We start from the raw sequence: 55,657 nt of genomic DNA, 5'->3' as shown, positions 1-55,657 counted from the left end.
TGGGAGCGTATTCCGGACGAAGTGCTTGACCACATAGCTGATGCCTCGACGGCGTGTCCATCACGGACCGCACTGTGCGGGCTGCACGTGGTGGAACGCCATCATGGCCTATAGGGGGGTGGTCTCTCTTAGTAGACGACCGCCGGCTTCAAGCGTGGGGGGCGCTTCAGATCTCGCGGATCAACTGCCGGAACTCGTCCACGTCCTCGAAGCTTCGGTAGACCGAGGCGAAGCGCACGTAGGCGACCTTGTCGATTTTCTTCAGCTCGCGCATCACGAGCTCGCCGACGCGGGTGGACGGCAGTTCGCGCACGCCGCTGGTCAGCAGCTTTTCTTCGATGCGCGCAAGGGCGGCATCGATCTGCTCGATGCTCACTGGGCGCTTGCGTAGCGCCAGTTGCATCGAGGCTCGCAGCTTCTTGGGGTCGAAGTCTGCGCGGGTACCGTCTTTCTTCACCACCACGGGCAGGGCGATTTCGGCCCGCTCGTAGGTGGTGAAACGCTTGTCGCAGTGCAGGCAGCGGCGCCTGCGCCGGATGACGTCGCCCTCGTCCGATTCTCGGGTCTCGGCGACCTGGGTCTCGGTGTGGGAGCAGAACGGGCAACGCATCGCGGCGGTTCAGCGAGCGATCAGCGGTAGACCGGGAAGTCGCGCGTCAGCGCGGCGACCTTCTCGCGCACGGTGGCGAGGTTGGCCTCGTCGTGCGGCTTGTCCAGCACGTCGGCGATCAGGTGAGCGGTGAGACGCACCTGCTCCTCCTTGAAGCCGCGGGTCGTCATGGCTGGCGTGCCGAGGCGGATGCCGCTGGTGACCATCGGCTTCTGCGGGTCGTTCGGGATGCCGTTCTTGTTGCAGGTCATGTGGGCCAGGCCCAGCACGGCTTCGGCTTCCTTGCCGGTCATGTTCTTCGGGCGCAGGTCGACCAGCATCACGTGGCTCTCGGTGCGGCCGGAGACGATGCGCAGGCCGCGCTCGGTCAGCGTGTCGGCCAGCACCTTGGCGTTCTTGACCACCTGTTCCTGGTAGGCCTTGAACTCGGGCGTCAGCGCTTCCTTGAAGGCCACGGCCTTGCCGGCGATCACGTGCATCAGCGGGCCGCCCTGGATGCCCGGGAAGATGGCGCTGTTGATCTGCTTGGCGACGTGGTCCTTCATCAGGATGAAGCCGCCGCGCGGGCCGCGCAGGCTCTTGTGCGTGGTCGAGGTGACGACGTCCGCGTGCGGCACCGGGTTCGGGTAGACGCCCGCGGCGATCAGGCCGGCGTAGTGGGCCATGTCGACCATGAAGTAGGCGCCGATCTCCTTGGCGATGCGGGCGAAGCGCTCGAAATCGATGCGCAGCGCAAAGGCCGAGGCGCCGGCGATGATCAGCTTCGGCTTGTGCTCGCGGGCCGTGGCTTCCATCGCGTCATAGTCGATGTCTTCCTGGGCGTTCAGGCCGTAGCTGACGACCTTGAACCACTTGCCGCTCATGTTCAGCGGCATGCCGTGCGTCAGGTGGCCGCCTTCCGCCAGGCTCATGCCCATGATCGTGTCGCCGGGCTGCAGCAGGCCGAAGAACACGCCCTGGTTGGCTTGCGAGCCGGAGTTCGGCTGCACGTTGGCGTTTTCGGCGCCGAACAGTTGCTTCAGGCGATCGATGGCCAGTTGCTCGACCACGTCCACGTATTCGCAGCCGCCGTAGTAGCGCTTGCCGGGATAGCCCTCGGCGTACTTGTTGGTCAGCTGGCTGCCCTGCGCCTGCATGACGGCGGGCGAGGTGTAGTTCTCCGAGGCGATCAACTCGATGTGATCTTCCTGGCGCTGGTTCTCGTTCTGGATGGCCGTCCACAGATCCGGGTCGACCTGGGCGAGGGTGGAGGTGTTGCGATCAAACATATGGGTTGGCACTGCTCAAGCTAGAGGTGGAGTCCCTGGCGGCCCACCGGGCTGCGCATGAAACAACAAGCGCGGCCAGTGAGTGCAGGGGTGCCCAGGCGAACGGCGGAAGACAGACGGCGGGTCTGTTCGCGCTTCCCGGTGGTCCACCACCTCGGGCTGCCGGATCGGTCCTCGGCAGCCTTGATCGCCAGTCGCGCGAATGGGAGAGTGTAGCGCCCCGGGGCGGGGCGTTCAGTGGATGTCGTGCAGCATCGCCACGCGCTCGTCGGCGGCCGGGGCGGGCGGAGTCGCCGGGTCGCGGACCATGCGGGGCTGCAGCGGCGGCACGTTGCGGCCCGCGGCCACGGCCTTCATCTGCTCGGCTTCGGCCAGCACGCGCGAGGCGTAGCCCGCATCGTCCGTCATATTGGCGGCGCCGACGTAGTAGCGCAGGCCTTCCTCGATGCCGCCAGCGCGTTGGATGCACTCCTTCAGCACCTGCACGCCGACACGGACGTTTGTCACCGGATCGAAGGCTGCGAAGGTACCCCCGAAGGCTTCGTACTTGTCGTCGTGGACGCGCGTCATCACCTGCATCAGGCCCTGCGCGCCCACGGAGCTTTGGGCAAACGGGTTGAACCCGGACTCGATCGCCATCACGGCCAGGATCAGGGTCGGCTCGACGTGGGCGCGTTGGCCGGCTGTCCAGGCCTCTTGCACCAAGCGGCTGACCGGTTCCGGCGCCACGCGGTAGCGGCGCGACAGCCATTGGGCCACCGCAGCCTGCTGGCGATTCAGGTCGCGCGGGTTCGACGCGGTGGCGCGCGCGATCGCATCGGGTTCGGCCGTGCCATAGAGCGTGTTGCCTTCGGCCTCGGCGCGAGCTTCCTGACGAGCATTCAGCCAGCCGAAAGCCTTCGATTCGAGCTGGTGGCGCAACTCGGCCTGGCTGACGAAGGTCAGCGCCACCGCCACGACGGCCAGACCCAGCAGGGCCAGCGTGTTGTGGCTGACGACCAGGAGCCCCTGGCCGATGTCCTTCACGAACAGGGACGTCGCCTCACCGGTGCGGCGGGCGAGGGATAGAACTTCTTGACGCGCTGTCATGCGACTCCTTTCTTCTCTCCCGCACCAAGAGGCCTCGTCGGCTTGCCGGCGAGGCCTCTCGGGAGCGGTAGTGATAATGGGCCGGTCCCTGCGACTTGTCTCGGGGCTCATCATCAGATGTGCCAGAGACCAGGCGCTGACCGGCGTCCATCGGCAGCGAGGTGGCTCGTTCCCTCCCAAAGGTCGAGCCACGGGTAAACCCTTGATGATCAAGGGCAGGCGGATTCTAGAGATCAAAAATAACCAGTCAAGCTTATTGACTGGCTTCTAAATTACCATAAGTTATGAAGTACCGAGATCTGCGTGATTTCATTCACGGGCTGGAGGGCATGGGCGAGCTGCGGCGCGTGCTGGAGCCGGTCTCCCCCCATCTGGAGGTGACGGCGCTCAGCGACCGTGTTTTGCGGGCCGAGGGTCCGGCGCTGCTGTTCGAAAAGCCGGCGGGCTATGCGACACCTGCGCTTACCAATCTTTTCGGCACGACGCGGCGCGTCGCGCTCGGCATGGGCGCGCAGAGCCTACAGGAGCTTCGCGATGTAGGCCACGTGCTCGCCAACCTGAAGGAGCCCGAGCCGCCCAAGGGTCTGAAGGATGTCGGACGCCTGCTGGAAATGGGAAAGGCGCTGTGGGACATGAAGCCTCGCGTGGTCGGCCGAGGCGCGTGCCAGGAGGAGATCCTGGAAGGCGACGACATCGACCTGAAGGCCTTGCCCATCCAGACTTGCTGGCCCGGCGACGTTGGCCCGCTGATCACCTGGGGCCTCGTGATCACCCGCGGGCCGCAGAGCGTCGAGAAGCCGCGCCTGCGGCAGAACCTGGGCATCTACCGGCAGCAGGTGATCGGGCGGCGGCAACTGATCATGCGCTGGCTCGCCCATCGCGGCGGGGCGCTGGATTTCCGCGACTTCGCGCTGGCGAACCCGGGCCAGCCCTTTCCGATCGCCGTGGCGCTTGGCGCCGATCCGGCGACCATCCTCGGTGCCGTGACTCCGGTGCCGGACAGCCTGTCCGAATACCAGTTCGCCGGCTTGCTGCGCGGGTCGCGCACCGAGTTGGTCGACAGCGGCGTCGGCGAGGCGGGCCGCATGCTGCAGGTGCCGGCCAGCGCGGAGATCGTGCTGGAGGGCCGCATTCCCGTGGCCGCGCCGGGCTATGTCGGTGTCAGCGAGGACGGCATCCCGCTGAAAGAGAAGGGCGGTTACCTGCACGCGCTGGAGGGCCCCTACGGCGATCACACTGGCTATTACAACGAGCAGGACTGGTTCCCGGTCTTCGAGCTGACGAGGCTCACGCGCCGTGCCAACCCGATCTACCACTCCACCTACACCGGCAAGCCGCCCGACGAGCCCGCCATCCTCGGCGTTGCGCTCAACGAAGTCTTCGTGCCGATCCTGCAGAAACAGTTCAGCGAGATCGTCGACTTCTATCTGCCGCCTGAGGGCTGCAGTTACCGCATGGCCGTGATCTCGATCCGCAAGGCCTATCCCGGTCACGCCAAGCGCCTGATGTTCGGCCTGTGGAGCTACCTGCGGCAGTTCATGTACACGAAGTTCATCGTCATCGTGGACGAGGACGTCGACATCCGCGACTGGAAGGAAGTCGTCTGGGCCATCACGACCCGGATGGACCCGGTGCGCGACACGACCTTGGTCGATAGCACGCCGATCGACTACCTGGACTTCGCGTCACCGGTCAGCGGCCTGGGCGGCAAGATGGGGCTGGACGCGACCAACAAGTGGCCCGGCGAGACGACCCGCGAATGGGGCCGCGCGATCACGATGCCGGCCGAGGTCGAGCAGCGCGCAGAGCAACTCTTCGAACGATTGTTTGTCAATCGGTGAACAGGAGCGGTGGCGAGCCTTGAAAGGCCTGGGCGACTCGCCTAAGTTTGTAAGGCCTTCTCAAGGCAAACACTCTGGCGCAATCTTTGCGCGCCAGGAGCCCCTCGGCAAATCGCCCTGGAGCCCCAAAGGTGGCGTCAGCCACCCGCCCCTTCCAGCCTTCAGGTTGGGAGGGGTTTCTATTTGTGGCGCTCAGTGGCCGGCCAAGCTGCCTAGCCATTCGTAGACGACGTAGCGCACGCCTGAGGCGCCTTCCCCGCTTGGGCACCAATCGAGCCATGCGCCGGTGCCGTTAGACATCAGGCCGACCGGTGCCGCGATGATCTCCATCGCGTTCGCACCCTGGGCTGCTTCATGGAAATTCTTCAGCGCCCGTGGCATGTGCTCGACGTGCGTGACCAGAACCAGCTTGCGCACGCCAGAAGCCTTCAGCAAGGGTAGGCTCAGGCTGGCGTTCTCTCGTGTGTCGCGTGACCGGCTCTCCGCCCAACGCAGGGGCGTGTCGAATTGATCGCGCGCGGCGCGCTCGACCAGCGCAGCTTCGGTAAAGAGCTTATTCCGGGCACCCCAGCCGATGCCGCCGGTGAAACCCAGCGGCGCCTCCAGTCGGCGCGCGAGCCATACGCCATAGCGCAGGCGCTCTTCCGTCAACGGCTGGAGGCCTGGGCCCATGTACTCGGGCACATAGTCGCGCACCCCCGCGCCAAGCACCAGCACGGCCACGTCGTGCGTCGCGAGTTGCTGCCGGTGCAACGCAGCCAAGTCCCGTGCATTCAATGCGGCGGGCGTATCTAGCAGGTAGCGGTTCAGCCAGCGCGTGCTGCCTTCGCAGCAGCTCAACCACAGGCCGAGAAGCCCGAGCATCAGCATCGACATGCCCCAGCGCATGTGCCGCCGAAGCATCAGCACGCCCCCCAGGGCGATCAGCAACATCAGCGGAACCGGAGGCAGCAGCAGAACCAGCAACAAGGGCTTCAGGCCATGGACGAGGTCAGCGATGTTCAAGTTCTCAATTCTTTCCAAGAAATAATGCGGCTCCAGATCGATCAGAGTCTCGTCTTCCGCATGTCAATGCCAAGTCCTTCCCGAACCCTCCGGCGCTGGGCGCTAAGCATACTGGGCGTCATCGTCCTGTTGATGGTGGCCGGCTGGCTGCTCGTGCCGCGCTGGCTTGCAGGCCCAGGCATGCGCATGGCGGGCGAGGCCCTCGGCCGGCCGGTCAGCGTTGCGGACGTGCACTTCGAGCCCTGGCGACTGGCGCTTGCGCTCGATGGCCTGCAGATCGCCGGCGCCAAACCCTCGGATCCACCGCTGCTCACGCTCGCCCATGTGGAGACGACCTTGTCTCTGCGCTCGATCTGGCACCTGAACCCCGTGCTGTCCTCGCTGCGGATCGAGCGGCCGGTCCTGCGCCTGAGCCGCACGTCGGAAGGTCACTACGACGTCGACGACCTGATCGCTCGCTTCTCGAAGCCTTCTGCACCGGAGGCCAATGCCGAACCCGCGCGCTTCGGGCTCTACAACATCCAGCTGCATCAGGGTCAGGTCTTGTTCGATGACCAGCCGGTCAAGCAAAAGCACGAGCTCAGCGATCTGCAAATCGAGCTGCCCTTTCTGTCGACGCTTGCGGCCGACGTCGAAGTGGCCGTCAAGCCGCTCGTCAGCGGCAAGCTCAACGGCGTCTCCTTCGGCAGCGACGGCCAGTTGCTGCCCTTCGCCGCCCAGCGGCAGGCTCGCCTCGATCTCAAGATCGACAAGCTGGACCTGGCGCCCTACCTGGACTACCAGCCAGCCGACCTGCCCTTGAGGTTGAAGCAGGGTCATGTGGACCTCAAGCTCAGCGCCAACTTCAGTCAGCCCGCCAAGGATGGCCCGCAGCTGCAGTTGAGCGGCGAGATCGGCCTTGGCGACGTCGCGCTGCAGACGCCCGCAGGCCAGCCCTGGCTGGACTGGCGCGAACTGCATATCGCGTTAAAGGACGTGCAGCCGCTGCGGCGCCACGTCCAGCTGGGTGCCGTGCAATGGACCGGCGTTGCCTTGCGCCTGAATCGTGACGCCAATGGCCACCTCTGGCTGCCTGGCGGCGGTGGCGACATCAGCAGCGGCGACACGCCCGCAGCGGCATCAACGCCCTGGACCATTGGCCTGGACGGCTTCGAGCTGAAGGATGCCGCCGTCGACTGGCATGATGCCTCGCTGCCTGCACCGGTGGCACTGAGTGCGAGCGACATCCAGGCCAAGCTCGGCGCACTCTCCTGGCCGCTGAAAGGATCGACACCGCTGAACTACGCGTTGCGGATCGCTGCGCCGGGCGGCAAGGTGCAACCGGCTCAGCTGCAGGGCGCGGGCAGCCTGGCTGCCGAGCAGCTGTCGCTGAAGAGCGGCTGGCAGGACCTGAGCCTGGCCGATTTCGGCCCATACCTGCAAGCGCAACTGCCCGCCGCGCTGAAGGGGCAGTTCAGCGGGCAGGTCACGCTGGCGGTTCAGCGCCCGCTTGAGCCCGACGCCGCGAACCGCGCGACGCTGGAATTGCAGGATCTGCGCGTCGCCAAGCTGGCGCTCGAAACGCTGCGGCCCGCGGAGCCGGTGTTCGCGGCTGAAGCGCTGGAGCTGGATGCGCTGAAGCTCGACCTGGGGGCGAAGCTCGTGCAGGCCGGTGAGCTGAGCCTGCGGCGCCCGAGCGTGCAGGCCGTCCGCGCGGCCGATGGCCGCTGGCGGCACGACGCGCTGATGCCGCCCAGCGCCGCTGCGACAAGCACTGCCCAGCCGGAGCCCGCATCGGCGTGGCGTCTCGCGCTGCAGGGCATTGCTATCGATCAGGGTTCGCTGCGCCTGCAGGATGCCCAGGCCGGCGACGCCGCCATCGAGGCCAAGGACATCAAGCTGCGCCTGCAGAACCTTGCCTGGCCGGCCAGCAGCAAGGCGGCGATCCCGGCCGAGCTGAGTCTTGCCCTCGACCGGGCTCGCGACAACAAGGCCACCAACTCCGCAAGAAGCGTGGGTCGCCTGCAATGGAAGGGTCAGGTCTTGCTCGCACCGCTGAGCATCAGCGGCAAGCTGCAGGCCGATCAGTTGCCGGTCCACCTCGTCGGGCCTTATCTCGACAAGACCTGGGGCATCCAGCTGCGCCGCGCCGACCTGGGCCTGAAGGGCGAATTCGCTGCCACGCAGGCCTCCGCCGGTTGGCAGGCTTCCTGGAACGGCGATGTGCACATCGGACCGCTGCGAGTGACCCAGGCCATCGGCGAGGAAGGGCAGGGCGGTGCCGGTGCCGAGCTGTTGCGCTGGCAGACCCTCGACCTGAACGGCCTGGCGCTGCGAAGCAAGCCCGGCGAGCCGATGGACGTGACGGTGGCGAACGCGCTGCTCGATGACTACTACATGCGGCTGAACATCGACGAGAAGGGGCGATTCAACGTCAGCGACCTGGGCGGGGCCGGCGCACCGAAGACGGCAGAAGCGCCGGGCGCCGCAGCTTCGGCCGCGGCGCCGCCAACCTCGCCGGCCTCCTCGCCCGCGCTGCGGCTGAGCCTGGGCGGTCTGAAGTTCAGCAAGGGACAGGTCGACTTTTCCGACCATTTCGTCCGCCCCAACTACAGCGCGGCACTGTCCGAGGTGAACGGCACCCTCGGCGCCTTCACCACCGGCCCGGACGTCAAGGCCCCGCTGAGCATGCGCGGCAAGGTCCAGGGCACCGGCGACCTCGATGTCGAGGGCTGGCTCAACCCGACCGGCGCACCCTTGACGATGGACATCAAGGCGCGCACCAGCGACATCGAATTGCCGCCGCTGTCACCGTACGCGGCCAAGTACGCCGGCTATGCGATCACACGCGGCAAGCTGTCCTCGCAGGTCGAGTACAAGATCGACGCCTCCGGCCAGCTCCAGGCGAGCAACAAGATCACGCTGGATCAACTGACCTTCGGCGATCACGTGGACGGCCCGGATGCGACGACCCTGCCGGTGCTGCTGGCCGTGGCGTTGCTGAAGGACTCCAACGGCGTCATCGATCTCGACCTGCCTGTCAGCGGCTCGATCAACGACCCGGAGTTCAGCATCGGCGGCATCGTCTGGAAGCTGATCGGCAATCTGCTGAAGAAGGCACTGCTCTCGCCGTTCTCGTTGTTCTCCGGCAGCGATGGCGGTGATGCGAGCCAGGCCGCCTTCGCGCCGGGCAGCGCGGAGCCCGGTGCGCCGGAGCAACTCGACAAGGTCGCCAAGATGCTGGCCGAACGCCCGGGGCTGGATCTGACGATCACCGGATGGGCCGGCGCCGCGGCCGACAGCCAGGCCCTGCAGCAGAAGCTGGGCGCAGCGGCGGCCGATGCCGAGCGCAAGCGCGCCGAGCGGCGCCAACAGCGCGGTGCGGCCGCCGCAGCGGCGCCGGCGGCTGCGGCCAGCGCGCCGCCGGTCAGCGACGAGCAATTGACCCAGCTCGCGACCGCGCGCGCCAGCGCGATCCGCGACGCGCTGATCGCCAAGGGCATCGCGAACGGCCGCCTGTTCCTTGCCACGCCCCGGCTTGCTGATGCGGCCAATGCGGCGGACTGGCAACCCCACGCCGAGCTGTCCCTCAGCGCGCGCTGAGGATCAGGGCGCCAGCCGCTCCATGACCCAGGAGCCGCTCTCGTCCCGCTGGTAGCGCAGGCGATCATGCAGGCGGGACTTGCGGCCCTGCCAGAACTCCCAGCACTCCGGCACCAGCCGGTAGCCGCCCCAGTACGGCGGACGCGCGGGGTTCAGGCCGTGGGTGACCGCCATCTTGGCGGCGTTGGCGACCAAGGTGGCGCGCGAGGCGATCACCTCGCTCTGCGGCGAGGCCCAGGCGCCCAGGCGCGAGTCGAGCGGCCGCGAGCGGTAGTAGTCGTCGGACTCCTGGTCCGACACCTTCTCCACCCGGCCCTCGATCCGCACGACCCGTTCCAGGTCCACCCAGTGGAACTGCAGCGCCGCGAACGGATGGGCGGCGAGCTCGCGGCCCTTGCGGCTGTCGTAGTTGGTGAACCAGACAATGCCGCGCTCATCGAAGGCCTTGATCAGCACGATGCGCGTGGACGGCCTGCCATCGGCACCGACGGTGGCCAAGGTCATCGCATTGGGCTCGTGCACCTCGTCCGAGGCCAGCGCGTGTTCGAACCACTGGCTGAACTGGCGCAGCGGGTCGGCGGCGGCCACCTTCTCGTCCAGCTCGCCCAGCTCGTAGCTCTTTCGGAGATCGGATAGTTTGCTCATCGGGGAATTGTGCTTGTTCCGGCCGCCTACCCACTTCCGTGGACGGTAGAAAGCCTTAGGTATAGGCCCCAGTATTGCCACCCCCGGGCCGGCGGCATGCTGTCAATGGCGCGAATCCAGCAGAAGGAAGTAGAAGGAATGAGCAAACGGCGACCCGTAGTCGTCGTGCTGGCAGCGGGGCGCGGCATGCGCTTCCGCGGACCTGGGCACAAGCTGATGCAGCAGCTCGGGCCAAATGCCGACATGACGGCCGACCTGACGGCCGACACCATGCTGTCTCGCACACTTCGCCATGCGTTGGAGACGGGGCTGCGCGTCGTCGTGGTCACCAGCGCTGCGCTGGCGCCCGCGGTGCGCAAGCTGGTTGCGTCGCAGGATCTCGTCGAGATGCCGGAGTTCGACGGCCGTGGCCGTCCGAGCCAGGTCGGCATGGGTCATTCGATCGCGGCCGGCGTCAGCGCCACCGGCGATGCGGACGGCTGGCTGATCGTCCCGGCCGACATGCCGCTGATGCGTCCCGCCAGCATGCGTGCTGTCGCCGATGCCATCGATCATTTCCCGGTCGCCTATGCGCAGTACCGCGGCCGGCGCGGCCATCCGGTCGGTTTCAGCGCCGAGCTGTACTCGGAGCTGGTGGACCTGCACGGCGACGATGGTGCACGGCGCCTGCTGGCGCGCTACCCGTCGCAGCCGGTGGATGTGGACGACCCCGGCGTGCTGGTCGACATCGACACCGAAGACGACCTCGCGCGCCTGCTGAAGGCCGCCGAACCGTCCGACTCGCCCTCCGATCAGCGCTGATCGTGCGTCGTCAGCGGCAGGCACAGCCCGTGCCGCGCCGCCAGGTGCCATTGGCGCTCCAGCTCGGCATCGCGGATGCCGTGGTCGCGCAGGCCCTGCACGGTGCGCAGCAGGTAGTCCAAGGTCGTGCCGTAGCGGCCGCGCGCGTGGGCAAAGATGTGCAGCAACTGGGCGTCGTCGATTTCACCGGTCCAGTTCGGGCTGCGGCGCGAGAGGGTGAAGGCCAGCGCCCTCAAGGGGCCTTGCGGTGTCTCGCAGTTCAGCCAGCGGGGCTCGTAGACGCCGGTGGGCATCTCGCGCGCCCACAAGGTGGTCAGCACCGATTCGCCCTGGGCCGCGGGCACGCGGTAGACGAGGCCGCGGCAACTGCCGCCTGACAGCAGCGCCAGCACCAGGCCGGGCTCCTCCGGGCTGCCTCGGTTCACGCGCGAGCGCATGCGCAGCGCCCGGTGGTGGCCCAGCACACGGGCGGGGCGGCATTCGCTGAACTCGAAATCCGGTCGCCAGATCAGCGAACCGTAGGCGAACAGCAGTAGATCCTGGGGCGGATCGCTGCGCCACTGCGCCAGCGTACGGGCGAACAGGGCCTGGGTGTCGCGAGGTGGGTAGGGCAACTGCATCGACGGGCGCATGGGGGCTAATGTTGACACGGTCGTGACGCGACATTGGCATGGCATTCGACTTGCCCGCGGGTTCCTGTCGCAGGCGCGCTGCTGTACCCTCGATGTAACCCGGGCGCGGGCCTGATCTTGTAATATGGTTACTGGTTCGAACACCGTCGAGTTACATCGCTAGCCTCTATGAACAAGACCCTCCTGGCCGTAACCGAGCGCATTCGCCAGCGCAGTGCCGACAGCCGCGGGGCCTATCTCGACGGCGTGGACAAGCTGGCCGGCCGCAAGCGCGGCGTCGAGCGGATGGGCTGCGCGAACGTCGCCCACGCGGTGGCCGCGATGCCCGCGAACGACAAACTGCGCATCGTCGAGGAGAAGGCGCCCAACATCGCCATCGTGACGGCCTACAACGACATGTTGTCCGCCCACCAGCCCTACGAGGGCTACCCGGCCCTGATCCGCGAGGCCGCCCACGCACTGGGCGCCACGGCGCAGGTGGCGGGCGGCACGCCGGCGATGTGTGACGGCGTTACCCAGGGACTGCCGGGCATGGAGATGTCCCTGTTCTCGCGGGACACGATCGCGATGAGCACCGCCATCTCGCTGAGTCATGATGTTTTCGATGCCGCGCTGCTGCTGGGCATCTGCGACAAGATCGTGCCGGGCCTGCTGATCGGTGCGCTGCATTTCGGCCATCTGCCCTGCGTCTTCGTGCCGGCCGGCCCGATGAGCAGCGGCCTCTCCAACAGCGCCAAGGCCAAGGTGCGCGAGCAATACGCGCAGGGCCTGGTCGGCCGCGAGGAACTGCAGAAGGCCGAGTCCGCCGCCTATCACGGCGCCGGCACCTGCACCTTCTACGGCACCGCCAACAGCAACCAGATGCTGCTGGAGGCCATGGGCCTGCATGTGCCGGGTGCCGCCTTCGTGCATCCGCACGACGACCTTCGCGAGGCGCTGACCCGCCAGGCCGTCAGCACCGTGCTGTCGATCGCGCCCAAAGCGAACTACACGCCGATCGGCCGGCTGGTGGACGAGCGCTGCATCGTCAACGCTATGGTCGCGCTGCTGGCGACCGGCGGCTCGACGAACCACCTGATCCACTGGGTTGCCGTTGCCCGCTCGGCCGGCATCCTGATCGACTGGACGGACTTCTCCGAACTCTCCGCCGTCGTGCCGTTGCTGGCGCGCGTGTACCCGAACGGCAGCGCCGACGTGAACCAGTTCCAGGAAGCCGGCGGCCCCGGCTTCGTGATCCGCGAGCTGCTCGATGCCGGCCTGATGCACGAAGACGTGCTGAGCGTGGCCGGCGCCTCGCTGCGCCCGTTCGCCCGCGTGCCCGCGCTCGGCGAGGACAAGTCGGTCCAATGGCAAGATCTGGCCCCGGCCAGCGGCGACGACACCGTCGTGCGCACGGCGGCCGAGCCCTTCAGCGCCACCGGCGGCCTGAAGCTGCTGCAGGGCAACCTGGGCCGGGCGGTGATCAAGGTGTCCGCCGTGCCGGAAGACCGCCATATCGTCGAGGCGCCGTGCCGCATCTTCGACAGCCAGGATGCGATGCAGGATGCCTTCAAGGCCGGCGAGCTGGAGAAGGACGTCGTCGTCGTCGTCCGCTTCCAGGGCCCGCACGCCAACGGCATGCCCGAGCTGCACAAGCTGACGCCGCCGCTGGCCGTGCTGCAGAACAAGGGCTTCAAGGTTGCGCTGGTGACCGATGGCCGCATGAGCGGCGCCTCCGGCAAGGTGCCGGCCGCCATCCACGTCAGCCCCGAGGCACTGGCCGGCGGACCGCTGGGCAAGCTGCGCGATGGTGACGTTGTGCGCATGGACGCCGTCACCGGCGAGCTGACCGCCTTGGTGCCGCAGGCCGAGTGGGATGCCCGCGGCCAGGCCCAGATCACTGCGGCCCATGCCTACGACAACGGCCACGGCCTGGGCCGCGACCTCTTCGCCGGCATGCGGCGCAATGCGCGCACGGCCGAAGAGGGCGCCATTACTTGGCTCTGATCCATCTGGCTCTGAGCCATCTGGCTCTGAAATTCACTTCAAGATTGGCAAGCACATCATGATCGACAACACCCTCAGCCTGGCCGCTCACGGCCCCGTCATTCCCGTCATCGTCATCCAGCGCCTGGAAGACGCGGTGCCGCTGGCCGAGGCGCTGGTCGCCGGCGGCGTGCGCGTGCTGGAAGTGACCCTGCGCACGCCGGTGGCCCTGAAGGCGATGGAGGCCATGGCCAAGGCCGTGCCCGACGCGATCGTCGGCGCCGGCACGCTGCGTAGCGTGGCCGACGTGAAGGCCGCGCGCGATGCCGGCTGCCAGTTCGGCGTCAGCCCCGGCTATACCGACGCCATCGGCGCCGCCTGCCGCGAGCAGGGCCTGCCCCTGCTGCCCGGCGTCAGCACCGCCAGCGAGGTCATGCAGGCCAATGCAGGTGGCTACGGTTTCCTGAAGCTGTTCCCGGCCACTGCAGTGGGTGGCGTGAACCTGCTGAAAGCGCTGGCCGGTCCGTTCCCGGACGTGGTCTTCTGCCCCACCGGCGGCATCACGCTGGAGACGGCGCCGCAGTTCCTTTCGCTGCCCAACGTCAAGGTCTGCGGCGGCTCCTGGCTGACGCCGGCGGACGCGGTGGAGAAGGGCGACTGGGCGCGCATCACCAAGCTCGCGGCCGAAGCCGCGGCGATCAAGCGCTGATCAGGCGCCCGGCATCTCGAACACCAGGCAGGTCGTGCTCGCGTGAGCATAGAGCTTGCCGTCATGGCCGACGATGCTCGCCTCGGCCGTGGCCGTCTGCCGGCCTGAGTGCACGACCTTGCCGATCGCCCGCACCAGCGGGATCTTGTGCGTCAGCGTGCGCACCAGGTTCACCTTGAACTCCAGCGTCGTGTAGGCGCGGCCCACCGGCATCGTCGTGTGCACGGCGCAGCCCAGTGCCGAATCGAGCAGCGTCGCGTACCAGCCGCCGTGCACGCTGCCCAGCGGGTTGTAGTGCTTGAACAGCGGCCGACCCTGGAACACGGCCTCACCGAAGGCCACCGAGACCAGCGTGAAGTCCATCGTCTGCGCGATCGGTGGCGGCGGCAGTTCGCCGTTCAGCAGCGCCTGCATCGTCTCCAGGCCGGTGCGGCCGATCACTTGCTCGCGGCGTGCCACGCCCGGCTCCTGCTGCATGCGTCCCCGCAGGGCGGCCTCGTCGGCCATCCACTGCTGCAACACCTCATCGTGACTGCTCGTCTCGCTCATCGTCCGGCTCCTGGAAATTTGTATCTGCAATTATTGTAGATACAATGATTCGATGGCAAGGGACGTCATGAGCCCCCAGGGCTGCACGAACATGAAACTGCGACAGCTGACGCGGCGCGTGACGCAGCTCGCTGAGCCGCATTTCGCCGCCAGCGGGCTGAAGACGACGCAGTACGCGCTGCTGTCGCACGTGGTCAAGCTGGGTCCGCTGTCGCCCGGCACGCTGGCCCGCCGGATGGAACTCGATGCCTCGACCCTGACGCGCAACCTGCAGCCGCTGGTGGCCGGCGGCTGGGTCGAGCAACTGCCGGGCGAGGACGGACGCAGCCGGCTCGTCCAGGCCACGCCCGCCGGCATCGCCAAGCGCGCGGAGATGCAGGCCGACTGGAAGCGCGCGCAGCTGTCCATCAACGCCACTTTGGGGGACGAGCGTGTGTTGCGCCTGCACGCCTTGCTGGACGAGTGCATGGCCCTGATGCGCTAGCCTTGGTGCATGCATGAGGGCAGTTACTACGAAGCCACCAGTCCGCGTCTGAACCTGCCGCCGCTGGCCGGCGACGGTAGAGAGGCGGAAGTCGCCATTATCGGCGGCGGCTTCGCGGGCCTGGCCACGGCGCGAGGCCTGCAGGAGCGCGGTCTGCGCTCGGTGGCCGTGCTGGAGGCCGGCGCGATGGGGCAGGGCGCCTCGGGGCGCTGCGGCGGCTTCGTCTTCGGCGGCTACAGCCGCGATTGCGCGGCGCTGCTGCGCGAGCTGGGCCCTGGCCCGGCCCGCTCGCTCTATGCGCTGACCCGCGATGCGGTGGCGCTGATCCGCCGGCGCATCGAGAAGCTGAACATCGCCTGCGATCGCACCGAGGGCGGCGCCCTGCTTCTGGACTGGTTCCATGGCGCGGGCGCCCGGGCCGCGCTGCGCCGGCAGGCGCAGATGATGCGCGAGCAGTTCGGGGTGAGCTGGCTAGAGCTGTCCCCGGCCGAGGTGCGCGAGGCCGTCGAAACCGAGCGTTATGGCGCCGCGCTGCTGGAGCCCGACGCCTTCCACTTCCATCCGCTCAAGTACGTGCACGGCCTGGCCGCTGCGCTGCGTGCCGAGGGCGCGAGCCTCTACGAGCAAAGCCCGGTGAGCCGGATCGAAAAGCTTCACGACGGCTGGCGCGTCCACACGGCCGCCGGTGCCAGCCTGCGCGCGCGGCAACTGGTGCTGGCGGGCGGCGCCACGATGCAGGGCCTGCAGCGGCGCGTGGAGAGATCGCGCCTGGCCATCGCCACCTATGTGATGGCGACCGAGCCGCTGCCGTCCGGCTGCGAGCCGATCCGCACCCCGGCCGCGCTCTACGACACCCGCTTCGCCTTCGACTACTACCGCATGCTGCCCGACCGTCGCCTGCTGTGGGGCGGCCGCATTTCGATCCTGGAGCGCGAGCCGGCGCGCATCGCGGCGCTGCTGCGCGCGGACCTGCTGCGCGTCTATCCGCAGCTGGCCGGCCTGCGCATCGCTCATGCCTGGGGCGGGCTGATGAGCTATGCCCGCCATCAGATGCCGCAGATCGGCCAGTTGGCGCCGGGCCTCTGGTTCGCCCAGGCCTTCGGCGGTCATGGCGTGGCGCCGACCACCGTGGCGGGCGAGCTGCTGGCCGAGGCGATCCATGGCGGCGCGCCGCTACCCGTCGAGCTTGAGCGCTATGGCCTCGTGCCCGTGTTCGGCCGCCTGGGCCTGGCCGCGGCGCAGGCCAGCTACAGCTGGGCCGAGCTGAAGGACGCGCTGCGCGAGCGGCTCAATCGCCCAGCGTGACGATCACCGGCGCATGGTCACTGGGCTTGGGCAGCTTGCGCATCTGCCGGTCGATCGTGCAGGCCGTGACCAGCGGCTTCAGCCCCGCGCTGACGAGGATGTGGTCGATGCGCAGGCCCTTGTTCTTCTGGAAGCCGAGCATCCGGTAGTCCCACCAGCTGTAGCTCTTGGGTGGCTGCTCGAACATCCGGTACGCGTCGGTGAGGCCCAGGTCGATCAAGGCCTGGAAGTGGGCGCGCTCCTGCGGCGAGGTGTGGGTCTGGCCGACGAAGGCGGCCGGGTCGTAGCAGTCGCGGTCTTCGGGCGCGATGTTGAAGTCGCCCATCAGCACCAGCTTGTCATGCGTCTTCAGCTCGGTGGCGAGCCAGGCGCGCAGGCCGTCGAGCCAGGCCATCTTGTAGACGAACTTGTCGCTGTCCAGCGCCTGCCCGTTGGGGAAGTAGCCGCCGATCACGCGCACGTCGCCCGCCGCCGTCGCCACTGTGCCGGCAATCAGCCGCGCCTGCTCGTCCGCATAGCCGGTGATGTTCTTCACCACGTCGCGCGCCGCCACCTTGCTGAGCAGCGCCACGCCGTTGTAGGTCTTCTGGCCGAACCACTGGACCTGGTAACCGGCCTCACCGATCTCCAAGGTCGGGAACTTGTCGTCGGTCAGCTTGGTCTCCTGCAGCACGAGCGCGTCGACCGGGTTGGCGGCCAGCCAGTCCAGCAACTGCGGCAGGCGGACGGCGAGGGAATTGACGTTCCAGGTGGCGAATTTCATATTTTCCAACGGGTTGATTCAGAAAGATTTTCTCTCGGAACTCATCCCGAGAAGCTCTTCAACAACTGGTCGAGCTCTCCATCCTTGTGGATCTTGTCCAGACCGAGGTTGAACTCGGCCACTCTCGCCAGGGCCTCTGGCGATCGACGGGACAGTGCCGCATAGAGCGGGGTCTCCGTGACCGAGGGCTCGAGCCAGGTCAGTTCCGTGAGGCCCGTGGGCAACTGCGTCTGGAGCAGGTAGTGGGCGACGCCCTTGTCGATGAGCGCCAGGTCGATGCGGCCGAGGAGCAGCTTGCGCAGGTTGCGCAGATCATCGACCGCAGGCTCCAGCCGGAGTTGCGCCTCCTCGATGGCCAGAGGATTGGCATAGCCGTTCACGACGCCAATGGTGAGCCTGCGCAGTTGCTTCAGATCGTTCACGGTGATCGAGGTTCCGGCGCGAGCCATGAAGCCGATCCGGTTGGTGATGCCCAGCGGCCGGGGGAACAGCAGGGTGCGCTCCCGCTCAGCATTGCGCCACACCCCGATCAAACCGTCGAACACACCCTCCTGCGTCTCGCTCAGCGCGCGCGCCCAGGGCCGCACGCTGGCGCTCATCTCCAGGCCTTGCCGGGCCAGCACGGTCCGGGTGATCACGGTGGCGATGCCCCCGCCCGGCAGGTCGGTACCGGTGTAGGGAGGAAACTCGGTCATCGCCATGCGCAGCGGCGCACCTTTCATGGCATGGGCGTCGACCGACGCCGAGGCGCGGGCGCAACTTGTCATCCCGGGTGCGACGGAAGCACCGAGGGCGAGCAGGGCGTCGAGTAGGGCGGCACGGCGACGGATCATGGCGTGTGCAAATCGGGGAGGCTCAATGCCGGTGCGGACGGTACTACAGTCGCCGCGGAATCAGCTTCTCGTTACTGCCGACGACGGGTATGCGGATTGCTCGTTCCGAAGCCACGACCCACCACCATCCACGATGAAAGTGCACGCGCCTTGGCTGCCATCCTCAATGACCTTGTCTTCCTCGTCGACGTCGACAACACCTTGCTGGACAACGACCGCATCATCGCGGACCTGCACGATCACCTGACGCGCGAATTCGGCGCCGCCTCTTCAGAGCGCTACTGGACCCTGTTCGAGAAGTTGCGCGTCGAGCTCGGGTACGCGGACTACCTGGGCGCCTTGCAGCTTTATCGCAAGGAGGTCGAGGGTGATGGCGCCGAGGCGCAGCTTCGTCTGCTGCAGACCTCGAGCTTTCTGCTCGACTATCCGTTCGCCGATCGCGTGTACCCGGGTGCCGTCGAGGCGCTGGCGAGCATGGGGCAGCTCGGCCCCACCGTGATCCTCTCCGATGGCGACGCCGTGTTCCAGCCACGCAAGGTCCAGCGCTCCGGCCTGTGGGACGCGGTGCAGGGGCGGGTGATGATCTACGTGCACAAGGAGCTGATGCTGGACGAGATCCGGCGGATCCATCCGGCACGCCACTACGTCCTCGTCGACGACAAGCCGCGCATCCTCGGCGCGTTCAAGGCCGCCTGGGGCGACGGCGTGACCACCGTCTTCCCGCGGCAAGGGCACTACGCATCCGATGCCGCGGAAGTGGCCCGCTTTCCCGAGCCCGACGTCACGGTCGCCCACATCGGCGACGTCGGTCCCGTCAGTCTTTCTTCTCTGCGTGACCGCCGAACTCATGCCGCATCGCCGACAGGATCTGGTTCGCAAACGTCGCCTCGCCCCGCGAGCTGAAGCGGTCGTACAGAGCCGCGCTCAACACATGCGCCGGCACGGCTTCGTCGATCGCGGCCTGGATCGTCCAGCGGCCTTCGCCGGAGTCGGACACCTTGCCGCCGAAGTGCTTCAGCTCCGGGTCGGCCAGCAAGGCCTTGGCGGTGAGGTCCAGCAGCCATGAGCCGACGACGCTGCCGCGCCGCCAGACTTCGGCCACCTCGGGCAGGTCGAACTCGTACTGGTAGAACTCGGGCTCACGCAGCGGCGTGGTCTCGGCGTCCACCGCATGATCTTTCTTGCCGATATTGGCGTGGCGCAGGATGTTGAAGCCCTCGGCGAAGGCCGCCATCATTCCGTACTCGATGCCGTTGTGGATCATCTTGACGAAGTGGCCGGCCCCGTTCGGGCCGCAGTGCAGGAAACCCTGTTCGGAGTCGGACGGTTCGCCATCGCGCCCGGGAGTGCGCGGCTCGTTGCCGAGGCCCGGCGACAGCGCGCTGAAGATCGGGCGCAGGTGGTCGAAGATGGGCTTCTCCGCGCCCACCATCAGGCAGTAGCCGCGGTCCTGGCCGGCGATGCCGCCGCTGGTGCCGCAATCGACGTAGTGGAAGCCGGCGTCGCCCAACTTCTTCGCGCGGCGGATGTCGTCGCGGTAGTAGGAGTTGCCGCCGTCGATGATGATGTCGCCCGGGTCCAGGTGCGCGAGCAGGTCGTCCAGCACGCCGTCGACCACCGCGGCCGGCACCATCAGCCACACGGCGCGCGGCTTGGTCATCTTGGCGGCCAGCTCGGCCAGCGTGGCGGCGCCGACGGCACCGTCGCTGACCATCTTCGCGACCGCATCCGCATGCGAGTCCTGCACGACGCACTCGTGCCCCTTGCTCATCAGGCGGCGCGCCATGTTCGCGCCCATCCGACCCAAACCGATGATTCCGAGTTGCATTGCTGCCTTTCAAAGTTGCATGCGCCATCATCGCGCAGCCGGGCGCATCGTTTGCCGGCGAATGACCGTTTGGCAAGGACATCCATGAACAAGCAGACACTTCGCGATACCGCCCGCCAGATGCTGGCCGAAGGCAAGGGCCTCCTGGCGATGGACGAGAGCAACCCGACCGCGGACAAGCGTTTCGCGGCGCTGGGCATTCCGCAGACGGTGGAGATGCGGCGCGCCTACCGCGACCTGATCGTCACCGCGCCGGGCCTGGCCGAATCGATCGGCGGCGCCATCCTCTACGACGAGACGATCCGCCAGACCGCGCTCGACGGTACGCCCTTCGCACAGGCGCTGCAGCGCGTCGGCATCATTCCCGGCATCAAGGTGGACGAGGGCGCCAAGCCGCTGGCCTTGCATGAGGGCGAACTGGTGACCCTAGGCCTGGACGGCCTGCGCGAGCGCCTGGCCGAGTACTCGAAGATGGGCGCCCGCTTCGCCAAATGGCGCGCGGTGATCACCATCGACGACGCGAATGATGCTCCCTCGCGCGGCTGCATCGAGGCCAATGCCCACGCCCTGGCGCGCTACGCGGCGCTGTGCCAGGAGGCCGGCATCGTGCCCATCGTCGAACCCGAAGTGCTGATGGACGGCGGCCACACCTTGGCGCGGTGTGGCGAGGTCACCGAACGCAGCTTGCACGCCGTCTTCGAACAGCTGCGCACGCAGCGCGTGGATCTGGCCGGCATGCTGCTCAAGCCCAATATGGTCGTGCCGGGCCTGGCCTGCCCGGCGCAGGCCTCGGCCGACGAAGTGGCGGATGCCACCATCGATTGCTTCCGCCGCACCGTTCCGGCCGCGGTGGCCGGCATCGCCTTCCTGTCGGGAGGACAGTCGGCCGCCGACGCCTCTGCGCGGCTGAACGCGATGAACCTTCGCCACAAGGGCCAGTTGCCATGGCCGGTCGCGTTCTCGTTCGCGCGGGCGATCCAGGATCCGGCGATGAAGGCCTGGAGCGGCAAGGCGGAGAACGTGGCGGCCGCGCAGGCGAAGCTGGTCGAACGCGCGCGGCTGAACCGGCTGGCGCGGCGTGGCGAGTACACCGCCGCGATGGAGCCCGCGCGCTGACCCGCTACGCGCGGAGCGCGAGCAGCGTCAGCAGCAGGCCCAAGGCCACGCCGAGCAAGCCAGGCAGCAGCGGCCGCGCCGTTGTCCGCAGACAGCGGCCCATGCACCACAGCGCCCCGGCCAGCAGGCCCGCGGCCAGCCACTGAACGGCGGTATCGAGCGCCTCTGAATTCACGAGCCAGCTGCCCACGCCCAGCGCGCAGGCGGCGAACACGGCGCCGGCCCAGACCCTGGCTGCGGTGGGCAGCGGCGGGTCGAACCGGGGCTGCGCCAGCCGGCGCGCGGCCTCCTCCGGCGAGTCCGTCGGCACCACGCCGGGCGGCATCCAGCTCGGCGACTTGAAGGGCACGCGCAGCTTGTCGATCAACCGCGGCGTGACCGCCATGCGCCGGCCGATCTCCACGTAGAACTGGGCCACGCCCCACAGCGGATTCCAGCTCGCGAGCGGCTTCACGGTGCCGTACACGCAGGGTTCGGTCTCCTCGGCGAAGCTGCCGAACATGCGGTCCCAGACGACCAGCACGGCACCGTAGTTCCGGTCCAGGTAGCCGGGGTTCACCGCGTGATGGACGCGGTGGTTGGAGGGTGTCGAGAACACGCGGTCGAGCCAGCCCAGGCGGCCGATGTGCTCGGTATGAATCCAGAACTGGTAGAGCAGCACCACCATGCCTGCGGTGATGAACTGCTCGCTCGAAAAGCCGATCACGGCCAGCGGCAGGAAGAAGGGGAAGCCCATCACCGAGTAGAAGCTCTCCTGCCGCAGCGCCGTGCTGAGGTTGAAATGCTCGCTCTGGTGATGCACCGCATGCGCGGCCCAGAACAGCGCGCTCTCATGGCTGACGCGATGCAGCCAGTAGTCGCAGAAGTCGTAGCAGATCACGGCCAAGATCCAGCCTAGCGGAGAAGCCCAACGCGCGGTCGGCAGCAGGTGCAGCCGCGGCTGCACCCAGGCATAGATGCCCGTCTGCAGCAGCGGCGTCACGGCGGCCACCGCCTGGCTCAGCAGGCCCTGGGAGAGGCTGGTCAGCGTATCGGCCCAGCCATAGGTGTTGCGGCCGCGCCGGCGGCCCCAGGCCCATTCGAAGGCCATGGCGGCGACGAACACGGGCAGCGCGAAGAGGAGGAATTCGTCCTGCATGCTCAGAACTTCCGCCACAGGCTGACGGTGTACGAAGGCTGGAAGCGCGTCTGCGTCAACGGTGCGCGTGCCGCGGCGCCGAGCAGGCGCGCACCGAGCCACTGGCCGCTGATGGACCAATCCGCCGACAGCTTGTGATCCATGCTGATGGCCAGGCTCCAGTCCTGCCAGCCGCGCGAGGGCTGCCAGGCCGGTGGCCCACCGGCGACCGGCCCGACGCCGAAGCTGCCGCGCAAGTGCGCCGCATTGGCATAGCTGGCGGCCAGGCCGATGCCGATCAGCTCGTCGCCCAGCGGGATGCCGCTGGTGGCACCCAGCTCCAGCTGCGCGCCGTCGCGATGCTGCCCGCTGCCGAAGCTCATGCCCGACTGCAGCAGCAGGAAGGGCAGGGCTTGCACGTTGGCGAAGAGCTCACCCGTCACGCGTGTGCCCGTGCGCTGCGCCCCCGCAGGCGCCAGGCGTTGTGGCCGGCCCCATTGCGGCCACAGGCGCGCGCCCATTTGCCAATCTGGCCAGTCTTTCACGCCTTGCTCGTCCATCAGCAGCGGCGCCAGGTTCCAGCCGATGCTGTCGTCGGTGGAGGCGAAGAATCCGCTCGGCGTCGCGTAGTCGAAGGCCGGCAGCAGCGCGTGATCCTGCTGCCGGGCGCCGGGTGCCGCGGGCCAGGCGCGGGTGGTGACGCCGGCCGACAGCGTGGGCTGCGCGGGCGGCGCATCGATCAGCAGCAGCGTGCCGGCAGCCTGCGCGGGGGAGCCGCTCCACGCGCCCAGGGTGAGGCACACGGCGAGAGCGCGGCGGTGGAAAAAACAGGCCATGCGTTGTCAGGTAACCGAAGGGCGAGGGGCCGAAGAATAGCGGCGCAGGCAGTCATCCATGCAATCAATTTGGCTGCCGCGACTGCAAAGCAATGTTTCTCATATTCGCAAGAACCTGACCACAGACCGACCGTCCCCGCAGGACACCCGCATATGGGCGTCGAGAGTTTTTCTAAACGGTGAAGCCCCGTAGACTGCAACGCCTTTGATCCCTTCCATGTCCACCGACTCCGCGATCCTGCCCGTGCGCAGACTCATCCTGCTCCACGGCCTGGCCAGCACGCCCAAGGAGTTCAGCCTGCTGCTTCATCCGCTGCGGCGGCTGGGCCTCCAACTGGAGTGCCCGACCGTGCCGGGCTACAGCCACGGCATGCTGGCAACCCGCGCGCGCTGGACCGACTGGGTCGATGCTGCGACCGAATCGGTGAGCAAGCTGCTCGCCGATGACGGCGAGCCGGCCCTGCTCGGTGGTCTCTGCTCGGGCGCCATGCTGGCCCTGGCCGCGGCCGGGCGCCTGCCGCGGGCGCCACTGCGCGGGCTGGTGCTGCTGTCGCCGCTGATCGCCTACAACGGCTGGGGTCTGCCCTGGTGGTACCGCCTGCGCTACCTGGCCTACGGCCTGGGCATCGCGCCCTGGTTCTCGATGTCCGAGCGCGAGCCCTACGGCCTGAAGAACGAGCGCATGCGCCAATGGGTGCGGGCGCAGATGGAAGGCGAGGAGGCGACGCTGGTCGGCCCGGCCAGCGTGCCGCTGAACATCGTGCGCGAAAGCGAGGGCCTGTCGCGTCATGCCCGCCGGCTGCTCAGCGAGCAGCAGCGGCCGCTGCTGATGGTGCATGCCCGCGAGGACGAGATCTGTCGCCTGGATACCGTGCGCAAGACCGTCGGCGGCCTGCGCCCCGGCATCGCCAGCCTCGAGGTGCTGGAGAACAGCTATCACATGGTCAGCGCCGACAACGACCGCCAGCGGGTCGGCGAACTGATCGCCGGCTTTGCGGCCCGGCTCCGCCCCGGCGTCCATCCGGGCTCTGCATCTTTCCCCCACAGCCCGCGAGCCGCGGGCGCTCTTGCCAGGATCTCATGATGAACAGCATCGAACGCCTCCAGGACCTCATCCACGATCAGTTCGACGTGGAGAAGAGCAAGATCGACCCCGATGCGCCGTTCGCCACCTACGACATCGATTCGCTGACCCTGGCCGAATTGATCTTCACGATCGAGGACGACTTCCACGTCAACGTGCCCGACTCGGCGGCCACGTCCGTCAGCACGCTGCGCGGCCTCGCGCAACTGCTGGACGAATTGCTCAGCAGCACCCCGGCCGCCCCTCAGGCGGCATGAGCGTGATGGAGCGCGTCGGCGTCGTGGGGCTGGGCCTCGCGAGCGCTCTCGGATCGGACCTCGATTCCGCCTGGGCGCGCCTGATGGACGGCGAGTCGGCGATCGAGCGGATGGCCCTCGAAGGCCTGCCCGACATCGCCGCAGCGCGAGTCACCGAGGACGTGGCCGCCGTGCTGCCCAAGCTGCAGCAGGTCGGCACCGAACGCGTCAGCCAGATGGCGCTGGGCGCGGCGCGCCGCGCGATCGAGGATGCCCGTTGCGGCGCCTGGGCCGATGCGGAACGCGTGGGCCTGTACCTGGGCACCGGCATGGGCGGCGCCGCCACCTTGGATGCCGCCTACGCCGCGCTCCATGCGGGCAAGCGCGTCCCGCCGCTCACGGTCCCGACCGCCATGGTCAACGCTGCCGCCGCCACGCTGGCCCTGCATTGCGAGATCCGCGGCCCGGTCGTCACCTACGCCGTCGCCTGCGCGTCGAGCGCCGTGGCGCTGGCCGAGGCGGCGCATGCGCTGCGCCGCGGCGAGATCGACATCGCCATCGCGGGTGGCGCCGAGGCACTGCTGGTGCGCGGCACCATCTCTGCCTGGCAGGCGCTGCGCACCCTGGCTCCGCCCGACGAGACGGACCCCGCGCGCAGCTGCCGGCCGTTCTCGCCCGACCGGGCCGGCCTGGTGCTCGGCGAAGGCGCGGGCTTCTTCGTGCTGCAGCGCGAGAGCGATTGCGCGCGTGATGGCCGCCGCGTGCGCGCCTGGCTGGCCGGCAGCGCGATCAGCTGCGACGCCTCGCACCTGACCAACCCCGACCAGCGCGGCCAGATGTCCGCGCTGCGGCGCTCGCTGGCCGCCGCCGGTCTGCAGCCGGCCGACATCGGCTACTGCAACGCCCACGGCACGGGCACGATCGTCGGCGATCCGGTCGAGTGCGCCGCGCTGCGCGAGCTGTGGGCCGAGGCCGCACCGAACCTGCGCGTCAGCTCCACCAAGGCCGCGCATGGCCACCTGCTGGGGGCGGCCGGCGCCGTCGAAGCCGCCTGGACGGTGCTGGCCCTGGAGCGCCAGGAGATCCCGCCGACGGCCGGCACCCAGGTGCTGGACCCCGCCTGCCAGGGCCTCGGCCATGTGCTGGGGCAGGGCGAGCGCGTGCCCGGGCTGCGCCACGCGCTGAGCAACTCCTTCGCCTTCGGCGGCACCAACGCCAGCCTGGTCTTCTCCCGGGCAGACTGACTCAGCGGTCCGCCGGTGCCGGCGCCGGTGCGGGGATCAATGCCGCAACGCCGGCCTTGATCTCGGCCAGCGATTCCGACAGCTGGCCCAGCACCTCGGGCGAGAGCATCTCCTGCGCGCAGGGATGGGCCCGCAGCAGGGTCTCCATCGAATAGGCCGCCGCGGCGATGTCCTTCAGGCCCACCACGGCAGCAGCTCCCTTCAGCGTGTGCGTGAGGTACACGAGCCGCTCGGCGGCCGCGCGTCGGGTGTCGACGGCCGGCTGCTGCAGCTCGGGCATGGCCGGGTCGATCCGGGCCAGCAGGTCGCGGGCTTCCAGGCGGAAGAATCGGTAGTTGTCCTTTGTTGCCATGGTCGGGATCCTCAGTGAGCAGGCTGGGCCTGGACCAGCCGCATCAGCCCGCGCGCCAGCTCGACGAGCTGCAGCGCCGTCTGCGAGGTCTGCTGCGAGCTGACCTCGGTCTCCTTGGCGGCGCCGGCCGTGTGGGACAGCGCCAGGTTGACCTGTTCGACCGCGGTGGACTGCTGCTGGGTCGACAGGCCGATCTCGCGTGCCGCCTCGCTCGTCCGCTGCACCATCTTGCCGATGTCGGTGAGTGACGCGGCCACCGCCGCGAACTGGCTCGCCCCGGCGTCGATCGACTTGGAGCCCGTCTCGGTGGCCATCGTCGTGGCGTTGACCGCGTCGCGCACTTCCTCGATCTGTACGCGGATGGCCTTGGCCGATTCGCCCATCCGGTCCGCCAGCTTGCGCACCTCGTCGGCCACCACGCTGAAGCGCGTGCCGCTCTCGCCCGCGCCCATCGCCTCGATCGTCGCGTTGATGGCCAGGATGTTGGTCTGCTGCGCCAGCTCGACGACGAGGTCCAGCACGTCGTCGATCTGCCGCGACTTGCGCCCCAGGTCGAGCATGTGCTCGACGACTCGCACGCTCTGCTGCTTCATCGCGCCGATGGAATCGCGCGCGGCCTGGAGCACGCCGTCGCCCGAGCGGGCGGAGTCCGCGGTGCGGCCCGCGATCTCGCCGACCTGCAGCGCGCTCTCGGCGATCTCGCGCGAGCTTCTCGTCAGCTCGGCGAGCGTGGTGGTGATCTCGGCCATCGAGGTGGCGGTCTGGCGTGCGCCCACGGCCTGCTGGTTCGAGGCCGTCTGCAGTTCGGCCGAGGAGCGCTGGACATGCCCGACGGCCGCGCCGATCTGCGTGCTCAAGGTGCGGGCCAGCAGCCCGCCGGCGATGAAGACCAGCAGCAGGCCGGCCGCCGTGCCCACGCCGATCGCCGCGCGCGCGCTGGCGGAGGCCGACTCGACCTCGCCGGCGCGCTCCTGCAGCAGTGCGTGTTCCTCATCGACCATCTCGCCCAGCAGCCGGCGCAGTTCGTCCATCCGGCGCTTGTCGTCGCCGGCCAGCATCGCGCGAACGGCCGCCTCCTCGCCCGAGGCCCGCCGCTGGTCGATGCGGGACTGGTGCACCTTCATGATGGCGTCGACCCGCCGCTGGGCATCGGCCACGCGCTCGCTCTGGCGCGGGTTGTCGGAGACCAGCCTGCCCAGTTCGGCGAGCAGTTGCGGGATGCCCGCGCGGGCGGCCGTGTAGGGCTCGAGGTAGGCGTCCGAGCCGGTCAGCAGGAACCCGCGTTGGCCGGTCTCTGCGTCCTTGAGCGCGCCGAGCAGGCCGTCCACGCGGTCGAGCACCTCATGCGTGTGCGTGACCGAGTAGCTGGCGCGGGTCAGGACATCGAGCCCGCGGTAGGACAGCAGCCCCACGAGCAGCAGCACGACGAACGACAACGCGAAACTGAGGATCAGCTTTCTTCCGAAGGACCACATCGGCGTCTCCCTGCTGGTCGTTGCATTGACGAGGCAAAGGAGTGCGGGCACGGCGATGTGCCATGCCCTCAAGACCGACGCGCCTCGTGGGCCCGTTCGTACTCTGACTCCCTGTGGCCCAGTCTATGGCAAATCAGATGCCGTACAGGTACGCGGAGAGCGGCGTGTCGGCGCGGGCGCGCGCCGGCGTCTGGTCGAGAAAGCTGCCGTAGGCCTCGTGCCAGCGGCGGAACTGCGCGGTGCTGGGCCGGTCCTCCGGGCGGCGGCGCTGCAGTGCCGCATCGATGCGCTGGGCGAGCAGGCCGCGCTGCGACTGGGCGAGGCGCCGGGCATGCTCGGGCGCGCCCGCTTCGCTGAGCCACTCCAGCAGCGGCGTCAGCGGCAGGCTCAGGAAGCCGCCCGGCGGCGCGGCGCCCAGCAGCGCCGCCAGGCGGGACCGCAGCGGCGCGCGCCACAGCGAGTCCTCTTCGGCATGCGAGGTACGGGCGGCGCGCAGGGCCTGGCGATGACCGGCATCGACGATCTCGCCGGCGGCCAGCAGCGGCGGCAGCGCCGGCCCGTCGCTGAGGCACTGCGCGCCGAAGTCCTCCGGGCCGCCGGGCAGGCGCCGGCGCAGCACGATGGCCTGCGCGGCATCCGGTTGCCGGGGATCGAGCGGCACGCTGGCGCACATGGCGGGCTTGCCCTGCTCGTGCAGGCTGCACAGGCCATCGCTGCGCAGCGCGGGGCAGGCCTGCGAGGGCGCCTCGTGGCCCTGCAGGGCCAGCGGTGCCGTGCGGCTCAGGCTCAGGCTCAGCGTGCCGACGAAGACGTTCTCGAAGCGCAGCAGCTCGGCCAGGCTCAGCAGCGGCGGGCTGTTGCAGCAGCGGCCGCAGGCACTGCAGGCGAAGCCGATCACCATGGCCGGCGCACCCCGTCCTGGTAGCGATCGAGGATGAAGCGCTTGACCGGCTCGCTGCGATACACCGCCACCAGTTGGCGCAGCCACGGCGCTTCGACATCAGCGCGGCGCACGGTGAGCACGCCGGCCCAGGGCGAGCGGGCATCCTCGACGCCCAGCGAATCGCGCGCGGGCTGCAGGCCGGCGTCGGTCGCATGGGCGCGGTCGATGACGGCGAGATCGGCGGTGCCATGCAGCGCTGCGGCCAGTTGCGTCGAAGGCAGGCTCAGCAACCGCAGCCCGCGGCGCGTCTGCCGCACGTCGGACAGCCGCGCGTGCAGGCCGGCCTCGGGCCGCAGCAGGAGCAGGCCGTGGTTGTAGAGCAGCAGCAGCGCCCGCGTGGCCGCTGCCGGCTCGGCGGGGATCGCCACTCTTGCGCCGACGGGCAGATCACGCAGTGCGGCGAGGCGGCGCGAGTAGAGGGCCATCGGCAAGGTCACCGTCAACGCGGCCTCGGCGAGCCACTGGCGTGAGGGATCGTTGGAGAAGGCAACGCCGTCTTCGACGCTGGCCGCATCGAAGCCGCCCGAGGCCAGAGAGGCATTGACGGCCGCGGGTGCGCCGACGCTGAGGATCGTCGTCAGCGCCAGCCCCTGCGCGGTGGCCAGCCGCGCCACCAGGTCCATCACCTCGGCCTGCGGACCGGGCGCAACGGCGATGCGCAGCGGCGCCTTCTCGGCATGCGCCAGCCAGGGCAGGGCCGCGGCGGCAAGCAAGTAGCGGCGCTTCACGACGAGCGCTCCCGCAGCACGGTGCGGAAGCCGATGTGTGCCGTCGCCAGGTCCGCCTCCTGCGATTCCCGCGCCGAAGCCCGGTAGCGCACGCAGAAGTCCGGCGAGCAGAGGTAGGAGCCGCCCTTGATGACCATCGGCCGGTCGGGCTTGTGGCCTCCCGGCGCGGTCTGCGCCGCGGCCACGGCCGTGTCGCCGTTCATGTGGCCTTGATGCGGGCCGCCGTAGCCGTCCTTGGTCCATTCCCAGACGTTGCCGATCATGTCGTGCAGGCCCCAGTCGTTGGCCGCGTAGCAGCCCACCGGCGCCAGGCCGGCGTGGCCGTCCTCCTTGGCGTCGAAGGCGGGGAAGGCGCCTTGCCAGTAGTTGGCCGTGGGGCGGCCGTCCGCGCCGCGCGGGGCGGTGTCCAGCTCCGGCCCCTCGCGGCCGGCCTTGCCGGCGTACTCCCATTCCTGCTCGGTCGGCAGGTCGCGGCCGAGCCAGCGGGCATAGGCCAGCGCGTCGGCCTCGGTGACGAAGGTGACCGGAAGATGGTCCATGCCCTTGGCTATCGAGCTGCCGGGGCCGCCGGGGTGGCGCCAGTCGGCACCCTGGACGAAGGTCCACCAGGCGTAGGGCCGGCTGCCGAGTTCCTGGTCGGTCGGCTGGTGGAACACGACGGCGCCGCCCTGGCGCTCGGCTTCGGTGACGTAGCCGGTGGCGTGGACGAAGGCGGAGAACTGGGCGATGGTGACCTCGGTCCGGTCGATCCAGAAGGCGTGCATGGGCAGCGGAGCGGTGCTGCCGGGGCGTTCATCCGGATAGCCCTGGGTGCTGCCGAAGTGGAAGCTGCCGGCGGGCACCTGGACCATGCCGGCGTGCTTGTCGCCACCCCAGCCTGGGGGCAGGCCGGCGTAGGCTTCGCAGCGGGTCTCGTTGCCGAGGGGTGTGGCGGCGAAGCGTTGGAGTTCGCGGTGCTCACTCCAACCTACGGCGACGGCAACGGTGGCGGCAGCCGCGAGCACCGCCGCCGCGGCGATCTGCAATGGCCGGGGCATCTCAGTAATAGCCTTGCGGGCGCAGCGGTTCCACGCCGCCGACGTTCGTCATGTAGCTGTTCCACTGGTCCGTCAGTGCCTTCAGCTGGGCTGCGTTGCTGGCCGACAGGTCGATGTTCTCGCCGCGGTCCTTGCTGACGTCGTAGAGCTGCCAGTGGCCGTCCAGCGGGCCCACCGGCGGCTCGGTCCACAGGGCCTTCCACTTGCCGTCGGCGCTGGTGATCTGGGCGCGGCCGTAGCTTTCTTCGCCGAAGGCGGCGGTGCGCACCGTGTCGGTCTTGTTGCCCAGCAGCACCTGCAGCAGCGTCTTGCCGGTGACCGGGTAGACGTAGCGGTTGTCGTAGACCACCTTGCCCTTGTTCTGGTCGACGCCGGTCGTGCTGTTGATCAGCGCCGGGGCGGGCGTGGTCGGCAGCGTGACCTGGGCGACGTCGAGGAAGGTGGCGGTGAGGTCGGTGATGTGGGTGAACTGCGCGTACTGGGCCTCGGCCTTGGTCTGGCCGGGCAGGTGCACGATCAGCGGCGCGCCGAAGCCGCCTTCGCCGAAGTGGCCCTTGCTCTGGCGGAAGGGCGTGGCGCTCACCTCGGCCCAGCGCAGGCCGTACTGCAGGCGCTTGGCGGAGGTCAGGCCGTTGTCGGTGCCCAAGGTGGCGTAGACGGCATCGGCGGCATTGGCCTCGTCGGTGGCGCGCGGGTCGGTCGTCGCGGAGGCGATCGGCCAGCCCTCGGCGCCGTTGTCGGACTGGAACACGATCAGCGTGTTGTCGTACTCGCCGATGTCCTTCAGATGCTGGATCAGGAGGCCGATGTTGTAGTCGAGGTTCTCGACCATGCCGGCGTAGATCTCCATGTAACGGGCCTGTGACTTTTTCTCCAGCGCGGTGAGGCTGGCCCATTTCTTGTTGACGCGGCCGGCGCCGTAGTCCGAGTAGCCATCGGCCACCGTGTGGACGGCGCTGATGTACTTGGCCGAGGCGCTGCCGTTATTGGTGGTGGCGGGCGTGGAGGCGGTGGCGTCGGGCTCGCCCTCGAAGGCGGCGAAGTCCTGCGGGATCAGGCCCAGCTGCTTCTGCTTGGCGATGCGGGCGGCGCGGATCGCCTCGTAGCCGTCGTCGTACTTGCCCTTGTACTTGCTGAGCCAGGGCTCGGGCACCTGCAGCGGCCAGTGCGGCGAGGTGTAGGCCGCGTAGGCGAGGAAGGGCTTGCCGTCGCCCTTGTTCTTGTCGATGTAGCTGATCAGGCGCTGGGTGTAGAAGTCGGTCGAGTAGAAGATGGCCGGGCTGCCGCCGGTGCCGCCGGGCTGGCCCGGCTGGCCGGGCTGCACGTAGGCACCGTTTTCGGTGTAGTTCTTGGAGCCGGCGGTCTCATGGGCGAAGTGGTTGGTGGCGGCGCCGCCGAGCAGCGCGTAGCTCTGCTCGAAGCCCCATTGGTCGGGCGTCTGGCCCGAGCTGCCTGGTACCGATCCAGCCACGCCGGTGGCCGGGATGTTGGAGCCCAGGTGCCACTTGCCGGCCATGTAGGTGTGATAGCCGGCGTCCTTCAGCAACTGGGCCAGCGACAGCGAGCGGTCGTTCAGGTAGCCCTCGTAGCCGGGCAGGCCGCGGCGCTCGTCGCTGGGCGCGCCCATCGTGCCTTCGCCGACGAGGTGGTGGTCGGTGCCCGAGATCAGCATCGAGCGCGTGATCGCGCAGACGGTGCCGGTGTGGTGGTTGGTCAGCAGGCGGCCGGCGGCGGCCAGCGCGTCGAGATTCGGTGTGGAAATCTCGCCGCCGAAGGCGCCGACGTCGGAATAGCCGAGGTCGTCCGCCATGATGAACAGGATGTTCGGGCGCTTGGCCAGCGCGGTGGGCCTGGCGGCCACGGCGGGCGTGTCGTCGCTGCCGTTGCAGGCCTGCAGCAGCAGGCCGGCGGCAAGGAGGGCGGCTGCCGTCCGGGTCATTCTCGTCGTCGTTGTAGTCATGAGGAGCTAGCGTGGGTGATGAGGAAATCCTTTCGAGGCTATCAACGCAGGGGCCTCGTGCGAACTTCGGAATTCGAGCAAGCTTATGCAGCCGGCGGGGCAGGAGTCGGGGCAGGGGTCAGGTCTTGACACTTGCCGGGGCGCCACGCATGCCTACACTCGGGCCGACCGAGGCGAGAAGAAGAGGAGACAAGCGATGAATTTCAACAACCTGCGCGTGGCGCACAAGCTGTGGCTCGTGATCCTGGGGCTTCTGCTGCTGCTGACGGCCGTGGCCGTCTGGGGGCAATACAGCAGCCGGCGCGCCAACGAACAGGCGGCGCAGATGATCAGCCAGTACGAGTCAGCCATCACTGCGGCCGTGCGCTGGCGCGGCCTGGCGGAGGTTGCGGTCACCATGTCCAGCAGCGCCGCGGGCACCTCCGACCTGGCGCTCAAGGAAGATTTCGACACGCGGGTCGCCGCGCTGACCGCGCGCATCACGCCGATCCAGGAAAAGATCGTGAAGGAGGCGACCTCGGACGCCGACAAGGCGGCCCTGGCCGTCGTGGCCGATGCGCGCGCCGCGGTGCGCGGGCTGGCTCCGAAGATCAAGGAGCTTCGCGATGCCGGCGACCTGACGGCCGTGCAGGCCTACATGCAGCAGGAGTACCGGCCGCGCATGGCCGCCTACCTCGAGGCGCTGGACAAGTTCGTCACGGTGCAGGAACAGCAGCGCGATGCCATCCGCGCGCAGCTGGAGGGCGACAGCCAGCGTCGGGTCCTCTTCCAGACCGCCAGCGTGCTGGTCGTGTTCGGGCTGAGCATCCTGTTCGTGCTTGCGCTGGTGCGCTCGATCACCCAGCCGCTGGACAGCGCCGTGAAGATGGCGCACGCGATCGCCGATGGTGATTTGACGCAGGAACTGCAGGCCGATCGGCAGGACGAGTTCGGCATGCTGGTGCGCACGATGTCGGCCATGGCGGCGCGCCTGCGTCGCGTGGTGACCGATGTGCGCAGCGGCGTGGATTCCGTCTCCACCGCGTCGACCGAGATCGCCACCGGCAACAACGACCTGTCCGCCCGCACCGAGCAGACCGCCTCCAACCTGCAGCAGACCGCGTCCAGCATGGAAGAGCTGACCGGCACGGTCAACCAGTCGGCCGATACCGCGCGCCAGGCCAACCAGTTGGCGGCCACGGCGGCCAAGGTGGCGACCCGCGGCGGCGAGGCGATGGGCCAGGTGGTGGGCAGCATGCAGGCCATCACCGACTCATCGCGCAAGATCGGCGACATCATCGGCACGATCGACAGCATCGCTTTCCAGACCAATATCCTGGCGCTCAATGCGGCCGTCGAGGCGGCACGGGCGGGCGAGCAGGGCCGCGGCTTCGCGGTCGTCGCTTCCGAGGTGCGCAGCCTGGCCCAGCGCTCCGCCGAGGCGGCCAAGGAGATCAAGGCGCTGATCAACCAGTCCGTCCAGACGGTGGAGTCCGGCTCGCATCAGGTGGCGCAGGCGGGGCAGACGATGAGCGAGATCGTCACCAGCGTCCAGCAGGTGTCGACCCTGATCGGCGAGATCACCACCGCCTCGGCCGAACAGCGCGACGGCATCAGCCAGGTCAACCAGGCCGTGGCCCAGCTGGACCAGATGACGCAGCAGAACGCCGCGTTGGTGGAGGAATCGGCCGCCGCCGCGCTGGCGCTGCGCGATCAGGCGCAGCGACTGTCGGAGGTGGTGGCGGTGTTCAAGGTGGCGTAGCCGGCACGGTTCCTGGCGGAACCAGTGCATAGCGGTCGCGGATCGCGCGGAGAACGCCGCGCCGTTCAAGCTCTTCGATCGCCTGGTCGATCGCTTCCACATCGGCCGCATTCAGGCGCCGGCGGCTCAGCATCAGGCTCACCGGCTCGGCGCTGAGGCCGTAGGGCTGCTGGACCAAGGGGAAGGCGAGCAGGCGCGATTGCTCCTGGAGATCGCGGGAGTCCCCGATGATGAGCTGCGCCCGCTCGGCGCGCAGCATGTCGATGCCCTGGCGCGTCGTCGGGTATCGCACGAGAAGCCCAGCGCTTTCGAGCTGGGCGCGGCTCGCCTCGAACTCCTTGCCCAGGCCACCGACGTCGGGGCAGAGCAGTCGAACCCGTCTGTCGAGAACGTCTTCGAAACTTCGCAGTTCATCCAGGGCCGCATCGTGCACCGCAGGCGCCGCGACCATCATCACCTCCTGCCGGTAGGGGCGGGTGTACTGGACCGAATCGATGTCGCGTGCGATGGGCGTGGCCGAGAACACGACGTCGAAGCGGTCGTCCAGCAGTTCCTGGAAGCGGCGCCGGCGCCGCGCCTGCGGGGTCCGCACCCACACGAGTTTGAATCCCGCCTGCTGGCAGATGGCCTGCAGCAGCTCCGCATCGAGCCCGCGCACCTCGTTGCCTTTTCCCGGATAGACATACGGCGGCCAGGATTCGACTAAGGCGCGCAGCACGCGTGGTTCGGTCGCCGCGAAGGCACTTCGTGTGCCCATCGCGCCCAGAGCGCCCAGCCAGAACACGGCCAGGCGACGTCCGAGGTCCACAGGGGCTGTCAGCTTGGGCAGCGTTGGCATGGTCCACTCTCCGAATCACGACAGATGCCATCGTGCTTCAGATGATCAGACTTCAACCCCTGAAATATTGTTCATCCCTATCTTGCAGGCGATGCACTTTGGCATGACCTGACCCCACGGCGACACCGCTCAGTGGTGCAGCGCGGCGACGACGCCCAGGCCGATGCCGATCAGCGCGGCGACGATCGTCAGGTTCTCCAGCCACTTCTTCTTCGTCAGCAGCGTGATCGCCGCCATGGCGATCGAGATCTGCAGGGCCGTGGTGGCCTGGGCCCAACGGTGGTGCTCGTGCAGCTCCTTCTCGCTGCGTTCGTCCCACTCCTGGGATTCCTTCTCCAGCTTCTCGGCCTCGTCCTTGATCTCGTTCTTTTCCTTCTCGTAGCGGGCGATCTTGTCCCGGTACTTGGCCTTCTGTTCCTCGGAGGTGCTCAGGTCCATCGCCAGCTCGGCCATGTTCTGCTTGCTGCTCTTTGCCTGGAAGTAGTTCCACTGGTTGGACGCCGCGGTCTTGTGGATCGCTGCGTCGTTCTTGTAGAGGCCCGCGTTCGCCTGAGTCAGGCCGCCCATGTAGCCGAAGATCGCGCCGATCGTCGCCACCAGCGCGGTCATCACCGCCACCTTGCTGGCGAAGGAGTCGTGCGAGCCGTGTTGCGCCACGTGCTCGATCTCGTGATCGTGCGGGCCGTGGACGTGGAAGCCTTGTCCGGACATGGTGTGTTCCCTCGAGGAAGAATTGGTGTTTGTCTGTCGTGCAGGTAACGGATTATTTGCGCTGATACGTGACGAAGTCATAACGCCAGCCCTCGGCTGACATCTGCGTCGCCCGCGCCGTCTCCTCGAAGGCGCTGCGATCCCAGGCCGGGAAGAAGGCGTCGGCGTCAGGGAAATCGGCCTCGACCTCGGTCAGCTCCAGCCTGTCGGCCAGCGGCAGCGCTTGCGTGTAGATCTGCGCGCCGCCGATCACGAACACGTCGGCGTCGCCCGCGCAGGCGGCCAGCGCCTCCTCCAGCGTACGGAACACCTCGGCACCGGCCAGTTGCAGCGCCGGCTGGCGCGACAGCACGATGTTGCGCCGGCCCGGCAGCGGGCGGAATCGCTCGGGCAGCGAATCCCAGGTCTTGCGGCCCATGATCACCGCATGGCCCATCGTCAGCGCCTTGAAGCGCGGCAGGTCGCCGGGCAGGTGCCACAGCAGGCCGTTGTCGCGGCCGATCTCGCGATTGCGGCCGAGGCCGACGATCAGGCTGAGCCTCATACCGCCACGGGCGCCTTGATGGCCGGATGCGATTCGTAGCCCTGCAGCTCGAAGTCCTCGTACTCGTAGTCGAAGATCGAGGCCGGGCGGCGCTTGATGTGCAGCTTCGGGAAGGGCAGCGGCGTGCGGGCCAGCTGGGTCTGCACCTGCTCGAAATGGTTGCTGTAGATGTGGCAGTCGCCACCGGTCCAGACGAAGTCGCCCAGTTCCAGGTCGCACTGCTGGGCCAGCATCTGCGTGAGCAAGGCGTAGGAAGCGATGTTGAAGGGCACGCCCAGGAAGATGTCGGCGCTGCGCTGGTAGAGCTGGCAGCTGAGCTTGCCGTCGGCCACGTAGAACTGGAAGAAAGCGTGGCAGGGCATCAGCGCCATCTTGCCCAGGTCGGCCACGTTCCAGGCGCTGACGATGATGCGGCGCGAGTCGGGGTTGGTCTTGAGCTGCTTGACGACTTCGGCGATCTGGTCGATGTGGCCGCCGTCCGGCGTCGGCCAGGAGCGCCACTGCACGCCGTAGACAGGGCCGAGATCGCCGTCCGGCCGTGCCCATTCGTTCCAGATCGTCACGCCGCGCTCCTGCAGCCAGCGGGCGTTGGAATCGCCGCGCAGGAACCACAGCAGCTCCAGCACGATGGATTTCATGTGCACCTTCTTCGTCGTCACCAGCGGGAAGCCCTGGTTCAGGTCGAAGCGCATCTGGTGGCCGAACACGCTGCGCGTGCCGGTGCCGGTGCGGTCGCTCTTGGTGGCGCCGTGCTCGAACACGTGGCGCATGAAATCTTCGTACTGGGAGGTGGCGGCGGTCATCGGGCCATTTTAGAAGCGCGCCGCGCCGACGTTCGTCGAGGGCTTCCGTCCGTTGACCGAAAAGCGGCTGCGCCCTGAGTGGCAATCTGGGATGCTGCGCGCACTTTCCAATCTTTAGTTTCGGGAGCCCACCGTGTTCCACCGTCAGCTCAGCCGGCTCGTCATCGGCCTCTTCATCATCGGCGTGGGCCTCGTCGCCCTGCTGGACAACGCCCGGCTCTTCGATGCCGGCGTGCTGCGCCCCTACTGGCCGATGGTGCTGGTGGTGCTGGGCGTCGTGCGCCTGTTCAGCTGGCGCAGTTTCTTCGGCAGCGCCGCGCTGATCTTCGTCGGCCTGCTGCTCACGGCCCAGAACCTCGGCTATCTGTATCTCCATTGGCGCGACTGGTGGCCGGTGCTGCTGATCATCGGCGGCGCCAGCATGCTGCTGCGCGGCAGCCGCTGGGACGGGCAGCGCTGGCAGCGCCGCCAGCTGCGGCGCGAGGCACGCTGGGCGCGACGCCATGGCATGGCGCTGCCGGCGGGGCTCGGCACCAGCACGCACGTCGACAACAGCGATCGCGTGGACGTCTCCACCACGCTGGGCAGCCAGGTCCTGAGCAACGCATCGCAGAACTTCCAGGGCGGGGAACTCAGCGCCGTGATGGGCAGCATCGAGCTCGACCTGCGCGATGCGGCCATCGCGGGCGACGCCGCCTTGCTGGTCAAGGTCGTCATGGGCGGCATCGAGATCAAGGTGCCGCGCAGCTGGGCAGTCAGCGTGCGGGCGGAGCATGTGCTGGCCGGCGTCGACGACCGCACGGTGCCGCCGGTCGCGCCCGCCGGGCGGCTGCAGATCGGCGGCGAGGTCGTGATGGGCAGCGTGACGATCCGCAACTGATGCACCCTGCCTGATGCATCCGGTTTTTGCCGACTACCGCCGCCTGCTCGGCTTCATGGGCGCCTGCCTGGGCGTGGGCGCGCTGCTGGCGGGCTTGCTGAGCGTCTCGGGCCAGGGGCCCTGGCCGCGCGCGCTGCTGTTCGCGCTGCCGGTCTGCGTGGTGTACGGCTTTGTGGCGCTGTCGTCCTACTTCCTGTGCCGCGGCTTTGCGGACCGGCGCTGGCCGGCGCTACTGGCGCTCTACGCGGCGGCGCCGGTGGTGGCGGCGCTGAGCTGGCTGGGCCTGGCCGTGTCCTGGAACTCGCTCGGCACGCTGATCGGCGCGGCGCCGCTGCTGGTGCTGACGCCAGCGGCCTGGCTGATGCTGTTCGCGGCCGGCGGGCTGCTTTACCTGCTGGCGCTGCTGGCCCACGAGGTGCTGCTGGCGGTGGAGCGCGCGCACCAGGCCGCACAGGCGGCGGAACAGGCACGCACGCTGGCGCGCGAGGCAGAGCTGCAGCTGCTGCGCGCGCAGGTCAATCCGCACTTCCTGTTCAACTGCCTGAACTCGATCAGTGCGCTCACGCAGATCGAGCCCGCCGCGGCACGCGACATGGCTATCGAGCTGGCGCAGTTCTTCCGCGCCACCCTGGCCCTGGCCGATCGGCCGCAACTGCCGCTGGCCGACGAGCTGGCGCTGTGCGAGCAGTACGCCGCCATCGAGCTGCGGCGCTTCGGCGCCAAGCTGGCGCTGCAGTGGCAGGTGGAGGAGGCCGTGCGCGCCTGCCTGGTGCCGGCGATGAGCCTGCAGCCGCTGCTGGAGAACGCGATCAAGCATGGCATCGGCCCGCTGGCCGGCGGCGGCACGGTGCGGCTGGCGGCGGGCATCGAGCAGGGTCAGCTCAAGCTGGAGGTTAGCAACCCGGTCGACCCGCTGGCGGCACCGCAGCCCGGCCACGGCCTGGGCCTGCGCAACCTGCGCAGCCGGCTGGAGGCGCTGCATGGCCCGCAGGCGCGCATCGCCTGGCAGCGTCTTGGCACGGACTTCGTCGTGACGCTGCTGCTGCCCGCCACAATGCCCCGATGACGACGATGCTCACCGCCCTGATCGCCGACGACGAGGCGCTGGCCCGCCGCCTGCTGGCCGAGTACCTCGGCGCGCATCCGCACATCCGCCTGGTGGCAGAGTGCGAGGACGGCGAGACTGCGCTGGCCCGGATCGAGGCGCTGGCGCCGGACCTGGTCTTTCTCGACATCCAGATGCCGCGGCTCTCCGGCATCGAGGTGCTGGAGCTCAGCGGCCGGCGCCACGGCGTGATCTTCACCACCGCCTTCGATGCGCATGCGATCAAGGCCTTCGAGCTGCATGCGGTCGACTACCTGCTGAAGCCCTTCTCGCAGCAGCGCTTCGACGCGGCGCTGGCTCGCGCTGCGCAACTGCGCCAGGCCGCGGCCATCGACCCGCAGGCGCTGGCCGTGGCCGCGCGCGGCGGGCAATACCTGCAGCGCCTGCTGATCCGCGAGCGCGAGCAGGTCCACGTGATCCCGGTCGAGCAGATCGACTGGCTGGAGGCCCAGGGCGACTACCTGGCCGTCCATGCCCAGGGCCGCAGCCGGCTGAAGCTGCAGAAGATCTCGGAGATCGAGGCCCAGCTCGACCCGGCCGCCTTCGTGCGCGTGCACCGCTCGGCCATCATCAACGTCGCCGCGCTGGCTGCGATCGAGCGCCATGGCAGCGAGGGCCATGCGGCGCGGCTGCGCAGCGGCGCCCTGGTGCCGATCAGCCGCAGCGGGCTGGAGCGCCTGCGTAGCGTCACGGGCAGCCTCTAAAATCGCCGCTTTGCCCAAGCGGAGGCGATGGCGGCATGGCGATCTATCAACTGGGCGATCTGGTCCCCGACGTTCACGAATCCGCCTGGGTGGCCGACAGCGCCGAGGTCTTCGGCCGCGTGACCTTGCATGAAGGCGTCAACATCTGGTTCAACGCGGTGCTGCGTGGCGACAACGAGATGCTGACGCTGGGCGCCGGCTCCAATATCCAGGACGGCTCGGTGCTGCACTCCGACATGGGCTTTCCGCTGACGCTGGGCGAGGGTGTGACCGTCGGCCACAAGGTGATGCTGCACGGCTGCACGGTGGGCGACTACTCGCTGGTGGGCATCGGCGCGGTGATCCTGAACGGCGCCAAGATCGGCCGACACTGCCTGGTGGGCGCCGGTGCGCTGGTGACCGAGGGCAAGGAGTTCCCGGACGGCTCGCTGATCGTCGGCAGCCCGGCCCGCGTCGTGCGCGCGCTGGAGCCGGCGCAGATCGAGGCTTTGAAACTGACCAGTCGCCACTACATAGAGAACGCCGCCCGCTACCGTGACGGGCTCAAAAGACTGAAGTAAGCAAGAAATAAAGCCATGAGTGAACTGCACAAATTCCTGTTCGAAGGCCTGCCCGTGCGCGGCATGCTGGTCCGCCTGACCGAGGGCTGGCAGGAGGTGCTGCGCCGCCGCGAGGCCGCGGGCGCCCATCCGCCGGAGCTGCGCGCGCTGCTGGGCGAGATGGCCGCGGCCGGCGTGCTGATGCAATCCAACATCAAGTTCAACGGCGCGCTGGTGCTGCAGATCTTCGGCGACGGGCCGGTCAAGCTGGCCGTGGCCGAGGTGCAGCCGGACCTGAGCTTTCGCGCAATGGCCAAGGTCGTCGGCGAGGTGCCGGACGGCGCGCGCCTGGAGGCGATGCTGAACGTCCACGGCCAGGGCCGCTGCGCGATCACGCTGGACCCGAAGGACCGCCTGCCCGGCCAGCAGCCCTACCAGGGCGTGGTGCCGCTGCACGGCGACCAGCGCGAGCCGCTGCAGAAGCTCTCCGAGGTGCTGGAGCATTACATGCTGCAGTCCGAGCAGCTCGACACCAAGCTGGTGCTGGCCGCCAACGATGAGGTCGCCGCCGGCCTGCTGATCCAGCGCCTGCCGGTGCAGGGCGAGGGCAACCTCGAAGGCCAGGGCGCGCGCAACGAGGACGACATCGGCCTCTCGGAGTCCTTCAACCGCATCTCGATGCTGGCCGCGACGCTGACCGCCGAGGAACTGCTGACCCTGGACGCGGACACGATCCTGCGCCGCCTGTTCTGGGAAGAGGACGTGCGCCGCTTCGAGCCGCAGCAGCCGCGCTTCGCCTGCACCTGCTCGCGCCATCGCGTGGGCCAGATGCTCAAGGGCCTGGGCCGCGAGGAGGTGGACAGCGTCATCGCCGAGCGCGGCGACGTGGAGATCGGCTGCGAGTTCTGCGGCCTCAAGTACCACTTCGACAGCGTGGACGTGGGCGAGCTGTTCTCCGACAGCCTGGCCCAGGCGGGCGGCTCGGACGCCGTTCAGTAAGGTCCTCAATGCGGTGGAGCGCGCGGCTTGACCCCGCGCGCCTGAACTGAGATGGTCCGGGATGCTCTTCCCTGAGCGTGCCGGAGGTTCTCAGCATGGCGGACGATGCCACCCGCAGCAGCCGCATCCCCTGGGCCGGCATCGCCGTGCTGCTGGCCTTCATCGCCAGCACGCAGTTGGTGCCCAAGGCTTTCGACGTGCTGCGCCCGCCCGAGAAGGAGCGCGCGCAGGCGACCGTCAGCCGCGACCTGCCGGTGGACGCGCGCCTGTGGGAAGACCCCTTCGTCGCGCTGCGCCGCTACCAGGCCGAGCGTGACGAGCGCTGCGGCAAGCTGGGGCTGGATGCCGCCGCGCTGCAGCGCTGCAAGGGCCTGAAGCCGCTGGGCGACACGCCGGACGTGCTGCGCAATGCGCTGCTGCGCCGCTGGCTGGCCGAGCCGCACCGCGATGCCGGCGTGTCCGATGCTGCGTTCGAGCAGGCCCGCCAGGCGGCGCAGACCGAGCAGACCCTGCTGCTGGCCGCGCTGGTGCCGGGCCACCCCTTCGTCGGCGCCGAGGAGAGCCGGCGGCGCACGCGTTACGCGGTGCTCAGCGGCCTGATGTCAGCCGGCTTCGTGCCCGACGATTCCGAGCACATGGGCCTGATGTCGATCGACCACCGGCTGATCGCCTCACGCCAGGACGCCTCCGCGCTGAAGAAGGACAGCATCGACCAGCGCTTCAACGTGCCCTTCGAAGTGCTGAGCCCGGACCGCAGCAGCGCGCCGGTCGTCACGCTGAAGGACGGCAGCTTCCGCCGCGTGCTGGTGATGTGGGTGGACGAGAGCGCGCTGCCCAGCCCCAAGCTCGATGCGCTGGCGCTCTTGATGACGCAGCTGTACGGCCAATGGAGTTGCGCAGCGCCGCCCGGCAGCGTGCGCGCGGATCCGCAGCTGGCGGTGATCGGCCCTTCGTCCACCGACGCACTGCGCACCGCGCTGCGCGACCTCGACCGCGCCGGTGATCGGCCGGAGCGCTACCAGGGCCTGGGCGCTGCGGCCCGCTGCCGTGGCGCAGGGCCGGGGCTCAACGAACTGCAGCAAGGCTACGCGCTGCTGGCCGGCGGGCGCTTCTTCAGCGCCGCCTCCACGGCCGCCGAGCAATACCTGCCCGAGCTGGGCGGCGCCAGCGTCAAGAGCTTCCTCAGCCGCAAGTTCGACGAGGTGCTGCACCCGGATCATCCGGGCGAGGCGAAGGTGTCCTTCGAACGCACGATCGCCACCGACGACCGGCTGATGGACCTGCTGGTGCAGGAAATCAAGCGCCGGCTGCCGCCGGGCAAGCCGCGCCGCGTCGTCATCGTCACCGAGCACGACTCGGCCTATGCGCGCGCGCTGCTGGCCGAGGCGCGCCGTCGGCTGGACAGCGAGTCCGACGACGAAGGCCCCCGCTACCGGCTGCTGCTGGAGCCGGCCTACTACTTCCGCGGCATCGATGGCGTGACCACGCGCGACGCGGCCGTGGCTGCCGCGAAGCCGAGTGCCGACCCTGCGGCGGCGATCGAATGGCCCGAGGCGCGCGACCAGCTCGACTACCTGCGCCGCCTGAGCGATGCGCTGAAGGACAGCGATGCCGACCCGGGCAAGCCGCCGATCGCCGCGATCGGCGTCGTGGGCTTCGACGTCCATGACAAGCTGCTGGTACTGCAGGCGCTGCACGCGGGCTTCGAGGACCGGATCTTCTTCACCACCGACATGGACGCGCGCTTCGTCCACCCGCGCGTGCTGCCCTTCACCCGCAACCTGATCGTCGCGACCAGCCTGCCGCTGGAAGTGCAGGGCACGCGGCGCGACAGCGGCCACGGCATCGAGCCGGCCAGCAGCTACTTCCGCGACGTCTACCAGAGCGCCGCCTACCTCGCCGCGCGCCAGGCCGCCTGCCTGGACCGCGCCTGCCGGCTGCACGAGGCGCGCGACGTGCAGAGTCGGCTGGAGAAGCCGCTGCTCTACGAGATCGGCCGCACCGAGGCGGTGATGCTGGACAGCCCCGCCGCCAAGCTGCTGTCAGGAAAGGCCGATCGCGGCCAGGGCCTGATCGCCGGCATGCTGCTGGCGCTCCTGATGATGGCGCTGCTGTTCTGGCCGTCCACGCCCTCGCTGCGGGCGCTGCGCGCGACGATCGTCAATTTCGACGAGGACCGCAACCGCCGGCCGATGCGCAAGGCCGCGGTGGTGCTGGCTTCGATGCACCTGGTCGCGCTGGTCTATGCCTTCTGCATGATGGTGGCCTTCCTGCGCCGCGATGTCTTCGTCGAGAAGCCCTGGCTCGCGGTGCTCGTGTTCGTGCTGGCGGCGCTGGCCCTGGGGCCCTATCTGCTGCTGGCCGGGCGGCTGCTGCTGAAGGGCGCGCGCCGCATCGCCGGCCGGCCCGCGGCGCGGATCGCGCGGCCCCGGCGGCCGCTGCTGAGCAGCCCGGTCTACTTCGTGATCGTGCTGCTGATGTGCGCCTGCGCGGTGGCGCTGGTCTGGCGGCTGCAGGGCGTGGAGGAGACCGGCGGCGAGACGATCGCCTGGTTCGAAGGCATCAGCGCCTGGCCCACCGAGCTGTTGCACCTGGCGGCCGTGGTGGCGATCCTTTGGTCGCTGGACGTCGCGCTGGACCAGGTGTTGAACTCGCTGAACGAGGACACCGAGTGGCTCTGCATGCCCATGCTGCCGCGCTACACCTCGGCCTGGGCCTGGCTGCGCCACGTGTCGGTGATGCGCTGGCGGCGGCCGGAGAGCCGCTCGTCCGACGTGGCGCTGCTGTGGCGCGAATACCGCTGGCGCGGTGCCGGCCGGCCTCGCATGGTGCGCATCGCCGCGAGCTACGTCGGCACGGCGGTGCTGGCGCTGCTGCTGTGGTGGGTGTTCAGCGGCGGCAGCGCGAACATCGCCGGCATTCTTGGCGGCACACGGCTGATCGACGTGCCGGTGCGTGGCCTCTACCACCAGCGCCTGGTGCTCGCCACCTTGGCGCTGATCCTTCTGCTGCTGCCGCTGTCCGTCGTGCTGGTGGCCGACGCGACCTTGCTGGTCTACCGCTTCGTTATCCATCTCGACCAGGGCCGCAGCTACTACCCGCGCGCCACCTTGCTGCGCTTCGCGCAGGGCCTGGGCGATGCGGCACGCGCGCAGCTCTGGTGCCGCACGATGCAGCGCCAGCCGCACGAACGCACGCCCGACAACGCGGCCGACGGCGTCCACACCTTGCTGGACGACTGGATCGACATGCAGCTCGTCGCGCGCCGCACCAGCCGCATCGCGCCGCTGGTGATCGGGCCTTTCGTCGTGCTGGGCATCTTGCTGCTGGCCCGCAGCCGCGTGTTCGACAACTGGTCGATGACGCCCGCCGTCGCGCTCACCGCCAGCGCCTACCTGCTGCTGCTGATCTTCCTCAGCGCGCTGCTGAAGAACGCGGTGGAAAACACGCGCAGCCACGCGCTGGAACACATGAGCGCCGACCTGCGCTGGCTCAAGGGCCAGAAAGGCCCGCTGGCCGAGCTGGTCGCACCCTTCGAGGCACTGATCGCCGAGGTCCGCACGATGAACGGCGGTGCGCTGGCAGGGCTGTTCGACCAGCCGATGCTGAAGGCCGTGCTGATCCCGCTGGGTAGTGCGGGCGGGGCGCAGCTGCTGGACTATGTGAGCTTGCTGAAATGAAAGACCACGACGTAGGTTGGAGTGAACGCAGTGAACTCCAACGCCTGATGGCTTGACGCTCTGTTGGAGTTCGCGATGCTCACTCCAACCTACGGGCACGTTAGTTGATCCGCATCACCCGGTCGCGCGCGCTCGGCTTCGTCAGCGGTTGCGAGGACAGGAACTGCTCCAGCGCGTCGATGTCCATCATGCCGGTGAGGGCGACGGTGCCGGCGGTGAAGCCGGGGAAGCCGTCGCCGCCGGAGGCGAGGAAGGCGCTGACGGTGACGCGGTAGCTCGTGTCGTCGCGCAGCGGCTGGCCGTCCAGGCTGGCGGCGGTGATGCGCTGGCCCACCGGTCGGTTCGCGTCCCACTGATAGCTGAAACCCTGAGAAACCTGCAGCGGCCGGAACTTCGGCTGGTTGAGCCACTGCTGCTCCAGCACCTGGCGCAATTGCGCTCCGGTGAGCGTCAAGGTGATCAGGTTGTTGTAGAAGGGCTGGACGGTGAAGGCCTCGCCGTAGCTGACGGCGCCGCTGTCATGGAAGCTCAGCTCCGAGCGCACGCCGCCGATATTGGTCAGCGCGATCTGCGCCTTGGCGGCGCGGCGGGTGGCGGCGAGCTGCGCGTCGGCGATCAGCTGGCCCATCGTCGTCGCGCCGGCGGCGTCGGGCTCGCGGGTGAAGGTCTCGCTGATGTGGCCGACCACGCGGTGCACCAGCGGCGCCGAGAGCTTCTCGTAGCCGGCGATCAGCTGCGTGGTGTCCGGGTCGGGCTGGAAGCGCTCATGGTCGACGAGCACGTTCTCGGCCTGCGCGGAGATCACGTCGCCGGTCTTGCGGTCGAGCTTGACGTCGATCGCGGTGACGAGGTTGCCGTACTTGTCGGCGCTGGTGACGAGGCGGCCGTCGATGCGGCAGTTGTAGCCCTGGTGCGTGTGGCCGCTGACGACGAGGTCCACCGCCTTGTCCAGCTTCTTGACGATGTCCACGATGGCGCCGGAGAGGGCGGGGCACTCGTTGTAGCCGCCGGTCGGGAAGCCGCCTTCGTGGATCAGCACGACGATGGCCTCCACGCCCTGCGCGCGCAGCTCAGGCACCAGGCGGTTGACCGTCTCGGCCTCGTCGTCGAAGCGCAGGCCGGCGACGCCGCTGGGGTTGACGATGCCGGGTGTGCCCTTCAGCGTGAGGCCGATGAAGCCGACCGGGATGCCCTCGAAGCGGCGGATCTCGTAGGCCGGCAGCAGGGTCTTGCCGGTAGCCTCGACCACGGTGCTGGCCGCGAGGTACTGGTATTTCGCGCCGGCGAAGGTGTGCCCGCCCTGGCAGCCAGTGACCGGGTGGCAGCCGCCATGCTGACGGCGCAGCAGTTCATCGGCGCCGCGGTCGAACTCGTGGTTGCCGACCGATGACAGCGCCAGGCCCATGCCGCCCAGCGCCTCGATCGTCGGCTCGTCGTTGAACAGCGCAGACAGCAGCGGGCTCGCGCCCATCAGATCGCCGGCGGCAACGAAGACGTTGTTCGGATGTCCGGCGCGCAGTTCCTTGACCGTGCTGGCCAGCCAGGCGGCGCCGCCAGAGCGCACGGTGATCTTCTTCGTCGGGTCCTGCGGATCGCGCACCTTGATGCCCTCGGCGGAAGGCAGCAGGTTGCCGTGGAAATCGTTCAGCGCCAGGATGCGCAGCTCGACCGGGGCTTGCGGTGGTGGAGGCGGAGGCGCCGCACAGGCGGCGAGCAGCAGGGAAGCGAAAAGGATGGCTGATCGGCTAGCGCAGGTCTTCATCCGGCGCATTGTGACGCTGGAACGACAGGTGTTCACACTCCGGAACATCGCAATCGCACTGCCAGCGCCAGTCGGGCAGGGCGGCCTGGCGGTTTTCGAGGCGGGTGAACAGGCCGGTGCCCGGCCGGGCGAGCAGCCGTGTGACGGCATCGAGCGCCGAGTCCAGCCGTGCGCGCCCCTGGCCGCTGACGATCGACCAGCCGAGGCCGCCTTCGATCAGCGCGCGGCGGATCAGCGCGTCGATCGGTGGCCGCACGTGCGGGCCCTCGCGCTGCAGGCCATCGAACTCCCAGTCGATGTCCAGCGCGGTCAGCAAGGTGATGTCGCAGCGGCGGTGGAAGGCCTGGCCCTGCTCGATCAGCGAGCGGTCGCCGAAGATGTACTCGCTGTAGATCGCGGTCATCAGCGGGGTCGTGTCGCAGACGACGACGTCGTGCGTCAGCGCGGCGGCATCGATCGCGGCGGCCTGCTCGGCGGCGATGGCAGCCTGCTCGTCGGGCCGCGGCGTGCGGCCTTCGCGCTCGCACCAGCCGCGTAGCAGCTCGGGCACGGCGATGCATCGCATGCCGGTCGATCGGGCGAGCTCCTGCGCGAGCGCCTGCGCCAGCACGGTCTTGCCGGTGCTCTCGGCACCGACGATCGCGATCTTCATGTCGCCGGGACGAGTTGCCGGCGCCAGGCCCGCCAGCCGGCCACCGACATCGGGATGAACACCGCGTAGAGCACGACGGTGAGCCAGTAGCCCTTGAACGCGAACAGCGCCACGCTGACCGTGTTGACCAGCACCCAGACCGGCCAGTTCTCCTGGTACTTGCGGCCCAGCAGCCACTGGCCCAGCAGGCTGGCGACGGTGGGGAAGGCGTCCCAGTAGGGCAGCGGCGAATCGGTCTGGTGCTTCAGGAACAGGCCCAGCAGCGGCCAGGCGCAGAGCGTGACGAGCAGCGCGAGGGTCAGGCCTTGCCGATCGAGCCGGCGCACGTGTAGCGCATGGCCTTCGCCATCGGTGCCGCGCAGCCACTGCCACCAGCCCCAGATCGCCAGCGCCGCGAACAGCAGCTGCAACGAGGCCTCGCCATAGAGCTTGCCGCTCCAGAACAGCAGGAAGTAGAGCAGCGAGGACACCAGCGCCAGCGGCCAGGCCAGCACATGGACCCGCATATTGCAGACGACCATCCAGATCGACAGCACGAAGGCGATCACCTCGGTCCAGGTGATCGGGCTGCCCAGCAGCGTGAAGGCCGGCAGGCCGACCCAGTCCAGAAGCCCCGCCATCTCAGTGATGAACTTGGACGTAGATCTCGTCGGGCTTGATCATCCGCAGCTCGGAGCGGGCCTTTTCCTCGACCATCTCCAGACCTTCGCGGAGGTCTCGCAGCTCGGCTTGCAACTGCGCATTGCGGGCACGGGCCTGCACGTTGGCGGCCTCGGCCTGGGCGAGCTCGCTCTTCAGCGTGACGACGTACGGCAGGCTTCCCTTGCCGATCCACAGTTCGGCCTGGATGCCTGCGACGAAGAGGATGAGGACGAGGGTGAGCGCGCGCACGGGCGGGAGTTTAGCCGCTTAGAAACTCAAGCCGCTCGCCGGGCCGCCCCAAGGGCGGCTTGAGCCGATGTGCTCGCGGGGAACGCCCCGCGAGCATCGGCGTCCCCTCGGGGGACCGGCCAGCCGGTCCCGCGTCCAGCGTGGGCCGGTTGGACGAGGGGCATCATTTCACTTGAGGTTGTAGAACGCAGCGCGGCCCGGGTAGACGGCGATGTCGCCCAGGTCTTCCTCGATGCGCAGCAGCTGGTTGTACTTGGCCATGCGGTCCGAGCGGCTCAGCGAACCGGTCTTGATCTGGCCGGCGTTCAGGCCGACGGCGATGTCGGCGATCGTCGAGTCTTCGGTTTCGCCCGAGCGGTGCGAGACGACGGCGGTGTAGCCGGCGCGCTTGGCCATCTCGATGGCGGCGAAGGTCTCGGTCAGCGTGCCGATCTGGTTGATCTTGATCAGGATCGAGTTGGCGATGCCCTTCTCGATGCCTTCTTTCAGGATCTTGGTGTTGGTGACGAAGAGGTCGTCGCCGACGATCTGCACGTTCTTGCCCAGGCGGTCGGTCAGGATCTTCCAGCCGTCCCAGTCGCCTTCGGCCATGCCGTCCTCGATCGAGATGATCGGGTACTTGTCGACCCAGGTGGCCAGCATGTCGGTCCATTCCTGGCTCGTCAGGCTGATGCCGCCTTCGCCTTCCAGCACGTACTTGCCGTCCTTGTAGAACTCGCTGGCGGCGCAGTCCAGGCCCAGGGCGATCTGCTCGCCGGCGGTGTAGCCAGCCTTGTCGATCGCTTCCAGGATCATCTGGATCGCGGCTTCATGGTTCTCGACGCTCGGGGCGAAGCCGCCTTCGTCGCCGACGGCCGTGCTGATGTGCTTGTCGTTGAGGATCTTCTTCAGTGCGTGGAAGACCTCGGCGCCCCAGCGCAGCGCTTCGCGGAAGCTCGGCGCGCCGACGGGGATGATCATCAGCTCTTGCAGGTCGAGGTTGTTGTTGGCGTGCTCGCCGCCGTTGATGACGTTCATCATCGGCACCGGCAACTGGCAGCCGTTCATGCCGCCGAAGTAGCGGTACAGCGGCAGGCCCGATTCCTCGGCAGCGGCACGAGCCACGGCCATCGAGACGGCCAGCATCGCGTTGGCGCCCAGGCGGCTCTTGTTCTCGGTGCCGTCCAGGTCGATCAGGGTCTTGTCGAGGAAGGCCTGCTCGGAGGCGTCCAGGCCCAGCACGGCCTCGGAGATCTCGGTGTTGATGTGCTCGACGGCCTTCAGCACGCCCTTGCCCAGGTAGCGGCTCTTGTCGCCGTCGCGCAGCTCGATCGCTTCGCGCGAGCCGGTAGAAGCGCCCGAGGGTACGGCCGCACGACCCATGACGCCGCTTTCCAGCAGCACGTCGCATTCGACGGTCGGATTGCCGCGGCTGTCCAGGATCTCGCGACCGACGATGTCAACGATTGCGCTCATGTCATCTCACTCCATTTATTGCAAAAAGGTCGGCGCACAGGATGCCGGAAATCCGTTACCTCTGTGCATCAAGATTCGTGTTTCAGATCAGCGCTCAGATCGGCGCTTCGACACCCTCGACGAGCACCATGTTGAAGTACTCGGTGGCACCGGCGCGGTGGCCACGCACGCGTGTGTAGTGCTCGTCGTCGTAGAAGGCCTTGGCCTTCTCGTAGCTGGGAAAGCGCAGCAGCGCGACGCGGTGCGGCTGCCAGTCGCCTTCCAGTGTTTCATGCTTGCCGCCGCGGACGAGATACTCGCCGCCGAAGGCCTTTACCGAGGCCGGGGCCTCGGCCATGTACTGCTTGTAGCGCTCCGGGTCCGTGATATTCATCGTGACGATCAGGTAACCGTAGGCCATTCCGCAGTCTCCACTGTTCCGTTACTTAGCAGGAAAAGTCGTTCTCAAGCAGCGGTTGCGCCTTGACGATGCGGTCCAAGGCCACCAGTTGCTCCAGCAAAGTCTTCATGTGCTTCAGCGGCACGGCGTTGGGGCCATCGCTGAAGGCCTCGGCCGGGTTCGGGTGCGTTTCCATGAAAAGGCCCGCCACGCCGACGCCCACGCCGGCACGGGCCAGCACCGGCACCATCTCGCGCACGCCGCCGCTGGAGCCGCCGAGGCCGCCGGGCTTCTGCACCGAGTGGGTCACGTCGAACACGACCGGCGCGCCGGTGTTGCGCATCTCCGCCAGGCTGGTCATGTCGGCCACCAGATTGTTGTAGCCGAAGCTGACGCCACGCTCGCAGGCCAGGAAGCTGTCCTCGGGCAGGCCCACTTCCGCAGCGGCGGCGCGGGCCTTGTCGATGACGTTCTTCATGTCCCAGGGCGCGAGGAACTGGCCCTTCTTGATGTTGACCGGCTTGCCCGACTGCGCCACGGCGCGGATGAAGTCGGTCTGGCGGCACAGGAAGGCCGGCGTCTGCAGCACGTCGACGACGACGGCGACCTCGGCCACCTGGCTAGCGTCATGGACGTCGGTCAGGATCGGGAGGCCGTGCACGCGGCGCACCTCGTCGAGGATCTTCAGGCCCGCCTCCATGCCGACACCGCGCTTGCTGGTGCCGGACGATCTGTTGGCCTTGTCGAAAGAGCCCTTGTAGATCAGCGGGATGCCCAGCGCCGTGCAGGCTTCCTTCAGACGGCCGGCCACGTCCAGCGTGATCTCCATCCCTTCGATCGAGCAGGTGCCGGCGATCAGGAAGAAGGGCTTGTCGATGCCGACATCGAATCCGCAGAGTTTCATCATCAGGCTCCCTGGCCTTGCGCGTGCTCGGCCTTGTGCTCCAGCGCCGCCTTGATGAAGGCCGTGAACAGCGGGTGGCCGCCCCAGGGCGTGGACTTGAACTCGGGGTGGAACTGCACGCCGACGTACCAGGGGTGGACGCCCTTGGGCAGCTCGACCATCTCGGTCAGTTTCTCGCGCTGCGTGATCGCCGAGATCACCAAGCCGGCCTGCTGCAGGCGGTCGAGGTAGTGCTCGTTGGCCTCGTAGCGGTGGCGGTGGCGCTCGGTGACGACCGGGCCGTAGATCTCGTAGGCCAGCGTTTCGGGCTTGACGTCGGAGCTCTGCGCGCCCAGGCGCATCGTGCCGCCGAGGTCGCTCTTCTCGTCGCGCTTCTGGATCGTGCCGTCGGCGTCCTGCCACTCGTCGATCAGCGCGATCACCGGGTGCGGTGTGGCGGAATCGAACTCGGTGGAGTTGGCGTTCGTCAGGCCGGCCATGTGGCGCGCGTATTCGATCGTCGCGACCTGCATGCCCAGGCAGATGCCCAGGTAGGGGATCTTGTGCTCGCGGGCGAACTGGGCGGCGAGGATCTTGCCCTCGACACCGCGCTTGCCGAAGCCGCCGGGCACCAGCACCGCGTCGTATTGCGCGAGCTGGCTGATGTTCTCCGCGCTCAGCATTTCCGAGTCGACGTACTCGATCTTCACGCCGGCGTGGTTGTGGATGCCGGCGTGGCGCAGCGCTTCGTTCAGCGACTTGTACGAGTCGGACAGGTCGGTGTACTTGCCGGCCATCGCGATCGTGACCTGGCGCGCGGGGTTCTCCACCTCGTGCACCAGCGTGTCCCAGCGGCGCAGATCGGCGGACTTGGTGTTGAGCTGCAGCTTGGTGCAGATCAGCTGGTCCAGGCCCTGCTCGTGCAGCACGCGCGGCACCTTGTAGATCGTGTTGACGTCCCACATCGAGATCACGCCGTACTCGGGCACGTTCGTGAACAGCGAGATCTTCTCGCGCTCGTCGTCGGGGATGCGGCGGTCGGCGCGGCAGATCAGCGCGTCCGGCTGGATACCGATTTCGCGCAGCTTCTGCACCGTGTGCTGCGTGGGCTTGGTCTTCAGCTCGCCGGCGGCGGCGATCCAGGGCACGTAGGTCAGGTGGACGAAGGCGACGTTGTTCGGGCCGGCCTTCAGGCTCATCTGGCGCGCCGCTTCCAGGAAGGGCAGGGACTCGATGTCGCCGACGGTGCCGCCGATCTCGACGATGGCCACGTCCACCGCATCGGGCGTGTTCTGGCCCGCGCCGCGGCGGATGAATTCCTGCATCTCGTTGGTGATGTGCGGGATCACCTGCACGGTCTTGCCGAGATAGTCGCCGCGACGTTCCTTCTCCAGCACGGACATGTAGATCTGCCCGGTGGTGAAGTTGTTGCTCTTCTTCATCCGTGTGGTGATGAAGCGCTCGTAGTGGCCGAGGTCGAGGTCGGTTTCAGCGCCGTCGTCGGTGACGAACACCTCGCCGTGCTGGAACGGTGACATCGTGCCGGGGTCGACGTTGATGTACGGATCGAGCTTGATGAGGGTGACTTTGAGGCCGCGCGATTCGAGGATGGCAGCCAGCGAGGCCGACGCGATGCCCTTGCCGAGAGAGGACACCACACCGCCAGTGACGAAGACGTATTTGGTCATGTCTTGCAGCGTTCAGAGGAGAACGCTGTGGTGGGAAATTGCGATTATAGCGAGGGCGCTTTTCCCGTTTGCGACTCGACCTGAAAGGCCTCGAACATCTGCAAGGCCAGCGCGGCCGTATCGTCCGGCCGCTCGAACGGATACAGGTGCGTGCCTTCCATCCATGCGAAATGCCGGCGCGCCAGCGCCTTGGAGGCGGCGGCGCCGGCCTGGCGGAGTTCCTCGGACTGCGTGCCGGCGACGAAGCCGACCGGGCATTGCGGCGGGTGGCGCTTCAGCAGCGTGTCGAGGTGATGGGGCAGGGTGTCGTAGATGCGGGTCTCGATCTCGCGGCGGAACAGCAGGTGGGTCTTGCCGTCCTCGCGTTCCTCGAAGCCGCTGGCGACGTAGTCGGCCAGCACGCGCGGGTCCCAGCGGGCGAACTTGTGCTTGGCGGCGAAATGCTCCTGCACGGCGGCGCGCGACGGCCATTCGTGGCGGCGCTGCGCGGAGATCTTGCCGGGCGAGACGCGGTGCATCAGCCGGGTGGCCTTCATCACCTGGATGCTGTGGGCGCGCCAGCCGCTGATGATCGGGCTGTCGAGCATCAGCAGGCCTTGCGTCAAGTCCGGCCGCTTGCAGGCGGCCAGCAGGCTCAGGATGCCGCCCAGCGAATGGCCCGCCAGCATCACGGGCGCGGCGGGCTTCACCTCGTCGTCGATGAAGCGGATCAACTGGTCGCGCAGGTGGCGCCAGTTGCTGGTGACCGGGTAGGCCGGGTCGTGCCCGAAGTAGGGCAGCGCGCGGACCTGCCAGCCGGCCTTCTCCCAGACCTCGAAGAGCACGCGGTAGCAGCCGGCGGGGAAGCCGTTGGCGTGGGAGAAGACGATCGTCTTGGCGTTCATGGCAGGCTCAATTTCTTGAGCTTGTAAACCAGATCGAGCGCCTCGCGCGGGGTGAGGGCATCGGGGTCGACGGCGTCCATCGCTTCCTGCAGCGGGCTCGGCTCGGCCGTGGCTGCGGCCGGGGCGGGCGGCGGCGCGGCGAACAGGTCGATCTGCGCATCGCCCGCCGCGGCCTTGGCCTCCAGCGCCTCCAGCGTCGCACGCGCCTGGCGCACCAGCGAGGCCGGCATGCCCGCCAGGCGTGCCACCTGGACGCCGTAGCTGCGGCTGGCCGGGCCGGGCTGGATCTCGTGCAGGAACACGATGTCCTCGCCGCTCTCCACCGCCGACACGTGGCAGTTGATCGCCTGGCTGTGCTTGGCCGGGAACTCGGTCAGCTCGAAGTAGTGCGTGGCGAAGAGCGTGAACGAGCGGCTCTTGTCGTGCAGGTGCGAGGCGATGGCACTGGCCAGGGCCAGGCCGTCGAAGGTGGAGGTGCCGCGGCCGATCTCGTCCATCAGCACCAGCGACTGGTCGGTCGCGCCGTGCAGGATGGCCGCGCCCTCGGTCATCTCCAGCATGAAGGTGGACTGCGCGTTGGCCAGGTCGTCGGCCGCGCCGATGCGGGTGTGGATCGCGTCCATCGGCCCCAGCCGGCAGGCGTCGGCCGGCACGAAGGAGCCCATCGCGGCGAGCAGCGAGATCAGCGCCACCTGGCGCATGAATGTCGATTTACCGCCCATGTTCGGGCCGGTGATCATCAGCATGCGCGTGCGGGCGTCGAGCCGGCAGTCGTTGGCCATGAACTCGCCGCCGCCGGTCTCGCGCAGCCGCGATTCGACGACCGGATGCCGGCCCGCCGTGATGTCGATCGCCGGCTGGTTGACGAACTCCGGCCGGCACCAGCGCAAGGTGCCGGCGCGCTCGGCCAGCGCGGCCAGCGCATCCAGGCTGGCCAGTGAACGGCCCAGCGCGACCAGCGCCGGCAGTTCCTCGGTCAGCTGGTCGATCAGCTGCTCGTACAGGTACTTCTCGCGCGCCAGCGCCCGCTCGTTGGCCGACAGCGCCTTGTCCTCGAAGGTCTTCAGCTCCGGCGTGATGTAGCGCTCGGCGTTCTTCAAGGTCTGGCGGCGCTGGTAGTCCATCGGCACCTTGTCGACCTGACCCTGCGTGACCTCGATGTAGAAGCCGTGGACCTTGTTGAACTGCACCCGCAGGTTGGCGATGCCGGTGCGGGCGCGCTCGCGCGTCTCCAGGTCCAGCAGGAAGGCGTCGCAGTTGTTCTGGATGCCGCGCAGCTCGTCCAGCGCGGCATCGAAGCCGTCGGCGATCACGCCGCCGTCGCGCATCAGCACGGCCGGCTCCTCGGCGATCGCGCGGCGCAGCAGTTCCTCGATGTGCGGGGAGGCCAGCAGGCCTTCGGCCAGATGGTCCAGCAGGCCGCCGTCGGCGGGCAGGGTCTCGCGCAGCTCGGGCAGGGTCTGCAAGGTGGCGCGCAGGCCGGTCAGCTCGCGCGGGCGCACCTGGCGCAGGGCGACGCGGGCGGCGATGCGCTCGACGTCGGACACGTGCCGCAGCGCCTCGCGCAGCGGCTCCGGGCCGGCCGCCATCAGCGCGGCGATGGCCTCGTGCCGGAACATCGCTTCGTTGCGCGCGCGCTTCGGGTACAGCAGCCACTGGCGCAGCGCGCGGCTGCCCATGCCGGTGCGGCAGCTGTCGATGACCGAGAGCAGGGTCGGCGCCGTCTCGCCGCGCAGCGTGACGGTCAGCTCCAGATTGCGCTGCGTGGCGGGCGGCAGGTCCAGCAGCTCGCTGGCGCGCTGCACCGTGAGGCTCTTGACGTGGGCCAGCGCGCGGCCCTGCGTGTGTTCGGCATAGCTCAGCAGCGCGGCGGCCGCGGCCTGGGCCGCGGTGAGCGACTGCGCGTTGTAGCCCTGCAGGCTGGCCACGCCCAGTTGCTCGCAGAGCTTGCGGGTGCCCAGCGTGCTGTCGAACTGCCAGCCCGGCCGGTTCGTGATCGGCGCGCGCGCGGCGAGCACGGCGGCCGGCTGCTTCTCGCGGTCCACCAGCACCTCGGCCGGGTTCAGGCGCGACAGCCACGAGGGCAGCTCCCGCTCGGCGCATTCGGCCAGACCCAGTTGCCCGGCGGTGATCGACAGCCAGGCCAGGCCTAACGTTTTCCCCTGACTGACCACCGCCAGCAGCACCGAATCCTGCTTCTCGTCCAGCAGTTCGCCGTCGGTCACCGTGCCGGGCGTGACGATGCGCATCACCTTGCGCTCGACCGGGCCCTTGGCCGTGGCCACGTCGCCGACCTGCTCGGCGATCGCCACCGCCTCGCCCAGCTTGATCAGCTTGGCGAGATAGGACTCCAGCGCATGCACAGGCACGCCCGCCATCACCACCGGCGCGCCGCCGCTCTGGCCGCGCGTGGTGATCGTGATGTCCAGCAACTGGTTGCACTTACGCGCGTCGTCGTAGAAGACCTCGTAGAAGTCCCCCA

Annotated in this window: 51 protein-coding genes and 1 riboswitch (1 of these 52 running past the window's edge); of the genes, 19 read left to right on the top strand and 32 right to left on the bottom strand. The window is 68.6% G+C overall.

Going from position 1 to position 55,657, the window contains the following annotated elements; genetic code table 11:
- Positions 1–166: 166 nt before the first annotated feature.
- The 3 genes from nrdR to SNE35_RS15045 form a co-directional block, all read right to left on the bottom strand.
- Entirely contained in the window at positions 167–610 is a 444-nt protein-coding gene (nrdR, locus tag SNE35_RS15055; RefSeq protein WP_320423731.1) for a transcriptional regulator NrdR, read from the bottom strand.
- 20 nt (positions 611–630) lie between these two features.
- Positions 631–1,878, bottom strand: coding sequence for a serine hydroxymethyltransferase (gene glyA / locus SNE35_RS15050; protein WP_320423730.1), 1,248 nt, complete (start codon positions 1,876–1,878; stop codon positions 631–633).
- Positions 1,879–1,963: 85 nt separating this feature from the next.
- Positions 1,964–2,086, bottom strand: a riboswitch (ZMP/ZTP riboswitch).
- Positions 2,087–2,112: 26 nt separating this feature from the next.
- The gene (locus tag SNE35_RS15045; protein WP_320423729.1) at positions 2,113–2,967 is read right to left on the bottom strand and encodes a lytic transglycosylase domain-containing protein; all 855 of its coding nucleotides are present in this window, start codon (positions 2,965–2,967) and stop codon (positions 2,113–2,115) included.
- A gap of 284 nt (positions 2,968–3,251) precedes the next feature.
- Between SNE35_RS15045 and SNE35_RS15040 the strand changes: the two genes are divergently transcribed.
- Positions 3,252–4,808 carry a UbiD family decarboxylase domain-containing protein gene (locus SNE35_RS15040; RefSeq protein ID WP_320423728.1) on the top strand — a complete coding sequence of 519 codons (1,557 nt, stop codon included), beginning with the start codon at positions 3,252–3,254 and terminating at the stop codon, positions 4,806–4,808.
- Between the two features lie 192 nt (positions 4,809–5,000).
- Here SNE35_RS15040 and SNE35_RS15035 read toward each other — a convergent pair whose 3' ends face one another.
- Positions 5,001–5,813, bottom strand: coding sequence for a YdcF family protein (locus SNE35_RS15035; RefSeq protein ID WP_320423727.1), 813 nt, complete (start codon positions 5,811–5,813; stop codon positions 5,001–5,003).
- Here SNE35_RS15035 and SNE35_RS15030 point away from each other — a divergent pair.
- The gene (locus SNE35_RS15030; protein ID WP_488803603.1) at positions 5,790–9,395 is read left to right on the top strand and encodes a DUF748 domain-containing protein; all 3,606 of its coding nucleotides are present in this window, start codon (positions 5,790–5,792) and stop codon (positions 9,393–9,395) included. The two genes, SNE35_RS15035 and SNE35_RS15030, sit on opposite strands and share 24 nt — an antisense overlap.
- A gap of 3 nt (positions 9,396–9,398) precedes the next feature.
- Here the strand turns inward: SNE35_RS15030 and pdxH are convergent, their stop codons facing one another.
- Positions 9,399–10,040, bottom strand: coding sequence for a pyridoxamine 5'-phosphate oxidase (pdxH, locus tag SNE35_RS15025; protein ID WP_320423725.1), 642 nt, complete (start codon positions 10,038–10,040; stop codon positions 9,399–9,401).
- Between the two features lie 138 nt (positions 10,041–10,178).
- Between pdxH and SNE35_RS15020 the strand changes: the two genes are divergently transcribed.
- Positions 10,179–10,841, top strand: coding sequence for a nucleotidyltransferase family protein (locus tag SNE35_RS15020; RefSeq protein WP_320423724.1), 663 nt, complete (start codon positions 10,179–10,181; stop codon positions 10,839–10,841).
- Here the strand turns inward: SNE35_RS15020 and SNE35_RS15015 are convergent.
- Positions 10,832–11,461, bottom strand: a complete 630-nt coding sequence (locus SNE35_RS15015) for a gamma-glutamylcyclotransferase (protein ID WP_431312742.1) — start codon at positions 11,459–11,461, stop codon at positions 10,832–10,834. The two genes, SNE35_RS15020 and SNE35_RS15015, sit on opposite strands and share 10 nt — an antisense overlap.
- Before the next feature lie 180 nt (positions 11,462–11,641).
- Here SNE35_RS15015 and edd point away from each other — a divergent pair, with 180 nt between their 5' ends.
- Together edd and SNE35_RS15005 are read left to right on the top strand one after the other, a co-directional pair.
- Positions 11,642–13,459 (top strand): phosphogluconate dehydratase, encoded by a 1,818-nt coding sequence (edd, locus tag SNE35_RS15010; protein WP_320423723.1) that lies wholly within the window; start codon positions 11,642–11,644, stop codon positions 13,457–13,459.
- A 58-nt stretch (positions 13,460–13,517) separates the two neighbouring features.
- On the top strand, positions 13,518–14,147 hold the full coding sequence (locus SNE35_RS15005) for a bifunctional 4-hydroxy-2-oxoglutarate aldolase/2-dehydro-3-deoxy-phosphogluconate aldolase (RefSeq protein ID WP_320423722.1): 630 nt from the start codon (positions 13,518–13,520) through the stop codon (positions 14,145–14,147).
- Here SNE35_RS15005 and SNE35_RS15000 read toward each other — a convergent pair whose 3' ends face one another.
- Entirely contained in the window at positions 14,148–14,696 is a 549-nt protein-coding gene (locus SNE35_RS15000) for a PaaI family thioesterase (RefSeq protein WP_320423721.1), read from the bottom strand. It lies immediately after the preceding gene.
- Between the two features lie 91 nt (positions 14,697–14,787).
- Between SNE35_RS15000 and SNE35_RS14995 the strand changes: the two genes are divergently transcribed.
- Together SNE35_RS14995 and SNE35_RS14990 are read left to right on the top strand one after the other, a co-directional pair.
- Positions 14,788–15,180 (top strand): MarR family winged helix-turn-helix transcriptional regulator, encoded by a 393-nt coding sequence (locus SNE35_RS14995; protein ID WP_320423720.1) that lies wholly within the window; start codon positions 14,788–14,790, stop codon positions 15,178–15,180.
- A gap of 9 nt (positions 15,181–15,189) precedes the next feature.
- Entirely contained in the window at positions 15,190–16,485 is a 1,296-nt protein-coding gene (locus SNE35_RS14990) for an NAD(P)/FAD-dependent oxidoreductase (RefSeq protein ID WP_320423719.1), read from the top strand.
- Here the strand turns inward: SNE35_RS14990 and SNE35_RS14985 are convergent.
- Both SNE35_RS14985 and SNE35_RS14980 read right to left on the bottom strand, forming a co-directional pair.
- Complete coding sequence (locus tag SNE35_RS14985; protein ID WP_320423718.1) at positions 16,469–17,248, bottom strand: exodeoxyribonuclease III; 780 nt, start codon at positions 17,246–17,248, stop codon at positions 16,469–16,471. The genes SNE35_RS14990 and SNE35_RS14985 overlap by 17 nt on opposite strands.
- Before the next feature lie 41 nt (positions 17,249–17,289).
- A complete protein-coding gene (locus SNE35_RS14980) occupies positions 17,290–18,081 on the bottom strand; it encodes a substrate-binding periplasmic protein (protein WP_320423717.1) in 792 nt (263 codons plus the stop codon).
- A 150-nt stretch (positions 18,082–18,231) separates the two neighbouring features.
- Between SNE35_RS14980 and SNE35_RS14975 the strand changes: the two genes are divergently transcribed.
- Positions 18,232–18,984 carry an HAD family hydrolase gene (locus SNE35_RS14975; RefSeq protein ID WP_320423716.1) on the top strand — a complete coding sequence of 251 codons (753 nt, stop codon included), beginning with the start codon at positions 18,232–18,234 and terminating at the stop codon, positions 18,982–18,984.
- On the opposite strand, the gene gnd is transcribed toward SNE35_RS14975, so the two are convergent.
- Positions 18,896–19,909 (bottom strand): phosphogluconate dehydrogenase (NAD(+)-dependent, decarboxylating), encoded by a 1,014-nt coding sequence (gene gnd / locus SNE35_RS14970; RefSeq protein WP_320423715.1) that lies wholly within the window; start codon positions 19,907–19,909, stop codon positions 18,896–18,898. The genes SNE35_RS14975 and gnd overlap by 89 nt on opposite strands.
- Before the next feature lie 84 nt (positions 19,910–19,993).
- Between gnd and SNE35_RS14965 the strand changes: the two genes are divergently transcribed.
- Positions 19,994–21,025 carry a class I fructose-bisphosphate aldolase gene (locus SNE35_RS14965; RefSeq protein ID WP_320423714.1) on the top strand — a complete coding sequence of 344 codons (1,032 nt, stop codon included), beginning with the start codon at positions 19,994–19,996 and terminating at the stop codon, positions 21,023–21,025.
- Between the two features lie 4 nt (positions 21,026–21,029).
- Here the strand turns inward: SNE35_RS14965 and SNE35_RS14960 are convergent, their stop codons facing one another.
- Together SNE35_RS14960 and SNE35_RS14955 are read right to left on the bottom strand one after the other, a co-directional pair.
- Positions 21,030–22,163: a sterol desaturase family protein gene (locus tag SNE35_RS14960; protein WP_320423713.1), complete on the bottom strand. Its 1,134-nt coding sequence runs from the start codon at positions 22,161–22,163 to the stop codon at positions 21,030–21,032.
- 2 nt (positions 22,164–22,165) lie between these two features.
- Positions 22,166–22,945, bottom strand: coding sequence for a MipA/OmpV family protein (locus SNE35_RS14955; RefSeq protein WP_320423712.1), 780 nt, complete (start codon positions 22,943–22,945; stop codon positions 22,166–22,168).
- A gap of 250 nt (positions 22,946–23,195) precedes the next feature.
- Between SNE35_RS14955 and SNE35_RS14950 the strand changes: the two genes are divergently transcribed.
- Genes SNE35_RS14950 through SNE35_RS14940 form a run of 3 tightly spaced genes read left to right on the top strand, consistent with a single transcriptional unit; the run spans position 23,196 to position 25,542 of the window.
- Positions 23,196–24,062 (top strand): alpha/beta hydrolase, encoded by an 867-nt coding sequence (locus SNE35_RS14950; protein ID WP_320423711.1) that lies wholly within the window; start codon positions 23,196–23,198, stop codon positions 24,060–24,062.
- Positions 24,062–24,319 carry an acyl carrier protein gene (locus tag SNE35_RS14945; RefSeq protein WP_320423710.1) on the top strand — a complete coding sequence of 86 codons (258 nt, stop codon included), beginning with the start codon at positions 24,062–24,064 and terminating at the stop codon, positions 24,317–24,319. Before SNE35_RS14950 ends, SNE35_RS14945 begins: the two co-directional genes overlap by 1 nt.
- Positions 24,316–25,542 (top strand): beta-ketoacyl-[acyl-carrier-protein] synthase family protein, encoded by a 1,227-nt coding sequence (locus SNE35_RS14940; protein ID WP_320423709.1) that lies wholly within the window; start codon positions 24,316–24,318, stop codon positions 25,540–25,542. Before SNE35_RS14945 ends, SNE35_RS14940 begins: the two co-directional genes overlap by 4 nt.
- Position 25,543: 1 nt before the next feature.
- Here SNE35_RS14940 and SNE35_RS14935 read toward each other — a convergent pair whose 3' ends face one another.
- From SNE35_RS14935 to SNE35_RS14910, 6 genes are all read right to left on the bottom strand, one after another.
- Positions 25,544–25,894 (bottom strand): Hpt domain-containing protein, encoded by a 351-nt coding sequence (locus SNE35_RS14935; protein ID WP_320423708.1) that lies wholly within the window; start codon positions 25,892–25,894, stop codon positions 25,544–25,546.
- Positions 25,895–25,905: 11 nt separating this feature from the next.
- Positions 25,906–27,369, bottom strand: a complete 1,464-nt coding sequence (locus tag SNE35_RS14930; protein WP_320423707.1) for a CHASE3 domain-containing protein — start codon at positions 27,367–27,369, stop codon at positions 25,906–25,908.
- Between the two features lie 133 nt (positions 27,370–27,502).
- Entirely contained in the window at positions 27,503–28,270 is a 768-nt protein-coding gene (locus SNE35_RS14925) for a YkgJ family cysteine cluster protein (protein ID WP_320423706.1), read from the bottom strand.
- Complete coding sequence (locus SNE35_RS14920) at positions 28,264–29,040, bottom strand: MetQ/NlpA family ABC transporter substrate-binding protein (RefSeq protein WP_320423705.1); 777 nt, start codon at positions 29,038–29,040, stop codon at positions 28,264–28,266. The genes SNE35_RS14925 and SNE35_RS14920 overlap by 7 nt, the downstream gene beginning before the upstream one ends.
- The gene (locus tag SNE35_RS14915; protein WP_320423704.1) at positions 29,037–30,077 is read right to left on the bottom strand and encodes a formylglycine-generating enzyme family protein; all 1,041 of its coding nucleotides are present in this window, start codon (positions 30,075–30,077) and stop codon (positions 29,037–29,039) included. Before SNE35_RS14915 ends, SNE35_RS14920 begins: the two co-directional genes overlap by 4 nt.
- 1 nt (position 30,078) lies before the next feature.
- Positions 30,079–32,016, bottom strand: coding sequence for an arylsulfatase (locus SNE35_RS14910; protein WP_320423703.1), 1,938 nt, complete (start codon positions 32,014–32,016; stop codon positions 30,079–30,081).
- Positions 32,017–32,233: 217 nt separating this feature from the next.
- Here SNE35_RS14910 and SNE35_RS14905 point away from each other — a divergent pair, with 217 nt between their 5' ends.
- Entirely contained in the window at positions 32,234–33,778 is a 1,545-nt protein-coding gene (locus SNE35_RS14905) for a methyl-accepting chemotaxis protein (protein WP_320423702.1), read from the top strand.
- Here the strand turns inward: SNE35_RS14905 and SNE35_RS14900 are convergent.
- The 4 genes from SNE35_RS14900 to SNE35_RS14885 all read right to left on the bottom strand — a co-directional run bounded on the left by SNE35_RS14900 (position 33,765) and on the right by SNE35_RS14885 (position 36,674).
- Positions 33,765–34,616 (bottom strand): substrate-binding periplasmic protein, encoded by an 852-nt coding sequence (locus SNE35_RS14900; protein WP_320423701.1) that lies wholly within the window; start codon positions 34,614–34,616, stop codon positions 33,765–33,767. The two genes, SNE35_RS14905 and SNE35_RS14900, sit on opposite strands and share 14 nt — an antisense overlap.
- A 129-nt stretch (positions 34,617–34,745) precedes the next feature.
- The gene (locus tag SNE35_RS14895) at positions 34,746–35,327 is read right to left on the bottom strand and encodes a DUF4337 domain-containing protein (RefSeq protein WP_320423700.1); all 582 of its coding nucleotides are present in this window, start codon (positions 35,325–35,327) and stop codon (positions 34,746–34,748) included.
- Positions 35,328–35,379: 52 nt separating this feature from the next.
- A complete protein-coding gene (locus SNE35_RS14890) occupies positions 35,380–35,871 on the bottom strand; it encodes a dihydrofolate reductase (RefSeq protein ID WP_320423699.1) in 492 nt (163 codons plus the stop codon).
- Positions 35,868–36,674 carry a thymidylate synthase gene (locus tag SNE35_RS14885; RefSeq protein ID WP_320423698.1) on the bottom strand — a complete coding sequence of 269 codons (807 nt, stop codon included), beginning with the start codon at positions 36,672–36,674 and terminating at the stop codon, positions 35,868–35,870. The genes SNE35_RS14890 and SNE35_RS14885 overlap by 4 nt, the downstream gene beginning before the upstream one ends.
- Positions 36,675–36,807: 133 nt before the next feature.
- On the opposite strand from SNE35_RS14885, the gene SNE35_RS14880 reads away from it, so the two are divergent.
- From SNE35_RS14880 to SNE35_RS14855, 6 genes are all read left to right on the top strand, one after another.
- Entirely contained in the window at positions 36,808–37,554 is a 747-nt protein-coding gene (locus SNE35_RS14880; protein ID WP_320423697.1) for a LiaI-LiaF-like domain-containing protein, read from the top strand.
- 13 nt (positions 37,555–37,567) lie between these two features.
- Positions 37,568–38,620 carry a sensor histidine kinase gene (locus SNE35_RS14875; RefSeq protein WP_320423696.1) on the top strand — a complete coding sequence of 351 codons (1,053 nt, stop codon included), beginning with the start codon at positions 37,568–37,570 and terminating at the stop codon, positions 38,618–38,620.
- Positions 38,617–39,363: a LytR/AlgR family response regulator transcription factor gene (locus tag SNE35_RS14870; RefSeq protein WP_320423695.1), complete on the top strand. Its 747-nt coding sequence runs from the start codon at positions 38,617–38,619 to the stop codon at positions 39,361–39,363. The genes SNE35_RS14875 and SNE35_RS14870 overlap by 4 nt, the downstream gene beginning before the upstream one ends.
- Positions 39,364–39,398: 35 nt before the next feature.
- The gene (locus tag SNE35_RS14865) at positions 39,399–39,923 is read left to right on the top strand and encodes a gamma carbonic anhydrase family protein (RefSeq protein WP_320423694.1); all 525 of its coding nucleotides are present in this window, start codon (positions 39,399–39,401) and stop codon (positions 39,921–39,923) included.
- 15 nt (positions 39,924–39,938) lie between these two features.
- Positions 39,939–40,901, top strand: a complete 963-nt coding sequence (hslO, locus tag SNE35_RS14860; protein WP_320423693.1) for an Hsp33 family molecular chaperone HslO — start codon at positions 39,939–39,941, stop codon at positions 40,899–40,901.
- Between the two features lie 95 nt (positions 40,902–40,996).
- Entirely contained in the window at positions 40,997–44,581 is a 3,585-nt protein-coding gene (locus tag SNE35_RS14855; protein WP_320423692.1) for a hypothetical protein, read from the top strand.
- 100 nt (positions 44,582–44,681) lie between these two features.
- Here SNE35_RS14855 and SNE35_RS14850 read toward each other — a convergent pair whose 3' ends face one another.
- From SNE35_RS14850 to mutS, 10 genes are all read right to left on the bottom strand, one after another.
- Entirely contained in the window at positions 44,682–46,343 is a 1,662-nt protein-coding gene (locus tag SNE35_RS14850) for a bifunctional metallophosphatase/5'-nucleotidase (RefSeq protein ID WP_320423691.1), read from the bottom strand.
- Positions 46,327–46,995 carry an ATP-binding protein gene (locus SNE35_RS14845; protein WP_320423690.1) on the bottom strand — a complete coding sequence of 223 codons (669 nt, stop codon included), beginning with the start codon at positions 46,993–46,995 and terminating at the stop codon, positions 46,327–46,329. Before SNE35_RS14845 ends, SNE35_RS14850 begins: the two co-directional genes overlap by 17 nt.
- Positions 46,992–47,615: a nicotinamide riboside transporter PnuC gene (gene pnuC / locus SNE35_RS14840; RefSeq protein ID WP_320423689.1), complete on the bottom strand. Its 624-nt coding sequence runs from the start codon at positions 47,613–47,615 to the stop codon at positions 46,992–46,994. Before pnuC ends, SNE35_RS14845 begins: the two co-directional genes overlap by 4 nt.
- A 1-nt stretch (position 47,616) precedes the next feature.
- Entirely contained in the window at positions 47,617–47,886 is a 270-nt protein-coding gene (locus tag SNE35_RS14835) for a septum formation initiator family protein (RefSeq protein WP_320423688.1), read from the bottom strand.
- Between the two features lie 168 nt (positions 47,887–48,054).
- Entirely contained in the window at positions 48,055–49,341 is a 1,287-nt protein-coding gene (gene eno / locus SNE35_RS14830) for a phosphopyruvate hydratase (RefSeq protein ID WP_320423687.1), read from the bottom strand.
- Between the two features lie 94 nt (positions 49,342–49,435).
- Positions 49,436–49,741: a DUF1330 domain-containing protein gene (locus SNE35_RS14825; RefSeq protein ID WP_320423686.1), complete on the bottom strand. Its 306-nt coding sequence runs from the start codon at positions 49,739–49,741 to the stop codon at positions 49,436–49,438.
- A 25-nt stretch (positions 49,742–49,766) separates the two neighbouring features.
- Positions 49,767–50,624: a 3-deoxy-8-phosphooctulonate synthase gene (gene kdsA / locus SNE35_RS14820; RefSeq protein WP_320423685.1), complete on the bottom strand. Its 858-nt coding sequence runs from the start codon at positions 50,622–50,624 to the stop codon at positions 49,767–49,769.
- Positions 50,625–50,626: 2 nt separating this feature from the next.
- Entirely contained in the window at positions 50,627–52,291 is a 1,665-nt protein-coding gene (pyrG, locus tag SNE35_RS14815) for a CTP synthase (protein ID WP_320423684.1), read from the bottom strand.
- 44 nt (positions 52,292–52,335) lie between these two features.
- Positions 52,336–53,175 carry an alpha/beta hydrolase gene (locus SNE35_RS14810; RefSeq protein WP_320423683.1) on the bottom strand — a complete coding sequence of 280 codons (840 nt, stop codon included), beginning with the start codon at positions 53,173–53,175 and terminating at the stop codon, positions 52,336–52,338.
- A protein-coding gene (gene mutS / locus SNE35_RS14805; RefSeq protein WP_320423682.1) for a DNA mismatch repair protein MutS crosses the window boundary here: on the bottom strand, positions 53,172–55,657 show its 3' portion. It continues 97 nt past the right edge of the window; only the last 2,486 of its 2,583 coding nucleotides appear in the window; its start codon lies beyond the right edge, outside the window; it ends in the stop codon at positions 53,172–53,174. Before mutS ends, SNE35_RS14810 begins: the two co-directional genes overlap by 4 nt.

It is taken from the genome of Roseateles agri, from assembly GCF_034043675.1.
Classification (GTDB): Bacteria; Pseudomonadota; Gammaproteobacteria; order Burkholderiales; family Burkholderiaceae_C; genus KK5.
The sequence above is the reverse complement of the archived record's forward strand: the minus strand, read 5'-3'. Positions and strand labels throughout refer to the sequence as shown.

Bases quoted from the DNA above. Each gene is read 5' to 3' on its own strand.
- nrdR (WP_320423731.1), bottom strand. From the start codon at position 610: ATGCGTTGCCCGTTCTGCTCCCACACCGAGACCCAGGTCGCCGAGACC.
- glyA (WP_320423730.1), bottom strand. From the start codon at position 1,878: ATGTTTGATCGCAACACCTCCACCCTCGCCCAGGTCGACCCGGATCTG.
- SNE35_RS15045 (WP_320423729.1), bottom strand. From the start codon at position 2,967: ATGACAGCGCGTCAAGAAGTTCTATCCCTCGCCCGCCGCACCGGTGAG.
- SNE35_RS15040 (WP_320423728.1), top strand. From the start codon at position 3,252: ATGAAGTACCGAGATCTGCGTGATTTCATTCACGGGCTGGAGGGCATG.
- SNE35_RS15030 (WP_488803603.1), top strand. From the start codon at position 5,790: ATGGACGAGGTCAGCGATGTTCAAGTTCTCAATTCTTTCCAAGAAATA.
- pdxH (WP_320423725.1), bottom strand. From the start codon at position 10,040: ATGAGCAAACTATCCGATCTCCGAAAGAGCTACGAGCTGGGCGAGCTG.
- SNE35_RS15020 (WP_320423724.1), top strand. From the start codon at position 10,179: ATGAGCAAACGGCGACCCGTAGTCGTCGTGCTGGCAGCGGGGCGCGGC.
- SNE35_RS15015 (WP_431312742.1), bottom strand. From the start codon at position 11,461: ATGCAGTTGCCCTACCCACCTCGCGACACCCAGGCCCTGTTCGCCCGT.
- edd (WP_320423723.1), top strand. From the start codon at position 11,642: ATGAACAAGACCCTCCTGGCCGTAACCGAGCGCATTCGCCAGCGCAGT.
- SNE35_RS15005 (WP_320423722.1), top strand. From the start codon at position 13,518: ATGATCGACAACACCCTCAGCCTGGCCGCTCACGGCCCCGTCATTCCC.
- SNE35_RS15000 (WP_320423721.1), bottom strand. From the start codon at position 14,696: ATGAGCGAGACGAGCAGTCACGATGAGGTGTTGCAGCAGTGGATGGCC.
- SNE35_RS14995 (WP_320423720.1), top strand. From the start codon at position 14,788: ATGAAACTGCGACAGCTGACGCGGCGCGTGACGCAGCTCGCTGAGCCG.
- SNE35_RS14990 (WP_320423719.1), top strand. From the start codon at position 15,190: ATGCATGAGGGCAGTTACTACGAAGCCACCAGTCCGCGTCTGAACCTG.
- SNE35_RS14985 (WP_320423718.1), bottom strand. From the start codon at position 17,248: ATGAAATTCGCCACCTGGAACGTCAATTCCCTCGCCGTCCGCCTGCCG.
- SNE35_RS14980 (WP_320423717.1), bottom strand. From the start codon at position 18,081: ATGATCCGTCGCCGTGCCGCCCTACTCGACGCCCTGCTCGCCCTCGGT.
- gnd (WP_320423715.1), bottom strand. From the start codon at position 19,909: ATGCAACTCGGAATCATCGGTTTGGGTCGGATGGGCGCGAACATGGCG.
- SNE35_RS14965 (WP_320423714.1), top strand. From the start codon at position 19,994: ATGAACAAGCAGACACTTCGCGATACCGCCCGCCAGATGCTGGCCGAA.
- SNE35_RS14960 (WP_320423713.1), bottom strand. From the start codon at position 22,163: ATGCAGGACGAATTCCTCCTCTTCGCGCTGCCCGTGTTCGTCGCCGCC.
- SNE35_RS14950 (WP_320423711.1), top strand. From the start codon at position 23,196: ATGTCCACCGACTCCGCGATCCTGCCCGTGCGCAGACTCATCCTGCTC.
- SNE35_RS14945 (WP_320423710.1), top strand. From the start codon at position 24,062: ATGAACAGCATCGAACGCCTCCAGGACCTCATCCACGATCAGTTCGAC.
- SNE35_RS14940 (WP_320423709.1), top strand. From the start codon at position 24,316: ATGAGCGTGATGGAGCGCGTCGGCGTCGTGGGGCTGGGCCTCGCGAGC.
- SNE35_RS14935 (WP_320423708.1), bottom strand. From the start codon at position 25,894: ATGGCAACAAAGGACAACTACCGATTCTTCCGCCTGGAAGCCCGCGAC.
- SNE35_RS14930 (WP_320423707.1), bottom strand. From the start codon at position 27,369: ATGTGGTCCTTCGGAAGAAAGCTGATCCTCAGTTTCGCGTTGTCGTTC.
- SNE35_RS14925 (WP_320423706.1), bottom strand. From the start codon at position 28,270: ATGGTGATCGGCTTCGCCTGCAGTGCCTGCGGCCGCTGCTGCAACAGC.
- SNE35_RS14915 (WP_320423704.1), bottom strand. From the start codon at position 30,077: ATGCCCCGGCCATTGCAGATCGCCGCGGCGGCGGTGCTCGCGGCTGCC.
- SNE35_RS14910 (WP_320423703.1), bottom strand. From the start codon at position 32,016: ATGACCCGGACGGCAGCCGCCCTCCTTGCCGCCGGCCTGCTGCTGCAG.
- SNE35_RS14905 (WP_320423702.1), top strand. From the start codon at position 32,234: ATGAATTTCAACAACCTGCGCGTGGCGCACAAGCTGTGGCTCGTGATC.
- SNE35_RS14900 (WP_320423701.1), bottom strand. From the start codon at position 34,616: ATGCCAACGCTGCCCAAGCTGACAGCCCCTGTGGACCTCGGACGTCGC.
- SNE35_RS14895 (WP_320423700.1), bottom strand. From the start codon at position 35,327: ATGTCCGGACAAGGCTTCCACGTCCACGGCCCGCACGATCACGAGATC.
- SNE35_RS14890 (WP_320423699.1), bottom strand. From the start codon at position 35,871: ATGAGGCTCAGCCTGATCGTCGGCCTCGGCCGCAATCGCGAGATCGGC.
- SNE35_RS14885 (WP_320423698.1), bottom strand. From the start codon at position 36,674: ATGACCGCCGCCACCTCCCAGTACGAAGATTTCATGCGCCACGTGTTC.
- SNE35_RS14875 (WP_320423696.1), top strand. From the start codon at position 37,568: ATGCATCCGGTTTTTGCCGACTACCGCCGCCTGCTCGGCTTCATGGGC.
- SNE35_RS14870 (WP_320423695.1), top strand. From the start codon at position 38,617: ATGACGACGATGCTCACCGCCCTGATCGCCGACGACGAGGCGCTGGCC.
- SNE35_RS14865 (WP_320423694.1), top strand. From the start codon at position 39,399: ATGGCGATCTATCAACTGGGCGATCTGGTCCCCGACGTTCACGAATCC.
- hslO (WP_320423693.1), top strand. From the start codon at position 39,939: ATGAGTGAACTGCACAAATTCCTGTTCGAAGGCCTGCCCGTGCGCGGC.
- SNE35_RS14855 (WP_320423692.1), top strand. From the start codon at position 40,997: ATGGCGGACGATGCCACCCGCAGCAGCCGCATCCCCTGGGCCGGCATC.
- SNE35_RS14850 (WP_320423691.1), bottom strand. From the start codon at position 46,343: ATGAAGACCTGCGCTAGCCGATCAGCCATCCTTTTCGCTTCCCTGCTG.
- SNE35_RS14845 (WP_320423690.1), bottom strand. From the start codon at position 46,995: ATGAAGATCGCGATCGTCGGTGCCGAGAGCACCGGCAAGACCGTGCTG.
- pnuC (WP_320423689.1), bottom strand. From the start codon at position 47,615: ATGGCGGGGCTTCTGGACTGGGTCGGCCTGCCGGCCTTCACGCTGCTG.
- eno (WP_320423687.1), bottom strand. From the start codon at position 49,341: ATGAGCGCAATCGTTGACATCGTCGGTCGCGAGATCCTGGACAGCCGC.
- SNE35_RS14825 (WP_320423686.1), bottom strand. From the start codon at position 49,741: ATGGCCTACGGTTACCTGATCGTCACGATGAATATCACGGACCCGGAG.
- kdsA (WP_320423685.1), bottom strand. From the start codon at position 50,624: ATGAAACTCTGCGGATTCGATGTCGGCATCGACAAGCCCTTCTTCCTG.
- pyrG (WP_320423684.1), bottom strand. From the start codon at position 52,291: ATGACCAAATACGTCTTCGTCACTGGCGGTGTGGTGTCCTCTCTCGGC.
- SNE35_RS14810 (WP_320423683.1), bottom strand. From the start codon at position 53,175: ATGAACGCCAAGACGATCGTCTTCTCCCACGCCAACGGCTTCCCCGCC.